Here is a 55,302-nt window from a genome sequence, read left to right as displayed (position 1 = left end):
ATATCGCCGTGACGCTCGAGCGTCCCGAGCAGGGCCAGTATGTCTACACGAAGCTCTGCGAATACCGGCTCAAGCTCTACGCGACCGCCGAGTATCTGGACGCGCACGAGCCGATCCGCACGAGCGACGATCTGCGACATCATCGCTTCGCGAGCTATATCGACGATCTCGCGTTCAGTTACGAACTGCTGTATCTCGAACGCGCGGTGCCGGGCGCGGTGTCGCGCTGGCGCAGCACGAGCGCGATCGCGCAATATTTCGCGGCGCTGCAGGGCCGCGCGCTCGCGATCCTGCCGTGCTTCATGACCTCCGCCGATCCGCGCTTCGTGCCGGTGCTGCCGGACGAGATCGTCGTGACGCGCGCTTTCTTCCTGTCCTGCCGCGAGGATCTGCGCAAGCTGAAGCGCATCACGGCCGTCTGGGACTATCTGCGCGCGGCGGCCGAAGCGAACCGCGGATTCCTGATGGGCGACGGCACGCAGATGGCGTGGGTCGATGTCAAGTCATCCTGATCGAATCACGGTTTGTGACAGCGAGATCGGATCAGACGTGTTATCCGTCGATGCCCGATCACGCGTCACAAAATTTGACTCGATGAATTCGTGTAATTTTGCTTCGATATCCTCTCGAAACATCACCTGCGCGCACAGGCTCGTGCATAATCGCCGCCCAGTCTTATCGTTTTGCCGTGGAGAGCGCGGCGCACTCCATCCCCGTGATTTTCCTTAGTCTTTTTTCCGCAGGCCTCACTGGCCGCTCCGCGCGCTGATGGCTTTCGTCATCTGGTCACGGCGGACCATGTCCCGCCAGCGCATCCGCTTCGTCGAGGCACGCACGGCGCGCGCCATCGCCATCATCGGCGCGATCACGCTGCTGATCGCCGCGCTCGCGCTCGGCATCGCCATCGGCACGATGTTCGGCCGCAGCCATCTCGGCGAAGAGCGGGCGCTGATGTCGCGCCGCTCGTACGAGATCGAAGAGCTCGGCCGCATCAATGCCGCGCTGATCGAACTCGCACCGCGCGTCGAAGGGCTGTCGGCGGAAGTGAACGAGTTGCACGAGTTCGACGCGCATCTGAAGGCCGCGCACGGCACGGGCGGCACGTCCGGCGTGCACGACGTGCCGCCGCTGCCGGACAGCGAGGAACCGGCATCGTCGCTCGACGGCGCCGGCGGCCCGGCGCTGCCGCCGCGTCTTTGCGATGCCGGCCAGGCGACGACGGGCGCGCCGCGGCAGCGCCTGAAAAGCACGCAACGCATCATCGATTGCCTGAACGACGAAGTCTCGCAGCTACAGACGCAGACGCTCGCGCACTATGCCGCGTACATGGCGTTTCCCGGCCGCGAACCGGCGCCCGGCGCGCGCAGCGGCTCGCCTTACGGCAATCGTCTGGACCCGTTCACCGGGCATCTGAGCTTTCATCCGGGCGTCGATCTCGTCGCGCCAACCGGCACGCCGATCCTCGCGAGCGCGGGCGGACGCGTCGTGCAGGCCGGAGAGCGCAATGGTTACGGCAACGCGGTCGATATCCGCCACGGCGACGGCACGATGACGCGCTATGGACACGCATCGCGCGTGCTCGTCAAAACCGGCGACTACGTGATGCCCGGACAGGAGATCGCGGAAGTCGGCTCGACCGGACGCTCCACGGGCCCGCATCTGCATTTCGAAGTGATCGTCGACGGCGCGCAGATCAATCCCTCACCTTATCTCGCGCTCTTCAGGCGCAAGCAGAATGCGCAAAGTTGATTCGAAGCGGCTGTCGCTGCAACTGACTCGCCAGTCCTATTCGCTCACGCCCAAGCGCGGCGCGGGCATCTGGCTGGGCTTGATCGCGGCCGTCTGCGCGATTGCCGCGCTCGCTGCCGCGGGCTTCGCCCTCAAGCGTTCGAACGAGGACGCGCACAAGCTCGACGCGCTCTGCGCGCCGCCCGCCTCCGAGCAGACGTTGCGCGATCAGCTCGCGCATGCGCAACTCGCACTCGAACAGGAAGCGGCGACCCGCGCGACGCTGGAACAGCGCGTAACGGACGGCACGGCCGAGATTCAGCGTCTGCAGACCGATCTCGTTGTCCTCAAGAAACAGCACAAGACCGATTGAGCGGCACGCTTCGCACGCTCGCTTCGTGTAACCCCTCACCGCATCGCAAGGACTCGACATGTTTTCATCCAAGAAGGATTCCAACGGCGTCAAGATGGCCAAGCTCGCGACGCTCGTCGCGCATAACGTTCATATCTCCGGCGACCTCGAATTCAGCGAGGGCCTGCGCATGGACGGCCAGGTGACGGGCAACGTGAGCGGCCGCCCCGGCGAAGAGACGCTGCTCGTCGTGAGCGATCAGGGCGCGATTCGCGGCAATGTGAGCGCCTACGATGTCATCATCAACGGCTGCGTGACGGGCGATGTCACCGTCGCGCATTTCGTCGAACTTCAGTCCAACGCGCGCGTGCTGGGCAATATCTACTATCAGCAGTTGCGCATGGATATCGGCGCGACCGTCGAAGGCAAGCTGACCAAGTTCGATTCGCAGTCCGCGCATGTTCCGACGCTGCCCGCGCCGCCCGAATACACCATGGACTTCAGCACGAACTGACGGCAGGCGACGAGCGCCGCACGATCAACGCTCGTTGGCAACAGTGCGCATGTCCAGCTAAGATTCGATGGATGGAGGCCACGCGCTCGCGCCCCACGCGAATCATCACGCGACTTCGAGCGCCCATCGACGCGTGGCCGGTGACATCGAAATAACTATAAAGGGCGCCCCATGCTGGTCAATTGCGCGGCTTATCAGAACGGCCGGAAACTCGCGGACGTCAATATCGACGATATCAACGCCTATCGCGATATGCCCGACTCTTTCATTTGGGTTGCATTGAAGGAGCCCGGTCCCGGCGAACTCGCGCATATGACACACCAGTTCGGTCTGCATGAACTGGCGGTCGAAGATGCGCAGCATGGTCATCAGCGGCCGAAGATCGAGGAATACGGCGACTCGCTGTTCGCGGTCTTCCATACCGTCGAGTTCGATGAAGAAGGCGAGGTGCTCGTCGGCGAGATGAACGTGTTCGTCGGCAGAAACTATGTGCTCTCGGTGCGCAATCGCACGACGCAAGGCTTTCAGGAAGTGCGCAAGCGCTGCGAGCGCGAGCCGCATCTGCTCAAGCACGGGCCGGCCTTCGTGATGTACGCGCTGCTCGATGCCGTCGTCGATCGATACTTTCCCGTGCTGGAAACGCTCGGCGCCGAAGTCGACGAAGTGGAAGAGCGCATCTTCGAACAGAAAGGCTCGGTGGAATCGCGCGAGATCATCGAGGATCTTTATTCGCTGAAGCGGCGCATGACGATCCTTCAGCATCACACGGCGCCGCTGCTCGAAGCCGTCAGCAAACTGTATGGCGGGCGCTCGCCGGGCGTGTGTTCGGGCATGCAGGAATACTTCCGCGACGTGTACGACCACCTGCTGCGCATCGTGAAGACGATCGAAGGGCGGCGTGAAATGATCGTCACGGCGATTCAGGTGAATCTCGGCCTGATCGCGCTCGCGGAAAGCGAAGTGACCAAGCGCCTCGGCTCCTTCGCGGCCCTCTTCGCGGTGCCGACAATGATCGCCGGCATCTACGGCATGAACTTCAAATCGATTCCGGAGCTCGACTGGATCTACGGCTATCCGACCTGTCTCGCGGTTATGCTGATCGTCGATCTCGTGCTTTACTGGCGCTTCAAGAAGGCCGGCTGGCTGTAGCGAGAAAGCGTCTTTCAGGAACCTTCAGGCGAAATTCATTGTCTAATCAAGCGATTTGCGCGAGAATGCGGAGTGGGCTTGCAAACAGGCCCATCGACCGCATATGACGTGAACGCACGTCGCATTTTCACCGCTTTTCGTATCAACCGCACGTCGGCCATGCTGTTCGCCGATGTCGCCGTCCCGGTCATGCCGGCCACGGCGCGCCGCCTCCGCGGTTCGCCCTGTCGTCCGGCCTATGCCGTCAAGCTCACAACGAGCCTGAAATAGAGACGCGGCGCGCTCCGATCGCACGTTTGATCGTGCCGGACGTGCCAGGCCACGCTTTGCATCGAATCTCACGTTTCGTAGCGACGCAGCCTGCGGGCAGCGGCGCTCGACGCTTCATCGGCGTAGGATTCGCAGATGCACCCATTACTAATCATCACAGGAGCCCCATATGGCGAAAGAAGAACTCATCGAACTCGACGGCATCGTTGACGAAGTGCTTCCCGACAGCCGCTATCGCGTAACGCTGGATAACGGCGTTGTCGTGGGCGCGTACGCCTCGGGCCGCATGCGCAAGAACCACATCCGTATTCTGGCCGGCGACCGCGTGACGCTGGAACTGTCGGTGTACGACCTGACGAAGGGACGCATCAACTTCCGTCACAAGGACGAGCGCGCCAGCGGCGGCGGTCCGCGTGCCCCGATGCGCCGTCGTTGATGCCTGACCGCCTCATCTGATTCATCCAGCGTGAGCCTGATCCGCAGCGCACGCTTCTGAACCAACCCGCGGATCACCTGTACTTCGACGCGGCCGCATGCCCCGCGCCTGGCCGTTCAAGGCTGCGCGACGCGTCGATGCCCCCTTCCCCGCAACACCTCAAGCCGCACCGCGCGCCGCCAGCAGCGCGTCGATGCCGATCGCGAAGCCGTCCTTGTCGTTGCTCTTCGACACCAGGCTCGCCTGACGCTGCACGGTGTCGGATGCCTGCCCCATCGCGATCGATACACCCGCGATCTCGAACATCGCCGCATCGTTGCCCATGTCGCCGAGCACGGCCACGCGTTCCAGCGGCACGCCCGCGATTTGCGCGAGTTCGCGCACCGCGGTGCCCTTGTTCGCCGCGAGGCTCGTGACGTCGAGATAGTAGGTCTGCGAGCGCGCCGCATGACCGCGGCCTTCCAGTTGCCGCTGCAAATCGCTTTCCACGCGCGCGAGCAGCGCCGTATCGGCAGTCGAGCCGACGATCTTGTCGACCGCGTCGAGATCGACATCGTCGAAGCGCGTCACGCGCACGCCCTCATAGCCGACCGTGCGCGTTTCGAGCGGCACGTAGGTGCCTTCGGGATTCGTCAGATACCACGCATCGTCGATGAACACCCACGCGTCCACGTTCGCTGCGGCGAGCGCTTCGAGCGTGGTCTGCACGACATCGCGCGGCAATTTATGCGACGACAGCACCTCCCACGTGCCCGGCCTGACGAGACTGCCGCCGTTGTACGACGCATAAGGCATATCGACCGAAAGCGCCTCCACGATATGCCGCATGCCCTTGCCCGGCCTGCTGCTGGCCACCGTGAAGCGCACGCCGGCTTCGCGCAGGCGGCGCACGGCGTCCTTCGCGGGCTGACCGAGCGCCTTGTCGGTGTAGAGCAGCGTGCCGTCGCAATCGGTGACGACGAGTTCCGCGCGGGCGAGCGCTTCGAAGGCCGCAGCGCCGTCGCCGGTCGCGCTGTGCAGGCCGTACTTGCCTTGAGCGTTCATCAGTGCGCCCCTTCCCGCTGATTGAAGTGCGGCAACTGCCGCGTCTCGCGCACCGAGCGCGGATGCCACAGCCGCGCGCCGCCTTCGATGCCCGCCGCGTTCGACACGATCGCCACGTTATCCGGCAGCTTGAACTTGATGTGCGCCGCGTTGCCGCCGCCGATCCAGAGCTTGTCGTAGTTCACGAGCGTCGCGAGAATGCCGATGATCTTCTCCACGCGCCGGCTCCAGCGTTTCTTGCCCGCCTTCTCGCGCGCCGCGTTGCCGATGTATTCGTCGTAGGTCTTGTCCTTCGCGACCGGATGATGCGCGAGTTCGAGATGCGGCATCAATTCGCCGTCGCGAAAGAGCGCGGTGCCCGCGCCGGTGCCGAGCGTCAACACCATTTCGATGCCGCGCCCTTCGATCGCCGCGAGTCCCTGCATTTCGGCATCGTTGATCATGCGCGCGGGCATACCGCCCAGGCGCTCGGAAATCAGTTGCGCGAGCGGGACGCCGCGCCACGCGGGCGTGCCGAGATTCGGCGCGGTCAACACGACGTTCTCGCGCACGACGCCCGGAAAGCCGATGGAGATATGCGTCGGCGGCTCCGCGACGATCGGTTTGATGAGTTCGATGAGCGTCTCCACGACCACATCGGGCTTCGCCGGATGCGGCGTCGCCACGCGCACGCGGTCGCTCTTCATCTCGCCGTCCTCTGAGATGATGGCCGCCTTCAACCCGGTCCCGCCGATATCGATCGCGAGAATCCGTTCGGCCTTGATCGCGAGTTTGTCCGCCGAGACATGCGTTTTCTGTTTGGCTCTTGATTCTGTGCTCACGCTCGTTGTCCTTATGATTGTTGATGAGGTCAGTCTTTCTTGCGCGTATCGGTCAGCGCACGCCATGTGCGGCCGTCCTGCGCCAGCAATTGATCCGACTGCTCCGGTCCCGCGCTGCCCGCCGCGTAGCCGTGCACGGCGAGCGGGCTGTCCGGATGCAGCACGCGATCCACCGCCGCCCACGCCGTCTCGATGCTGTCCGCGCGCTGGAAGAGCGTGGCGTCGCCGAGCATGCAGTCGTAGAGCAGCGTCTCGTAGCCGACGTTGGCCCGCTCCGCGAAAAAGTCCGCGTAGTTGAAGGCCGATCGCACCTTGCCGATCTGCATCACCGGTCCCGGCACCTTCACGTTGAAGTCGAACGTCGTGCCGTGCGCCGGATCGATGCGCAGCGTGAACACGTTCGGCGTGAGTGCATCGACGGGCGTATCGCGAAACAGCAGAAACGGCACGGCTTTCAACTGCACTGAGATCTCCGTGCGCCGCTCGGTCAGCCGCTTGCCGGTGCGCAGATAGAACGGCACGCCCGCCCAGCGCCAGTTCTCGACATACACGCGCGCCGCCGCGTAGGTTTCGGTGCGGCTGTCCTTCGCGACGCCCGGCTCTTCCTTGTAACCCGGCCCGGCCGGTCCGGCTTCATATTGACCGAGCACGACATCGTTCGCTGTGAGCGGGCGGATCGCATCGAAGACTTCGGCTTTGCGGTCGCGCACGGATTCGGCATCGAAGGAATTGGGCGGCTCCATCGCCACCATGCCGAGCAACTGGAAAAGATGGTTCGGCAGCATGTCGCGAAACGCGCCGGTCTGCTCGTAGAACTTGCCGCGCCCTTCCACGCCGATCGTCTCCGCCGCCGTGATCTGCACGTTGTCGATGTATTCGCGCCGCCAGATCGGCTCGAACATCGCGTTGGCAAAGCGCACGGCGAGAATGCTCTGCACCGTGTCCTTGCCGAGAAAATGGTCGATCCGATACACCTGCGACTCGTCCGCGAATTTGAGGATGCAGGCGTTGAGCGCCTTTGCGGACGCCAGATCGGTCCCGAACGGCTTTTCGATGACGAGCCGCCTGAATTTGCCGTCCTTCTCTTCGAGCAGGCCCGCCGCGCCGAGATGCTCGATGATCGGCTGGAAAAAGCGCGCGCCCACCGCGAGGTAGAACATGATGTTGCCGGACTTCGCCTTCGCGAGCCGCGCCTTGAGCCGCGCGAAGGTCTCGTCTTCCTCGAATTCGCCCGGGAAATACTCGAGTCGTCCGACGACCCAGTTCCATGCCTCTTCGTTCAACTGCGACGTGTGAAAGGTGGCGGCCTTGTCGGCGGCGAAACCGCGCAGCGACTGCGTGAGCTCGTCGCGCCAATCGGACGTCTCGCGTTCGCCGTGGTTCACGCCGATGATCTCCATGCCGTCGTCGAGCAGCTTGTCGGCGGACAGGTTGTAGAGCGACGGCATCAGGAGCCGCTTGGTGAGATCGCCGCCGGCTCCGAAAATCACGAGCGTGCATGGCGGCGCGGGATGCTTGCCGGCGCATGTCGCGCTCGCCGGGTTGGCGGGATTCGCTTCGTTCGATTGATTCGCTTCGTTCGATTCTTTCGGCATGGCGTATCGCCCCTTGTCAGTTGCGCGTGAACATGGAAAGACCTTCGTCGATACGGCACAGTTCATTTCGATGGCGCACTACACAGCCGCGCGCCAAAAAACGTATGCAGTTTGTAATTTTTAACCTTTCGTGTCGTAAAATATGCGCGCTCGGCGCCTGCGCTCGCCGACCTTGCGACATCGAAGCCGACTCGAGGCCTGGACTACATGAACGCACACGACACTTCCATCGACCTTGCCGCTTACTTCGAACGCATCGGCTTTTCCGGACCTGCGCGGCCCGCGCCGACGCTCGACACGCTGCGCGCGCTGCATCTGCTTCATCCCCAGGCCATTCCGTTCGAAAACCTCGACGTGCTGATCGGCCGTCCGGTGCGGCTCGATCTGGAATCGGTCCAGCGCAAACTCGTCGAAAGCCGGCGCGGCGGTTACTGCTACGAGCATAACCTGCTGTTTCGCAGCGTACTGCAGACGCTGGGTTTTCGCGTGCGCAGCTTCGCCGGCCGCGTCCTCTGGGGCCGCGATGCGCCGGAGATGCCGGCGCGCACGCACATGCTTCTGCTCGTCGATCTCGACGAAGGCACGTTTCTCACCGACGTCGGTTTCGGCGGCATGACGCTGTCCGCGCCGCTCGCGCTCCAGACGGGCCTCGAACAGATCACGCCCCACGGCGCCTTCCGCCTCGACGATGCCGGTGGCGAGCCGCCCGCGTATATCCTGCAGGCGCTCGTGAACGGCGCATGGACGCGCGTGTATCGCTTCGACCTCGACCCGCAGTATGACGCCGACTACGAGATGGCCAACTATTTCGTGTCCGCTTATCCGCAGTCGATTTTCCTCCACAACCTGCTGGCCGCGCGTCTCGCGCCGGGCAAACGTTTCGGCCTCTTCAACCGGCGCTTCTCGGCGCACGACGAACGCGAAGGCAGCGATCATCGCGAACTCGAAAGCGTCGCCGACCTGCGCCGCGTGCTCGAAAACGAGCTCGGCATTCGTCTGCCGGATGACGCCGGTCTCGACGCCGCGCTCGCCCGTCTGCCCTGATGCGCGGACACCCCGGCCGGCACAACCAAGCTTAATCACAGGCCCACGATGTTCAAGAAGAAGACGCGCGGCGGCAGCGATTTCCAGACGCATCACCGCAGCACGATGCTCGTGAACCGGCTGCCCGCGTGGCGCTCGCGCCTCGTCGCGATGTTCATCGCGGCGGCGTTCCTGTCGCTTGCCGGGCGCGCGCTGTGGGTGCAGGTCATCGATCACGAGTTCTATATCAGCGAAGGTCAGAAGCGCTATCAGCGCACGCTGGCGCTCTCGGCGACGCGCGGGCGCATCGTCGATCGCAACGGCGCGATGCTCGCCGTGAGCCTCGCCACCTATGAAGTCTGGGCGACGCCGAAGCTCTTCGACGGCGATCACGGCAACGAGATCGCGCGCCTGCTCGACATGCCGCCGAAGGAGTTGCAGCGGCGCGTCGAAGGGAACCGCGCGTTCGTGCTGCTCAAGCGTCAGGTCGAAGCCGAGTCCGCCGAGCGCATCCAGACGATCGGGCGCGCGGGCATCACGCTCGTGCCGGACACGAAGCGCTTTTATCCCGAAGGCGAATCGGCGGCGCACGTCGTCGGCTTCACCAACAACGAGGATCACGGGCAGGAAGGCGTCGAGCTTGCCGCCGATACGCGTCTGACGGGCGAAGCCGGCCAGCGCGAGGTGATTCGCGACCGGCTCGGCCGCGTCGTCTCGCAGATCGGCGAACCGGCCATGCCGCAGAACGGCGAGACGATTCAACTGACCATCGACCGGCGCATTCAGCAGCTCGCGCACTCGCAACTGAAAGCGGCGATCGCGAAGCACAAGGCGCGCGCGGGCAGCGTCGTCGTGCTGGACGCGAGGAACGGCGAGGTGCTCGCGCTCGCCAATTACCCGAGCTTCGATCCGAACGACCGCTCGCGCCTCACTGGCGAGCAGTTGCGCAACCGCGCGCTCACCGACACCTTCGAGCCCGGCTCGACGATCAAGCCGCTCGTCGCCGCGCTGTCGATCGATCTGGGCCGCGTGCGGCCGGACACGCGCATCGACACGGCGCCGGGCACTTTCAAGCTCGGGCCGAACGTGATTCACGACACGTCGAATCACGGCATCATCACCGTGGCCGAGGCGGTGCAGATGTCCAGCAACGTCGCGCTTACGAAGCTCGCGCTGCAGATTCCCGCGCAGACGATCTGGGACAAGTACCGCGAATACGGCATCGGCCGCGCGCCCGAGCTGACCTTCCCCGGCGCGGCGACCGGCCGCCTGCGCGCGCCCGAACGCTGGAAGCCGATCGAGCAGGCCACGATGGCCTATGGCTACGGGCTGTCGCTCTCGCTGCTGCAGATCGCGCAGATCTATACCGCCTACGCCGGCGACGGACGCTTCCATCCGGCCACGCTGATTCAGGGCGAAGCACGCCGCGACGCCGTGCAGGTGACGAAGCCCGCGACCGCGAAGGCCGTGCGCAGCATGCTCGAAAATGCGACCGGCGACCACGGCACCGGGCGCGCGGCGGCGGTCGAGGGCTATCGCGTCGGCGGCAAGACCGGCACGGCGCGCAAGCAGGTCGGGCGCTCGTATGCGGCGAACAAGTACCGGGCATCGTTCGTCGGCATCGCGCCGATGAGCGATCCGCGCGTGATCGTCGCGGTGATGATCGACGAGCCCACAGGCGGCACTTACTACGGCGGCACGGTGGCGGGGCCGGTGTTCTCGGGGATCGTCGGCGGCACGCTGCCGCTGCTCGACGTGCCGCCCGACGCCTGAGCGGCGCGCAGGCGGGCGCGGGCCTTGCTGCATCGATCATGCGCACCCCGAGGCGCGCCCGCGAACCTGACCGGACTGTAAAGGGCTTGTGCTCTAATGTCGTGTTCGGCACCAAGAGATCAAACGGGAAAGACCATGAAAAAACTCGCCGCGGCGCTCGCGTTGCCTGTGCTTTTCGCCGCTTGCGCCCAGTTTCATAACGAAGATGCAGGACAACCCGAAGTCGAGAAGTCATCGACCGATAACAAGGTGAACGGCATCGTCCAGTGCATCGCCGACGAAGCGAAGAAGCACGACGCCAAGTATCAGAAGACGGCCATTCCGCAGGGCGTGATGCTGGAGTTCGGCGATTCCAACGTGATCAAGGTCCGTTACGACAACGGCGAGACCACGTATCGCTTCTATCCGGGGCAGCGTCATCCGTCGAACCTGTGGATCGAAGGCGCGGGCAAGAAATGCGCGCCGGCGGATGCGACCGCCCACGACGAACCTCAGAAATAAGCAGGCACATCATGCGCTCGACCAAAGCCATCAGCGCCGTCGAACGGCTCAAGACGCGCAGCGGCAACGCGAGCTACGCGGCCATCTCGATGCCGGGCGGCCTCTTCTATCTCGTCGAGCGCTCGGCCGAAGGTTCGAAAAAACTCTCCGACCCCATGCCGATGGACGAGTTCGTCGCGTTCGTCAACGCGCGCGAACCTGGCAAGCCACGCAGGGTGAGCAAGCTCGATCTCGCGATGGAAGAACAGATCGGCCGCAGCGGCAAGCGCACGGCGAAAGCGCCCGCCGAGAGCGGCGAATAAGCGCATCTTCCCGCCGTCGCCATCGATCCGTGCCGCCCTGGCGCGGCGCAACATCGAAATCCCCACATCCCCCTCACATGAATGTGCGATGACAGACGGAGCCAGCAGGCTCGCGTTGCGTACATTTTTGTTAACGATCGAACTCGCTGAGACGGGCAACGATCGGTCTACCGAAGAAAAGAGCAAGGGCCACCCGCAACGCTACAAAAAAATGCGCGGGTGAACGGGGTGCCTGAACGGCGTGCGTGTCCGATGTCTGGACCATGCGCCGCATGGCCGAGAGGAAGACCAAAAAATGAAGAAGAAGAACGAGACCAAGGGCAGCCTTTTGCCCTCGGCGATGGCGGACGTCGAGCTTCAACACATCGAGCGCGCACTCGCGCAACTGCGCACGATGCACAAACAATCATCCGGCACGCTCAACGTCGAGTACTGGCGCGAGCGTCTCACCGCCGTGCTGAAGGGTTATGCGCTCGTGCCCGCGCAGAAGCAGCGCATCGAGGCGCTGCGCATTGCGCTCGATACGGTCGACAGCGGCCCGCGCGACGGCTCAGGCAGCCGCAGGAAGTCGACCAACAGGCTTTGGGCGAAAGCGGCCTGACAACCGCTTTCGCCGCTCGCGCCGCGGCGCGAATCCTTCGTTCGCGCCCGCGTCTCGTGACGAGCCGGGCGCGCAACGGCTGTGCGAATTCCCGACTTTTCACGGCACGCGTGCGTCGCGGACGCGTCCCACCGGTACGCCGGGCACCGTTCATGCTCGATAGCAAGACCTTCGATCATGCCGGGAGCTGCCATGTCCATTCATCGTCACGACCGTGCGCGCGGCGCACGCCGGCCCTGGCCGATGCTCGCCAACGCGATCCTCGCCAGCGTCATCGCGGCGTTCAGCACGTACGGCGTCGCGCAGATCACGAACGGCGGCAGCGCCGGCAGTCAGGACAACCGCCAGTCCGATTCGACATCGAGCGCGGCTCCGTCGGGCACCGCCATGCATGAATCGCAGAAGCCGCAGTCGAAGGATGCCGCGAAGGGCCGCGCCGCGACCGCGGACAAGCATCACAAGCCCGAAGGCGCCGGCGGCTTCGACAACGGCCTGTACGGCACGGGCGCGGGCAACAACAAGTAAGAGCGCGCGCCCGCGTTTCAGTCGTCGTGCTTCTGCGGCATGCTCATGATTTCCGGCGCGATCGCCGCATGATTGACGATCGCGACGAGCGACACGCCGCCGATCACGTTGCCGATGAACGTCGGCACGAGAAACACGAGAAAGTAGTCCGGGACGCTGGCCGCGCCGATCATCACCGCATACGCCGCTTCGACCGATCCCGCGATCACGTGCGTGAGCTTGCTCACCGCGACGGTGTACGTCACGAGCAGGACGGTCAGGAGGCGCTCCGAGCGCGCGCTCGGCAGCAGCCACACCATCAGCGCGATGAGCCAGCCGGAGAACACGCCGCGCACGACGGTCACGCCGAACTCGGCGGACAGCGGCGTCATCGCGACCTTGGCGAGCGCCTCGCTCACTTCCGGCGAGAAGACGCCGCGAATCTGCAGGATGGCCGCGAAGATCGTCGTGCCGACGAGATTGAAGAAAAGCACGATCGCCCAGAGACGCAGCGCCTTGAACAGGGTCACGAGATCGCGTCGCGTGAGCACGGGCAGCACTGCGGTCAGTGTGCTCTCCGTGAAGAGCTGCTGACGTCCGAGAATGACGAAGACGAAGCCGATCGTGTAGCCGAAACTCGATACGAGCCCGCTCCATCCCGTCTCCGGCAACGCGCTTTCGAGAATCGACTGGACGAGAAACGAGAAACCCATCGAAAGGCCGGCGGCGAGCGCCGACCACATCAGCGCGGCGAAGGTGCGCTCCATCGCGACTTCGCCTTCTTCGCGCACGATCTCATGAATGACGAGCGGATGCGGTGCGGAGTGTTCGGCGGCCTGTTCCTGCTCGGCGCTATCGAGGTGCGGCGAGTCGGCCCCGGCTTGCGGCTCGTTCATGATCGTTCTCCCTGAACGCCGCTCGATACGGAAGGTGGATGAGCGGCTGGCGCATCCACGAAGCAGGAAGAATGCCCATCGATCTAACGGGCGATGGTGCCGTCGATGGCGTCATAGCCGCGCCACTTGTAAATGAGCGCCGAAACGAGCCAGCACGCGGCGAAAATCGCGACGATGCCATAGCCGAGCATTCCGAAGTGCTCGGTGAGCGACGCGCTCGCATCCCACAGCCCGCCCTTCAGTTGCAGCCGGTCCGCGATCAGACCCAGCGCCTCGATCCCGCCGACGAGCACCGCGATCAGCACCGACACCAACGTGACCGTGAGGTTGTAGTAGAGCTTGCGGATCGGCTTCATGAACGCCCAGCCGTAGGCGCCCGTCATCAGCAGGCTGTCCGCGGTGTCGATGAGCGACATGCCGGCCGTGAAGAGCACCGGAAACACGAGAATCGACCAGACCGGCATGCCGCGTGCGGCTTCGGCGGCCGCGATGCCCATCAGGCCGATTTCGGTGGCCGTATCGAAGCCGAGCCCGAACAGGAAGCCGAGCGGATACATGTGCCAGCTCTTGCCGATCAGCCTGAAGAGCGGCCGCGCGATGCGCGCGAGCGGCCCGCCGCCGACCGCGAGCATGTCGATGTCTTCGTCGCGGCAGGATTCGCCGCGCCGCACGCGCCTGAAGGCGCGCCACACGCCGCGCAGCACGAAGAGGTTCATCGCCGCGATCGCGAACAGGAACAGCGACGACACCGACGTGCCGATGATCCCGCCGATCTCGCGAAACTCGGCGAATCGGCCCTGCACGGCCATCGCGGTCGCGGCGATCAACGCGGTGGCCGCGACGACGATCGTCGAATGTCCGAGCGAAAAGAAGAAGCCGGCGAAGAGCGGCCGCTTGCCTTCCTGCATCAGCTTGCGCGTGACGTTGTCGATGGCGGCGATATGGTCGGCATCGACCGCGTGGCGCAGCCCGAGCGAATATGCGAGCAGCGATGTGCCGAGCAGAAGCGGATAGTGGCGGAACGCGACGAGCGCCCAGAGCCACGCGAGCACATTGAACGCGATCAGGCCGGCGACGAGACGCGCGGATTTGCGCGGGAGTTTCCGATGCGTCGGACTCGACGCGGAGGCGGGCTCGAACGGTTCGGTCATATGCGCGCGCGTGCGGTATCGAAGGAATAAAGGATACCGTGAGCGAATGCATGGCCAAAAATCGAATGCTTATTGCGCCGATCGCGAAATCCTTAGCCGGATTCCTTCGTTGGGGCGAACAGGATGCGCCGCTAGCATGGCACTTCGCCTTTATCGATGTCCGCCATGCCCCGCTATCTCGACGACGCCCAACGCCAGGAACTCCAGCGCCAACGCGAAACCCTGCACTGGCGCAGCGAATGGCCGACGTGGGCGGTGATCGTCGCGATCTACGGCGGCTGGTTCGGCGTCGCGATGAACGCCCGCACGATCGGCCTCGTGCCATCCGTCGCGCTGCTCGCGGTGCTGTCGTGCTGGTACATGTCGCTACAGCACGAGCTGATGCACGGGCATCCGACGCGCTGGCCGCTCGTCAACATGCTCTTCGGCATCGCCCCGCTCGCGGTGTGGTTTCCCTACGAGGTCTATCGGGAGTCGCATCTGCGTCATCACGACGACGCGCATCTGACCGAACCGGGCCGCGATCCCGAAAGCTATTACGTGACGCCGGAACAGTGGGCGAGCGCCGGCCCCGTGCTGCGCGCCGCGCTCGCCGCGCGCAATACCTTCGCGGGCCGGATGCTCATCGGGCCGTGGTTCTCGATCGCGGCGTCGTGGCGCGAGGCGGTGCAGGCTGTCGTCGAGCGGCGCTGGCGCATCGTCGCGAGCTGGGCGGCGCATCTCGCATCGCTCGTGCTGCTCGCGAGCTGGCTCGAAACGCGATGCGGCATTCCGTGGCGCGCGTTCGTGTTCGGCGTCGGTTATGCGTCGCTCGCGCTGGCTTCGGTGCGCTCGTTTCAGGAGCATCGCGCGGCGGAGGAAGAAAGCGAACGTACGGTCGTCAACGAAGCCGCGTGGCCGTGGCGTCTGCTCTTTCTCAACAACAATTTTCACGCCGTGCATCACGATCTGCCCGGCGTGCCGTGGTTCGCGCTCGGCCGGATCTATTCGCGCCGCCGCGACGCCTATCGCGCGAGCAACGGCGGTTTCGTCGTGCGCGGATACGGTGAATGGGCGATTCGCCATGCACTCGCGCAGGCGGCGGAACCGGTGCATCCGTTCGCCGCTGCGGAATCGCCCGCAGGCCGACGCCAGGACGCGCGCAGCGCCGATACGGCCAGCCTCGCGAGCTGACGCGCGGCGCTGTACGATCCGTCATCGACATTCGATTTACGCTCGCGATGCAATGGCTCGCCGCCCTGCCGATGTACAACGTGACGCCCGCGCTCGCCGCGGACTGGCGCGCGCTGCTCGCTCACGTTCGTGAACATCTCGCGGACTGGCTGCGCGCACGCGGCGATACGCTCGATATCGTCGATCCCGGCCCGGATCTCACCGCCTTCTGGCTGCGCGACGATGTGCTGCTCTCGCAGACCTGCGGCTATCCGCTCGTGCATGCGCTCGCTAATCGCGTGCGGCTCGTCGGCGCGCCCGACTTCGACGTGCCCGGCTGCGAAAACGGCTCGTATCGCAGCGTGATCGTCGCGGGCGGGCATGTCGCGGCGCAATCGATCGGAGGCTGCCGTGGCCTGCGCGCCGCCTATAACGACGACGATTCCAACAGCGGCATGAACCTCTTCCGGCACGCCGTCGCCCCATTCGCGCACGACGGACGGTTCTTCGCCTCCGTGACGAAAACCGGCGCGCATCTGGCCTCGCTGCGTGCGCTCGCCGAAGAGCGCGCGGATGTCGCCGCGATCGACTGCGTCACGTTCGCGGTCGCGCAGTCGCATCTGCCGGAACTGACAGCCGGCGTACGCGTGCTCGGGATGACGGCCAGTGCGGGCGCGCTGCCCTTCATCGCGTCGATGCGTGTTCCGCCTGACTCCATCGACACAATTTTTCACGCACTCGCCGATGCGCTCGATCGCGATCCCGCGCGCGCCAGCCGGCTCGGGCTCAGAGGCGTCGTTCGACGCACGGAAGCGGACTACACGCCGATTCTCGACTACGAACGCGACGCTATCGCGCGTGGCTATCCGCGCCTCGCCTGACCGGAACGCGCCCGCCCGATCCGGCAGGTTTTCCGGAGTTTCGGCACAATCGGCCTTTTAGCGCGTGGCCCGCGGCGCGGTGTGGATGCATCGCGATCCACCACGCTTTCGGAAAGCCGCAATGATCCCGTTCTCGTTACTCGACCTTTCTCCGGTTCCGCTCGGCTCGACACCGGCCGACGCCTTCGCCCATTCCCTCGATCTCGCCCGGCACGCCGAGCGCCTGGGTTATCTGCGCTACTGGCTCGCCGAGCATCACAACATGACGGGGATCGCCAGCGCGGCGACCGCCGTCGTGATCGGCCATATCGCGGCGGGCACCACGACGATCCGCGTCGGCTCGGGCGGCATCATGCTGCCGAATCATGCGCCGCTCGTGATCGCGGAGCAGTTCGGCACGCTCGCGTCGCTGTTTCCGGGGCGCATCGACCTCGGGCTCGGACGCGCGCCGGGCACCGACCAGACCACCGCGCGAGCGCTGCGCCGCGATATGCACGGCAGCGCGGAATCGTTCCCGGACGACGTCGTCGAATTGCAACGCTATTTCGCTGATCCGGTCGAAGGCCAGCGCGTGCGCGCCGTGCCCGGCGCCGGGCTGCATGTGCCGATCTGGCTGCTCGGCTCGTCCCTCTTCTCGGCGCAGCTGGCGGCCGCGCTGGGGCTGCCGTTCGCGTTCGCATCGCATTTCGCGCCGGATTACCTGCTGACCGCGCTCGAGGTCTACCGCAAGCAGTTCCGCCCGTCCGCGACGCTGCAAAAGCCTTACGCGATGGTCGGCGTCAACGTCTTCGCCGCCGATACCGCCGAGGAAGCGCGTTTTCACTTCACGTCGCTGCAGCAGCAGTTCATCAATCTGCGTCGCGGCACGCCCGGCCAGTTGCCGCCGCCCGTCGAATCGGTCGCGTGCAGCGACGCCGAGCGCGCGGGCGTCGAGCAGGCGCTCGCGTGCTCGGTCGTCGGCGCTCCGGCCGATGTCGAAGCCGGCCTGCGCTCGGTAATCGACCAGACGCAGGCGGACGAACTGATCATCACCGCGCAGATTTTCGATCACCAGGCGCGCCTGCGTTCGTTCGAGCTCGCGAGCCAGGCTCGGGACGCGATCGGCAAGCGCGCGTGAACGGCGTGCCGCCGGCATAAAATAAAGGGACACAATATTCCCTTGCGCCTCCCGCTGGACGCGCGCACTTTTGACAGGCAATAATGAGATACCGGAGGGTAGCGCGGGCCGCGCCGCCTTTCGCGTCCGCCTCGTTCGTCAATCTGAATCCCAATGTAGCGCGCCCGAATTTCGTGCACGCCGGTCGACGGCGCGGTGAAACAACAACAACGACGTCGCAAGACGGGAGGAAGAATGTCGATGCCGAGAAGCGCCGCAACGGGCGCCATGACGCTGCTGACGGAATACGACGATGCCAGCGGACAGGAAGTGCGTTCGCTGCGCCTCGAACCCGCGGCGGACGGCAAAGCCGTACTGCTGATTGAAATCGACGAGCGCAAACCCGGCATTCACCGCGAAGTGCGTTATGAAATAACGCCCGCGGAACTGATTGCCGCCATTCGCGCGCATGGTGCGGAATTACCGGGGGAACAACACAGTCGTTAAAACGTTTTAATAGTTGCCGCAAGCAGCATACAATAGGGTTAAGCGAGGCTTCGCGCGCGTGTTGCATGGCGGCGCGGGCTTTGCCATCGGTTCGTGGCTCCCCGACGTGGCTTTCCGCGCGCATTCGTTTCGCGCGTCCGTCACGGCGATGCTCGGGGCGGGCGAACGTTCGCATTCGGGGCAATGCCCGCATTAAAGGCGAAGCCACCGGCGAATTAATAGGCGTGCGGTAAATACACTAATTGACGCGGCGCAGGCACTGCGTCACGCTTCATAAAACACTTATATTCGAGTCTTCGAACCGCCCCGGTCCGCGCGGGGTTTCGGTTCGTCTTCTGAAAATCAAAAGCTGAATCAGGAAAGCCGTGGACGAAAGAAAGCGAGACAGCATCATTGCGTATTTGCGCAGCCGAATGGCTGAGTTCGGCATAACGGAAAGAGCGTTGGCTGAAGCATTGGCCGAAGCGCCGGTGGTTACTCCACCGCCCTCCTTCACCAAGACCAACGGGGCTCATGGTGCGCCCAAGGCGAGACGGCCGATGCCGCAATTGCCTTTATTCCCGCACTCGGGGGATGGCGCCGCACCGATATTCCGAAACGCGAATGGCGATACGTGGGACGGCCTCGGCGATATGCCCGAGTGGCTCAAACGCGCGGTTCACGCCGGTCAGGACATCGAGTTCTATCGCGTTTGAGAAGTCGTCGGTCAATCATCGGGACAGAAGCGGTTGACGCACGCGCGCGCCCTCCGTCCCGCCGGCGAGGCCTGCACGTCACACTGAGCACGCGTTGAAACGCACGCGCGCGGCATTGCACGCCGCGTGGTGCGTGTTGCGTCGTCGATCGCGCATTCGATGCTCATCGGCAGCTTTCATAGGCAATTCGCCGACATTAATCAAGCCCAAAAAATTTTCGCCGATGGTTGCCCGTCGGGCCTGAAAACGTTTATTGGTACTTCTCTGCAAGTCGGCTCAGGAAGACGAGTCGCGCATCGGCCGACGTCAAGCACGCCCAAATCAAGTCCCGCCGTCTCCATTCGACAAGGGGGCAAGCATGAACGCATACGGACGCCGCAGCGACGCACCTGGTGCTCGCGCGCATCGACGGACACAGGGACGGGCATCAGAGCCGATTGCGCTTCGCACAGTCGTGCCCGATGTCGCGGGCAATCGCACGTAATCCGAACGATCGAGCGGCGCGCCATGCTCTCTCGCCCCGACACACTGCCGAGCGTCGTGCGACGCATGACGGCCGGGCGTTTGTTGCTCGATGGCGCGTCGGTCGAGGCGGTGGCCGAGCAGTTGCATCTTTCCGTGCAGACGGTGCGGCGCTACAAGGCCATCGTCACCGAAGGCGGCCTCGACGCGCTCGCGAAGATGGGCGTCGGCGGGCGCGCGTCGGTGCTCGATCGCGAGGCGCTCGACTGGATCGCCGCGGCGCTGCAGGGACCGGCACGCGAACATGGTTTCGCGAGCGATACCTGGACCAATTCGCGTCTGCGCGAGCTGATCGAACGGCGTTACGGCGTGCGTTACTCGCGCGTCTATATCTGGCAGATCGCAACCAATCTCGGGCTGGGACATTTGTTGTCGAAGTCGCGCCGCTGAGGCGCTGCTTGCGACGATCAACGAAGTGCTAACTGAACACAGGAGACAACTCATGATTCGTTCGTCAAGCCAATGGCCGCGTCGCTCCTTCACGCGTCTGTCGATCTGCGCGGCCCTCGCCTTCGCGGCGATCGGAAACGCATCGGCTCAGGATGCGGCGTCGGCTTCGACGGCACGCGGCGCGGCAGCGGTCGCGCAAGTGCAGGCACGCGTGGTCGGCATCGATCCCGTGACCAACAGCGTGTCGCTGCAAGGCCCGGCCGGCCGCGTCGTGGACGTGGCGGTCAATCCCGAGATCGGCGATGTCAAGAAGCTGCAACTGGGCGATATCGTGAACATCGAATATCGCAGCGCGCTGCTCGTTCGCGCGACGAAGGTGAAGTCCGACGGGATCCGTCAGCGCATCGATACCGAAGCGGCGATTCCGGCGTCGGGCGGCGTGATGGCCGAGGCGCGCATCGTCGAGGTGATCGCGACGATCGAGCGCGTCGATGCGAAGAACCGACGCGTGACCTTGCGCGGGCCGAGCCATACGGTGACGCTCGAAGTCGCGCCGGATGTGTCGCTTGAGGGGCTGAAGAAGGGCGATACGGTGCACGCGCAGTTCGAATCGGCGACGGCTGTGCAGGTTTTGAGGGGTGGGCAGGGGATTAAGTGAGTGGATGGGGTCGCGCGGCTGAACGGGGATTTTCGCCCTTGCGAGGAAGTTGCTTAAAAAGCGGGGCGCTGAGAGACGCGAGGCGACGGCGCGTTGATCACTGTCGAAGCGTCCAGGACAGGCCCCCCTCGCCTCAACGACGCGACTCATGCCACCGGGCGCTACGACGATTCGAACGCGCCCGCAACTAGTCGCGATCATCGACCCACGGTCGACTTAGAAGCAGCGTAATGAGGAACCGTTCGCCGTCGGAATGTGCGTCCGTGTGAAAGCATCGTATATCGATTGCCAGTTGCAGATCAGTTCCTCCATTCCAACGCGAGGTCGGATCGTCGCATTTTTGAATCGCATCACGCGTAGCCGCGTCGTCGCGGATCGGTTTCCAGCGCTCAGAACGAAATGCGATCCAGCCATGCCGCAACTGATCCTGCAAGTCGCGGACAACCACAAGCGTCTCGTCAAGCGGAAGCGGAACGACCTGCGGAGACAGCCGTACACCATCGACTCGACCCTGACTGTCGTATGTCACAGCCAAAAACTTCGCAGGCGGAGTGACAAATTCCTTATTGGGTGCCGTGAACCGAAATGCGGCTGGACGTGAAGCTAGTCCCATCCAATTCGTATTCGGCTCGATAGGCGGAAGCGTCGACCTAGAGCGCGCACGGACATGCTCATAAGATTCACCCAGCGTCAACGCCACCTGATCGAAACGATTCGACCACGCGTGCCATCCCCACACTGTTGCTAAGACGATGCCCACCGTCAGAACTTGCTTCGTCAATCGTTGCATGCTCATTTCGGATGCGCCAACAAATAAAGGGAGTTTTCCACGTCATACTTGTCCAATGAATGGCGCAGCAACTGATCGAAGCGTCCAGCAGCGTCCCTGACGAACGTCATGCGCTGCACCGGATCGGCAAGATTCGCGAGCGGTTGATTGCTAAAAGGAATTTGCTCGACGTTTCCCCCCGTCACCGTGCATTTGTTCGCAAGCGTCAACTGAACTTCCTTGGTCGATCCAGTGGGAATATTCAAGGCCCAAGCGAACTGATTGGCACGCATTAGCGTGACAAACATTGGATCTTCGTAGATGGCAGGCTGCAATACGTTAAGTTGCTCGTGGCGGGCCATGAATTCAACACCGCCCTTGATGTCGCCCCGGTCTATTGCTGAAAAAGCGGATATGACTTCCGGCCAAACCACACCGAACGGAATATTCTTTAAAGGCCAATTGACGCTTGATCGGATAGCTTGTCGTTCTGGATAACAGCGCTTGAGGCGCTCCAATCCAAAGGCTTCATAGAACTTGTGCAACGGCCAGATTTCTAGAAACAACGCCGTGTTGCCCATCGCCAGCATCTGATACACCTTGGTCGCCCCTTCGCCCATTACCTGATCCGGCATCGGCATGCGGGGCGAGCCGTAGGGGGACATACGCTCCAACGCCGATGCGTTCTGATTCCAGCGCTGATACGCGTCCCGCTGCCGGTTCGACTTTTGAATCAGTTCGGCGGCGTTGAGCAGCCCGCAACCGACCTGCTTGGAGGCAAAAGCCGCGAGCCCCGCCCACTGAAAGCGCCTGTCGTCCCACCATAGCTGCGCATAAGCAGCATTAATTTGCCGGTTGCGCGCGACCGGATCGGGATTGGATACGATCTTCTCCGCCTCTTTCTGCAAGTTGCGCCAACACGTGATGCAGTTCTGCTTGTCCTCTTCCGCTCTTCGTCGCGCCGCTTCTTCCTCTTCCTTCCAGTTCGGATAACACACCGGGCAACGGGGGTTGTCGCATTTCTCTCGCAAAGTCTGATATGCCATCTTGTTCGGAAGCCTTATTAAATCAGCTCGACAAGATACAAGGCGAGACACAGAAAACCGTGGATTTGTATGCCAGACGATCACAGAGATACCAGAATTCTTCGCGCCCCCGAGCTACGAAACCGACCCTCCCCAACAAAAATCTATCCACAGTTTTTGTGGAAAGCCTTGTGGATAGCCCCGGGAGCATCGCCTCAACTGCCTGATCGCAAAGGCTTTTCCGCGACACATCGACAACGCGGCAACCGCTGAAAAAAGAAACGCCCCGAAGGGCGTTTCGTCACACTCTCAACCTCTCGAAGCCCACAACCTCAAAAATTAAAGTTATCGATATTCGCCGCATCGAACGTAGTCGGCGGTCCGAGGATCACTTCCCCGCTCTTGCCCACCGTCCGCTTACCCAGCTTGCCCGCATCGAACGAGTCGCCTTCCTTCCCGGTGATCGTCCCCGATGCGAGATTGGCCGCCGCGAACGCCGCCAGATAACCCAACTGACCCGGGTCCCACAACTGGAACGCCTTGACCGTGCCGTTCTTCACGAACGCGCGCATCTGATTGGGCGTACCCAGCCCCGTGACGACGACCTTGCCCTTCGCCGGCGAACTCGATATATAACGCGCCGCCGCCGCGATTCCCACCGATGTCGGCGCGACGATGCCCTTCAAGTTCGGATACGCCTGCAACAAGCCCTGCGTCTCGACGAACGATTTCTGATCGTCGTCATTGCCGTAGGCGATCTTCACGAGCTTCATCTTCGAATACTCGGGCTTCTTGAGTTCCTCCTGCATCCATTTGATCCAGGTGTTCTGATTCGTCGCGTTGGGCGTCGCCGATAGAATCGCGAACTCGCCCTCGCCGCCGATCAGCTTCGACAGCAACTGAATCTGCCCGCGCCCGATCGCTTCCGAATCGGCCTGATTCACGAAGATCTGCCGGCCATCCGGCGCCGTGTCGGAATCGAAGGTCACGACCTTGATGCCCTGCGACATCGCTTTCTTCAGATACGGCACGACCGCGTTCGCATCGTTCGCCGCGATCACGATCGCGTTTTGCCGCTGCGTGATGAGCGTATTGATGTAGCTCACCTGCGACGACGCGCCCGCATCCGACGGCCCGACCACCTTGCCGTCGCCCTTCATCTCCTTGATCGCGGCCATGCCGCCGTCATCGGCGATCACCTCGTACGGATTGTTGATCTGCTTCGGCAGGAAAGCGATCTTCAAACCGCTCTTGATATCGGCGGCGCTCGCCGTCAGCGCGACGCTCGCGGCCAGCAACGCCGCCGCGAGCGCCGGGCCGCGCGGGAATCGAATGAGCTTTTTCATGTCGTAAAGTCTCCTGTCATTGCGCATGACTGCGCTGGTTTGCAACGGATACCCGCAACGGACAACATCACCGAATCAAAGCGTCTGCGCCATCAGACGCTTTTCGCGCGCCGCCCGCCAGCGTGCGACGAGATTCGGTATCAACACCGACGAGAGCAACAGCGCGCCCGTCACGATCGTGAGCGTTTCGCTCGATACATCCGCGAGCGTCAACGCATTGCGCAACACGCCGATGATCACGAGCGACAACAGCACGCCGATCATCGAGCCGCGTCCGCCGAAGATGCTCACGCCGCCGAACAGCACCGCCGCGATCACGGAAAGCTCGAACCCCTCGCCGTTGTCGCCGCGCGCGCTCGTGAAGCGCAACGTGTAGACGATGCCCGCGAGCGCCGCCATCGCGCCCGACATCATGAAGAGCTTCAGCTTCGTCTTCGCGACGTCTATGCCCGAGAACTGGGCCGCTGTCGGATTCGCGCCGATCGCAAAGAGGCTGCGGCCAAAGGGCGTCGCCTGCAGCATGACCGTGAAGACGATTGCGCCTGCAATCACCAGGATGAACGGCATCGGCAGGAAGGTGTCGCCGACCGTATTAATGCCGAACGCCGTGTACGACGCGGGAAAATCCGCGATGGCCTGATCGCCGAGCAGCACGTAGGCGAGACCGCGAAACAGTGCGAGTGTGCCGATCGTCACGGCGAGCGACGGCAGACCGAAGCGCACGATCACGAGGCCGTTGAGCAGGCCCGCGAGCGTGCCGAACAGAAGCACGAGGACGATGACGAGCGGCATCGGCAAGCCCATGTGCCACAGCACGCCCATCAGCGCGCTGGATGCGCCCAGCACCGACGCCACCGACAGATCGATCTCCGCCGCAACGATGATGAGCGTCATCGGCAGCGCGATCAGCGCGATCTCGGTGAAGTCGGCGAGCATGTTCGAGACATTCGCCGCCGACAAGAAGAGCGGCGACAACACGCGCCCCCCGACGAGCGACACGACGAGCACGATCGCGAGCATCGCTTCCCATTGCAGATGGAGGCGTTTGGTCGTGGAGAGAGCGGAATCGGGTTTAGCCATGATCGCGTTTCCTCATCATGCGGCGCGCGACCGAGCGCGCGAGCAACGTATCGAGCGCGATCGCCGCAACGATCAGCGCGCCTTGAATCGCCTGCTGCCAGAACGGCGACACGCGCAACACCACCAGTGCGATGTTGATCACGCCGAGCACGAGCGCGCCGAGCGTCGAGCCCGCGATCGTCCCGACGCCGCCCGTGATCGCGACGCTGCCCACCACGGCCGCCGCGACCACCTGCAGTTCGATGCCCTTCGCCGTGCTGGCATCGACGGTGCCGAAGCGCGCGAGCCACAGCACGCCCGCGAGCCCGGCGATCGCGCCCGACAGCAGGAAGCCGATCATCACGCGCCGGTCCACGCGTATGCCCGCAAGCCGCGCGGCTTCGGGATTCGAGCCGATCGCATAGTGCTCGCGTCCGCCGCGATACTGCTTCAGATACACCGACAACACGATCAGCACGGCCAGCGCGATCAGCACGAGATTCGGCACGCCGAGAAGCGCGCCTGTCGCGATGGTCGCGAAGGCATCGGGCAGGCTCGTCGCGTTGATCTGGCCGCCGTGGACCCACGCGTAATCCGCGCCGCGCACGATATAGAGCGTGGACAGCGTCGCGACGAGCGAAGGCACGCGTCCGAACGTGACGAGCGCGCCGTTGACCGCGCCGATCGCAAGGCCGATGCCGATGCCCGCGATCATCGCAACGATCACCGGCATGTGCGGGAACATCACGAAGAGACTGCCCACCGCATATGCCGAGACGCCGACCACCGACGCCACCGACAGATCGATATGCCGCATCAGCATCACGATCGTCATGCCTGCCGTAAGCAAGCCGATGATCGACACGTTGAGCAGCACGTCGCGCAGATTCTGCAGATTGAGAAAGTCGGGCTTGACCGCGGCCGTCGCGCCGATCAATACGAGCAGCACGATGAAGAGCGTCAGTTCACGGCTCTTCGCGATCGAGACCGCGAGGCTCGTGCGTTTGGTTTCGGATGGCGGCATCGCGGGTAGCGTGGGAGAGTGTCGTGTCATCATGCTGCGCGTCCCAGTGTGTTCGGCGTTGCGCCCAGAGCCGCGCTCATCACGCGTTCTTCGTTCGCATCGGCGCGCGCGATATCCGCGCTGATGCGGCCTTCGTGCATCACGAGCACGCGATCGGCCATGCCGAGCACTTCGGGCAGCTCGCTCGATATCATCAGCACGGCCATGCCCTCCTTCACGAGTTCCGCAAGCGTGCGATATACCTCCGCCTTCGCGCCCACGTCGATGCCGCGCGTCGGCTCGTCGATGATGAGCACCTTCGGATGCGTCGCGAGCCATTTGCCGAGCACGACCTTCTGCTGATTGCCGCCCGATAGCGTGCCGACCGGCGCTTCGAGATCGCTCGCCTTGAGCCGAAGCCGCTTGCCCCAGTCCGACGCGAGCATCGATTCGCTTTTCGCGGTGATGAGTCCGTGGCGCACCAGACGCCCGAGCACGGTCAGCGACGCGTTGCGCGCGATGCTCAGTTTCAGCGCGAGCCCTTGCGCGCGACGATCCTCCGGCACGAGCGCGAGTCCCGCGCGCACGGCCGCCGCCGGATGTCCCAGCGCGAGCTTTTTGCCCGCGATCTTCACTTCGCCGCCATCGACCGGATCGATGCCGAAGATCGCGCGCGCGACTTCGCTGCGTCCCGCGCCGACGAGTCCCGCCAGCGCGACGATCTCGCCCGCGCGCACATCGAAGGACACGTTCTTGAACACGCCTTCGCGCGTGAGATTGCGCACCGAAAGACGCACGTCGCCGGGCGCGACCTCGGCTTTCGGGTAGAACGTGTCGAGATCGCGGCCGACCATTTTGCTCACGATCGCTTCGATGTTCATGTCCTGCGTGAGCGCGTCGTAGACCTTCATGCCATCGCGCATGATCGTCATGCGTTGCGTCAGCGCGAACACTTCATCGAGACGATGCGTGATGAAGAGAATCGCCACGTCGCGCTCGCGCAATGCGCGCACGATCGCGAAGAGCCGCTCCACTTCGGGCAGCGAGAGCGCGGCGGTCGGCTCGTCCATGATGAGCACGTTCGCATCGAGCGACAAAGCCTTCGCGATCTCGACGACCTGCTGATCCGCGATCGACAGCCCGCGCACGAGCCGTTGCGCCCGCAGATTCACGCCGAGCGACGACAGCAGCGCATCGACTTCGCGATGCATCTCGTCGTAGCGAATACGGCCGAAACGGTCGCGCGGTTGCCGGCCCATATAAATGTTCTCGGCGATCGACAGGTCCGCGAAAAGCGTCGGTTCCTGATAGATCACGGCGATGCCCGCATCGCGCGCTTCGGCGGGATTGGCGAAACGACGCGCGATGCCTTCGACGAGCAGCTCGCCCGCATCGGGCTGATAGACGCCCGCGAGCAGTTTCACCAGCGTCGATTTGCCCGCGCCGTTTTCGCCGAGCAGCGCGTGCACTTCGCCGGGGAAGAGTTGCAGGCTGCCATCGCCGAGCGCACGCACGCGGCCGAACGATTTGCTTGCATGTCTCAGTTCGAGACGTGGCGTCGTCATGTCTTGACCTCTCAGATGCGATAGATGCGTTCTGCGTTGCGCACGAAAAGCGCTTGTTTCTCGCTCTCGCTCGCATCGCCGACAATTTGCGCATACGCGTTCCACAACGCCGTGTACGTGCCGAACAGCCGATCCACCGGAAAGTTCGATGCGAACATCGCGCGGTCGATGCCGAACGTGTCGATGGTTTCGTGCACGTAAGGACGCAGGCTCTCGATGGTCCAGTCATGATCGAACATCGCGAAGCCGCTCACCTTCACCGCGACGTTCGGGCACGCAGCCAGCATGCGCATGCCTTCGCGCCACGCGCGATAGCCGTGCGTCGAATTGCGGTCCACGAACATGCCCGCGTGATTGACGATGAATTGCGTGTCCGCATACTCGCGCGCAAGTTGCGCGGCCTCTTCCATCTGCGATGGATAAAGTTGCAGATCGAACGACATGTCGAAGCGCTTGAGCAAAGCGAAATGCTTGCGCCATTGCGGCTCGCGCATGTAGTGACGCCCGACGTAGTCGTACAGCTTGTTGTCATGCACGTTGAGAATCTGGCGGATGCCGCGCGTATTGGCGAACGCCGCATGCGCTTCGAGCACTTGCTCAGCGTTATCCGCCGACAAGTCCGCGCCCGCGACGATGCCGTTCGGCATGCCGTCCTTATCCGCTATCGATTGCAGCCAGCGCGTTTCCTCGACGGGATCGGCGGGATCGTGATTCGCATCGACGTGCACGAGCTTCAGCACGTCGATGTCTTCTGCATCGCGCAGCAGATCCGCGAGCAGATAGTCATGTTTCAAATCGCGCGCGTCGCCGATGAACGAGGTCTGCGGATTCGCGAGCCAGGGGTAATGATGCGTCTTGAGGTCCCACAGATGAATGTGCGGATCGACGACCTGCATGATGGCGTTCCTCGCGAAAGAGGCGAACGTTTCAGGGAAGATGAAAGACCGGCACGAGCGGCGTCACGACAGGCGAGTTGTCCGCGTGCGTTTCCATCAACTCGGCCATGAAGTCCCACCACTTGCGCATGACGGGGAGCGCCGGCAACGAGTCTGTCGTATGCGTATCCGTGCGCTGATGGATGGCGAAGAGATGCCCGGTCGATTCGTCGAGAAAGATCCGGTATTCGCGGATGCCCGCGTCGCGCAACGCATCGGGCAGTTCCGGCCAGATCTCGCGATGGCGCTTCTCGTATTCCTCGCGCATGCCCGGCTTCAGGGTCATGCGAAATGCCACTGTCTCCATGGCGGCCCACCTTCTTTTGATTGGTGAATCCCTGTGTTCGGGACTCGTTGTGCTGCGACTATAATTCGCCGACCGATAACACGACAATCCGATTGCAGGATTGGCCGATCGCAAAAACGTATCGCTGCGCCGTATCATCGCGCGGCTCAAAGCGGACTGTCGAATGATTCAGAACGTGCCCCAAACTGTGTCGCCGAATGCGCTGGTCAATCGGCTGAAATTCAAGCACCTCGCGCTTCTGGTCGCGCTCGACGACGCGCGCAATCTCCATCAGGCCGCCGAGACCATCAACGTGGCGCAGCCGAGCGCGAGCCGCATGCTCGCAGATATCGAGGAAGCATTCGGCTTTCTGCTCTTCGAGCGCAATGCGCGCGGCATGCAGCCGACGTCGCTCGGCACCGCCGCGCTCGCGTACGCGCGCCGCTCGCTCGCGGACCTGACGCGCTTCGCCGACGATCTCGACGCCAAGCGCCGCGGCGGCCACGGTCAACTGACGGTCGGCGCGATCATGGGCGCCGCGCCCGACGTACTCGCGATGGCCGTCACCGAACTGAAATCCGAGCGGCCGCTTCTGAACGTGCGCATCCTCGGCGAGACGAGCGATCAGGTCGTGCAATTGCTGCATCGCCGCGAAGTGGATCTCGCGCTCGGCCGTTTGACGACGCCCCTGCAACACAACGATTTCGACTTCGAGCCGCTCGCACGCGAGGCGATGCGGCTCGTCGTGCGCGCGGGGCATCCGCTTGCCGGAAAGACCGAACTCACGCTCGCCACGCTCGTCGGCTGGCCGTGGATTTTGCAGCCGATCACGAGTCCCGCACGCGGCCTCTTCGAGGACGAACTCGCCCGCGCCGGGCTGACGACGCCCGCCGATATCGTCGAATGTGCGTCGATCTTCGCGACGCTGCAGTTGCTGCAGAACAGCGAAGCCGTCGCGATGCTGCCGGAGTCCGTCGTGCGCGATTATCTGCGGGCGCAATTGCTGATCGAGTTGCCGATCGAGATCGGCAAGAGCCTGTCGGGTTTCGGGCTGCTGCGCCGCAAGTTCGAGACGCTGAGCGAGCCCGCCGAATACTTCATCGCGTTGTTGCGCAAGTACTCGGCGGGTTCGTCTCACTGAAGATTGACGAAGAGGCCGCCATCCACGAGCAAGGATGCGCCCGTCACATAGCGCGCGCGGTCCGACGCGAGAAAGACGACGCATTGCGCGACATCGTCGGGTTCGCCCAGACGCCCGAGCGGAATGCGCTGTTCCATATACGCGCGCTTGTCCGTGTCCGATAGATCGTCGGCGTTCAGGTCCGTCGCGATGGTGCCGGGCATCACCGAGTTGCAGCGGATGCCATACGGTCCCAGCGCAATCGCGCACGATTGCATCAGCGAGTGGACGCCTGCTTTCGTCGGCGTGTAATGCGTCTGCATGCCGCCGCCGACGAGCGCGCTGATCGAACTCGTCGCAACGATCGCGCCGCCCGTGCCCTGCGTCTTCATCTGGTTCGCGGCCGCCTGGGTCACGTAGAACGCGCCGTTCAGATTCACCGCGACGGTCGTCTCGTAGACGGATGCAGGCATATCGAGAAACGCATGAAACGGGCAGATGCCCGCGTTGCTCGACAGCACATCGACGTGGCCGAACGCATCGACCGTGCGCGCGATGAGTTCGATGCCCGTATCGCGCTCGGCCACGTTGCCTTCGACGGCGATCGCGCGCCGCCCGAGCGCCTCGATCTCGCTGACGATCGACTCCACCGCCGACGCCTTGCCATAGGACCTGTCGTTATCGCCCCAGTAGTTGATCGCGACATCGGCGCCTTCGCGCGCGCTCGCGAGCGCGATCGCACGGCCGATACCGCGCGAACCGCCCGTCACCACGACGACTTTGTTCTCTAGCAACATGCGATGCCTCGTTCAGTGTGTATAGGGTCTTTCGAGCTTGCATTCGGGATTGAGCCGCACGCCGAAGCCCGGCGTCTCCGGCACCTTCATGCGGCCGTTCACCGGCACGGGCTCGTCGAGCAGCAAGGGCGTGAACATCGGCACGACCTGATCGGCTTTCGGGGCCATCATCAGAAACTCGGCGAACGGCGAGTTGTGGCGCGTCACGACGAAGTGATAGCTGTACACCGACGAACCGTGCGGCACGACGAGCACGTTGTGCGCATCCGCGAGCGCCGAAATCTTGATGAGCTCGGTGATGCCGCCGCACCAGCCGACATCCGGCTGCACGAGATCCGCGCAACCCATCTCGAACAGCATCCGGAAGCCCCAGCGCGTCGCTTCGTGCTCGCCGGTCGTGACCATCATGCCGGCTGGCACGGAACGGCGCAGTTCGGCATAGCCCCAGTAGTCATCGGGCGGCAGCGCTTCCTCGATCCATTTCAGGCCATGCTCGCGCGCCGCATTCGCGAGACGCTTCGCATAGTTGAGGTCGAGGCTCATCCAGCAATCGAACATCAGCCAGAAATCGTCGCCCACTTTCGCGCGCATGTCGGCGAGCTTCGCGATGTTCTTGTGCAGCCCTTCCTCGCCTTCGGCCGGACCGTGCTGCAAGGGCATCTTGCCGCCGATGAAGCCCATTTCCTTCGCGAGATCGGGGCGCGCGCCCGTCGCGTAGAACTGCAGTTCGTCGCGCACCGGGCCGCCGAGCAGATGGAACACCGGCTCACGGCGCACCTTCGCGAGCAAGTCCCACAGCGCGAGATCGACGCCCGAGATCGCGTTGAGCACGATGCCCTTGCGCCCGTAGTAGAGCGTCGCGTTGTACATCTGATCCCACATCTTTTCGATGTCGGTCACGCGCTGCCCTTCGAGAAAGCGCGCCAGATGTTTCTCGACGATGAACGCGCCGATTTCGCCGCCCGTCGTCACCGCGAAGCCGACGGTGCCGTCGCTCGCCTCGATCTCGACGACGAGCGAGCCCAGCACGTTCAGCCCGAACGACTGACGGCTCTTGCGGTATTCGGGATAGCGGGCCATCGGCGTGGCGATGTGATCGTCGATCCAGTGATCGGCGCCCTGGTCGTGATAATCGGCGCCGCCGCCGCGAACGGTGAAGGCGCGCACCTGGGCGATCGTGGGCATGGACATGATGTGGCTCCGTACGTGTGGTTTCGTTGTTCAGGACGCGTTCGCGGCGTCGGGTATGGGTGCGTGTTCGCTGCGTCCGGGCACGCGCACCAGCGCGATGATGACGAGCGCCGCGAGCACGCTCGCGCCCGCCAGCACCATGAGCCCGGCGCTCGTCGAATGGAACGCGGCTTCGGCGGCGGTGCGGGCCATCGGCGCGAAGAAACCGCCGAGTCCGCCGAGCGAATTGATGAGCGCGATGCCGGCCGCGGCGCCCGCGCCTGTCAGATAGCGCGTCGGAAAGGTCCAGAAGAGCGGCTGTGCGGCGATGAAGCCGCTCGCCGCGCAGCACAGCGCGACGATCGAGACGACGGGCGATGCCGCCACGCCCGACACCGCGATCGCGATGCCCGCCATCACGAGCAGCGCCACCGTGCACGGACGATGCCTTCCGGTGCGATCGGCGTAGCGCGGGACGATCCACGTGACGATCACGGCGGCGATCCACGGCAGCGCCGTCACGAGCCCGACGCGAAAGCCCACCTTGGTGCCGAGCAGCGCCGACACCTGTTGCGGCAGATAAAAGACGACGCCATAGACCGCGGCCTGAATCAGAAAATAGACGCAGCACAGCACGAGCACGCGCGGATCGACGAGCGACGCGAGCACGCTTCGCGGACCGTGCGACGACGCGGCGCGCGCATCTTCGTCGAGGCGGCCTACGAGCAGCGCGCGTTGGTCCGGCGTGAGCCATCGGGCTTTCGCGGGATCGTCGTCGAGATACCAGAACGCCCATACGCCGACGATCGACGCGAGCAGCCCTTCGACCAGAAAGAGCCATTGCCAGCCCTTGAAACCGAACGCGCCGTGCAGATCGAGCAGCAAGCCGGAAAGCGGCGCGCCGAAGATGAACGCGAGCGGCGCGCCGAAGTAGAACACGCCGAGCGCACGCGCCCGCGACGATTGCGGAAACCAGCGCGTCAGGTAATAGACGATGCCCGGAAAGAAGCCCGCCTCCGCCATGCCGAGCAGAAAGCGCAAGGTATAGAACGCGGTGGCGCTATGCGCGAAGGCCATCGCCGCCGAGACGAGACCCCACGTCACCATGATGCGGCACATCCACAGCTTCGCGCCGACGCGATGCAGGAGCAGATTGCTCGGCACCTCGAAGATCGCATAGCCGATGAAGAACACGCCCGCGCCGAACGCGAACGCGGCATTCGTCAAGCCGGTGTCCTGCTGCAGCGCCTTTTGCGCGAAGCCGATATTCGCGCGGTCCAGAAACGCGAGCACGTACATGAGCAGCAGAAACGGCAGCAGCCTCTTCATCACGCGGGACGTGACGGCGCCTTCCGCTATGGCGGAGTGATTCATCGCGATTCTCCCGAAGACGCAATCAGTACGTCGCGCGTCCGCCCGACAGATCGAACACCGCGCCGGTGCTGAACGCGCAGTCCTCGGACGAGAGCCACAGAATCAGCGACGCGGCTTCCTGCGGCATCAGGAAGCGGTTCATCGGGATTTTGGAGAGCATGTAGTCGATGTGCTGCTGCGACATCGAATCGAAGATTTCGGTTTTGGCGGCGGCGGGCGTCACGGCGTTCACGAGGATGTTCTTGCCCGCGAGTTCCTTGCCGAGCGATTTCGTGAGGCCGATCAGCCCGGCCTTCGACGCGCTGTAGTGCGACGCGTTCGGGTTGCCTTCCTTGCCCGCGATCGACGCGATATTGACGATGCGTCCGTAGCCCGCCTTCAGCATGTACGGCACGACGGCGCGGCACGTCAGATACGGGCCGATCAGATTGACGTCGATCACGCGACGCCACACGTCGGGCGCGAGTTCCCAGGTCGTGCCGTTGCCGCCCGTGATGCCCGCGTTGTTCACGAGCACATCGATCCTGCCGTGGGCGGTGAAGGTCTTTTTCGCGGCGGCGTCGACGGACGATTCGTCGGTCAGCTCGACGACCGCGTCGCTGACCTTGCGCTCCTTGTACTTCGCCGAGAGTTCCGCGCTCGTGCGCGCGAGGCGCTCGCCGTCGACATCCCAGAGCGACACATCGGCGCCCGATTCCAGCGCGCGTTCCGCCACCGCGAGGCCAATGCCCCGCGCTCCGCCCGTGATGATCACGACGCGGCTGGCCAGGTCGATACGGTTCATGGGTTTGTCTCCTTTCGTTGTTGGTCGCTTTGGGTTGTCATGCCGTGAGAGGCACTATAGTCCCGCGCCAATAGCGCAACAATTCGAAAGGGCGATCGTTCGATAGCAAAAGCGGATCGCGCTGGTCGCTTAGCGCGGCGGCTCGTCGGACGGCTGTTCTCGATGAGCTTCGTCCGGCTCGACCGGAGAGAATTGATCACGTTGGGCGGTGCGCGCGTCTTCGGCACGCTTTTTCGCGATCAGAGCCAGTACAAAAAGCGCCGCGACGCCTATTGGAAAGATCAAGAGAGCAGCAACAAACACAACAACCTCCGATTTAACGAGGCGTCGAGTTTATCGTCGATAAAGAAGTCAATTGTCGCCAATATCTGAAATATTCCATTCAACATTCGTGAACTTGCCCACAGCGTTTCGCCGATCGACAATGCCGGCAGCGCTCCGGGAACGCACGTTGCTATTGCCACCGGACCGTCAATTTCTGACGCTTACTCAACCTATAAAAAGCATGTTCACTTCGAAAGCCTGCACTGCAACCTGCGTACTCGACGGTAAGCCCGTCACCCTGACTTTTTTCCCCGACAGCACCCTCCTTCGTATCACCGACGCCAACGGCCATTGCATGCGCGAGACGCGCTGGCCCGCGCCGTGGCGCACCTTGCTCGCGACGTTGCGCGAATTCAGCGGACACGAAGCTCGCGACCAACTCTCGACTCTGCTCGACTCGTTTCCCGCTACATCGAAGCTGTCACGCGAACACGCGTCGGCGCTGGCGTGACGAAGTGCGCGCGAGCGAACGGCGACGGCGGGCATTTATCCAATAGCATCAATGCGTTGCACGCGGTCCGTCGAGACATTTTGAGTGCGCGGACCCGCGCCATTTACAATGTCGGACCGACTGCGAACGGGCCGTGAGGCCCACGTCGAACCCCACCCCTCGCAGGCCCACTTTCACGCATCCGACTGGCTGTATGGTCACTGAAACGTCTTCTTCGGAATCCCTCGCCGTCGCGGAGCGCGTGCGCGAGTTGATGGCCCGTCACGGCATCGGGAAGCGGCAGCAAACCGCCGAGTTGTGCCGCATTCTCGATCTGAGCTTTTCGCAGGGCCATCGCAAGCTGCGCGGCAACAGTCCGTGGACGCTCGCGCAGATTCGCCGCGTCGCCGATGCCTTCGACGAGCCCGCGCTCAAGCTGTTCGATTCGATCAATACGCGCCCCGACGAAACCGAAGGCACCGCGCACGACGCCGTGTTCAAGCTCGGTTCGGTGGAAATTCCCTGCATGGCGTGGGTCGGCAACGCGCTTGACGCGGGCAGCCGCCCGGATTTCATCGCGCAAAAGATCAACAATCGCTGGGTCGTCACGAAGCATGAGGGTGTGCTGCTGCATGAAGCGTGCGACGTCCACAAGATCGAAATCCAGCCGCGCCGGCCCGACACGGACAAGCCGATCATCGCCGTCGTGGACGACGACCACGCTTCCGCGGACAACCTGCACGACTACCTCGAAGCCACCGGTTTCACGGCGATGGCCTTCTACGGGCTCGACGCATTCCTCGAAGCGCTGCAGACGCAGGTGTTCGATGCCGTCGTGATGGACTGGCTGTTCGGCGTGCATACGTCGGCGGATGCGATTCGCGCGGTGCGCGCGTCGGACAATCCGGACGCACCGGTCTTCGTGCTCACGGGCGAACTGACCACCGGCAAGGCGAGCGAATCGGAGATCAGTCAGGTCATCCGCGACTACGACGTCACGTGTTTCGAGAAGCCCGCGCGGCTCGGCATTCTCGTCGCCGATCTCTCCAAGCGGCTCATGCGAAGCTGACGGCCAGGCTCACGCAACGCGCCTGCGCACGGTCACCGCGCGGTGAACGGCGCCCTTCAGCACCTCGTAGCGCACCGGCTTCAGCAGATAATCGAAGAACAGCACCGCAGCACTCGGGTCCACCAGTTCGGGCGCGTACGCACTCACCGCGATGATCGGCACGCTCGCCCCCTGCGCACTGCGCGCACGATATTCGTTCGCGAACGAGTAGCCGTCCTTGCCGGGCATGTGCAGGTCCGCGAGGATCACGTCGGCGTCGTTGGCGCGCAGCCATGCGAGCGCGCTGTCGACGTCGGGCAAGGCGACCGCGTAATAGCCCAGATGCGTGAGCATCTCGATCAGCGAATCGCGGATCGACTCGTGGTCGTCGATCACGAGCACGCGCGATTTGCGCAATTCGGGCGCGTCGGCTTCCGGCTCGTTTCCGGGCAGCCGCTCCGCCGAGACCGCCGGCACGCTCACGCGAAATGCTGCGCCTTGTCCGACTTCACTCGACACCTCGATCTTCCCGCCGAGCAGATCGACGAGCCCGCGCACGACGGCGAGCCCCATTCCCGCGCCGTCGAAACGCCGCGTGCTCGATGAATCGAGCTGCGTGAACTCCTGAAAAATAAGCGGCAACTGCTCGCGGGATATGCCCGGGCCCGTATCGATCACGGAGATGTCGAGGCGCTCCTCGGTGCGCGCGAAATGCACGTCGATGGAACCGGATTCAGTGTACTTGATCGCGTTGGTCACGAGATTCGTCACGATCTGCCGCACGCGATGCGGATCGGATTCGATCGGTTCGCGCTCGCCGGCATAGTCGCCGCGCAATTCCAGCCCCTTCGCGGTCGCGGCGGGCGTGTTCGCATCGACGATCGATTCGAGCAGTTCCTCCGGATCGAAGACCGACATCCGCAGTTCGAGCTTGCCCGCGCCGAGACGCGCGTAGTCGGTCAGATCGCGCATCTGCGCTTCGAGATGACGCGCCCCCGATTCCAAGCGCTGCATGATTTTGCGGTCGGCGTCGCCGCGTGCATTGAGCCCCAGCAATTCGACCGACGAGACGATCGCGTGCAGCGGCGTGCGCAATTCATGGCTGATCATGCCGAGGAAGGTGTCCTTCGCGACGCCCGCCTCGCGCGCCGCGCGCGTCGCCTGATGCTCGGCCGTGAGCGCCGCGCGCTGCTGATCGATTAGGCGCGTGCGCCGATAGCCGTTCAGCAGCAGCAACACCGTCGCCGCCGCCGACAGCAGACCGAGCAGGATGCCGCCGTAGATCAGATAACGCCGCTTCGCGTCGAAGTCGCGCACGATCGCCTCGCGCTCGGCCACATCCATGAGCCGCCGTCCGCTCGCCAGTTCCGCGACGGCCGGCGCGTTCTGACGCAGCACGCCGATCACTCGCAAGGTGTGCTGATGCTCCGCCTGAAGCCCTTCGACGTCCGACTGGATGGAATCGAGCGCGGTCTGCAATTGCCGCTGGATTTCGCGCTGACGGTTCAGCAGAGCTTCGTGTCCGTCCGACAGTCCCGTCGATTCCGACACCTGTTTGAGCCGCGCGCGCAACAGCCGATAGCTCGCGCGCACGCCGTCCGCGTCTTCATCGATGCCATTGCGATACAGCAGCACGTGATTCTCGAAACGCTCATAGGCGATCTGGAACTGCGCGGCGTCCCAGTAGACGTCGTACGGCACGACGAGCCTGTGCGTCTCGCGCGCGATCAAGCCGGAATACAGCATGTAGCCGACCGCGCCGATCGGCGGCGCAACCGCGAGCGCGATCAGCGCCGCGTACCAGAGACGGCGGAACCACGGGCGCGCGGCGGGCGCGCGCACGGACGTTTCGGTACCGATGACGGCCATGCGCTACTGCAACGCGTCGATGGCCCGGGCCGCGCGTTCGGATGCGACCACGATCAGCTTCATCGTCGCCCGTGTCGCGCCGACGAAGATCTTGCGCGCGGCCTGCTCGTCGAGCGCTTCGAAATCGACTTCCGTCAGGATCACGCACGGCGCGGATTGCCCCTTGAAGCGATAGATCGATTCGAGCAGCACGTCGCCCTCGCGATACTCCGGATTGCCGAACAAGTCGTACGTGCCGGTGAAAGCGCGCAGCCGGTGCGGCCCGAGTTGATCGACGGCGGTGAGCGCCGAGCCTTCGCGGCCCCGAAACGACAGCACCGCGATGTCCTGCTTGCGAAAGCCGAGCGAGAGCGCATGCGTGATCGCACGCTTGGTCGCCTCGATGATTTCCTCGGGATGCCCGTCCTCATAGGTCGATACGCTCACGTCCGAGCCGTCGAAGGGGCTGCCCGCGTCCAGCCGCACATCCGGCCCGACGATCTTGCGGATGAAGCCGAGCAGATCGCGCGGGCTGCGATAGTTCGTGGTCTCGCGCAGGATGGTCCAGCCCGGCAGCGGCACCGGCTCGCGCAGATAGAGGTTCTGCATCGGATCTTCGAGCCACCACCACGCGCCGTCCGGATTGAGCAGGCGCTCGAGCGCCTCGACCCACGCCGCCTGAAAGTCCTGGCCTTCATCGACGATCAGCACGTCCGTCTTCCACTGCTCTGGCACGGGTACGGCGGCGAAGCGCTCTTCGAGCGTGGCGAAGACGTTCGGCTGACTGAAATCGGGCGGGCTGCCGGCATCGCGCGCCACCGCCGCGCTCAACTGATGGTAGTTCGCGATCTTCGCCTCTTTCGGCGCGATCGCGCGGATATGATCGGCGAGCGGACGGTTGAAGCACACGTAGAGCACGCTCTTGCCTTGCGCGAGCGCGTCGCGCATCACGCGCACGGCGAGTTGCGTCTTGCCCGCGCCGGCGGTCGCGATCACGCGCAGCCGGAACGGTGTGAATTCGAGCCGGCGCGCCCACGTCGCGAGGCCGCCCGAGAGCCGCGTGACGAGCGTGTTCGCCGCGCCGACGAGCGCGTTGGTGTCGGGCGTGAGCGAGAGTTCATCGGCGAGAAAATGATGGATGCGCGCCGCCGATTCGAAGCGCGGTTCGTCGGGCGGAAGAATGTCCAGCACGACGCGTGCAAGCTGCGACTTGCGGCTCGCATCGACGATCCGCGCGGGCGCGACGCCCGCGATCGCCGCGTTTTTCACGGTGTAGTCGGGGCAAAACAGCAGTTCCTCGATCCGGTATGTGCCCGCGCCGAACGCCGCGGTGAAGCGCCGGTGCAGATTCTCCAGCGTGCGCGCGAGCTGAATGGCGACGTTGCGTTCCTTCTGCAGATAGACCTTCACGAGGCCCTGACCGGTCTCGCGCAGAAAACCCGCCTTCTGCTCGATCATCAGCACGCGCCCCGATGGCGCGACGACGACGAAATCCGCCTCGCCGAACACCGAAAAGCCTTCGTTGACGCGCGTCCAGTGCACGCCGTGATACACCGTGTAGTCGTCGGGCAGCTTTTCGAGCAGCGCGAGCGTTTCGAGTTCGCGCGCCGCCGCGCCGGTCGCTTCGAGATTCTTCCAGTCGTCGGGAACGATTCGGGCCATGCGTCGCCTTTGGGCTGAGTGGTTGCGTGCGACTCATTGTACGCAACGCGTCCGCCGTGCCGGCAGTCGGCCGAACGGCTAACCGGCGTAGTCGTATCGGCCACCCCGTTCCAGCGCGCGCTGATAGGCCGGCCGCGCGTGGATGCGTTCGAGAAACGCGCGGACATGCGGCATCGACTTCGCGCCGGCGCGCGCGCTCGCGGTTTCCAGCGGGAAGCTCATCTGCACGTCGGCGGCGGTGAATGTGTCGCCCGCGAACCACGGCGACTTCGCGAGCTCGGCGTCGATATAGCCGAAGTGCAGCCGCAGTTGCGGATCGATGAAACTGCTTTGCATCGTCTGCGCGATGCGCCGCGCGATCGGCTTCGCGAAGAACGGCATCTTCGCGCTCTCCAGCCGCCGCGCGACGAGCTTGAGCAAAAGCGGCGGCATCGCCGAGCCTTCCGCGTAATGCATCCAGTAGTTGTAGCGCAGGCGTTCCGGCGACGTTCCGGGCGGCGGCGCGAAACGGCCTTCGCCATAACGGTCCACGAGATATTCGATGATCGCGCCCGATTCGGCGAGCGTCAGACCGTCGTCGGTGACGACCGGCGATTTGCCGAGCGGATGCACCGCGCGCAATTCGGGCGGCGCGAGCATCGTGCGCGGGTCGCGCTGATAGCGCTTCAGTTCGTATTCGACGCCGAGTTCTTCCAGCATCCACAGCACACGCTGCGAGCGGGAATTATTGAGGTGGTGGACGGTCAGCATGCTCTCGCTCTTGTTCATGTTCGACGATGCCGCCCGCGGTACGCCCCTTGCATCCAGTGAACTTATGCGCGCCCGGGCGTCGAAAGGATAAGGCCCTTTCATGAAGGCCACGCAACGATTTCTAGCACACAACGAAAAAGGAGAAGTCGATGACGCTGATCATCTATCTTGCAGGCTGGCTGATTCTGATCGGAGGCGTATCGTGGGCGCTCGTCGCGATGCACGTCGCGCAGCATACGATCATGATCGTCGCCGTCATCATGCTGGGCATCGCCGTCATCACCGGCGCGACGCGGGCTCGCAACCGCGACCGGTCGTAAACATCGGGGCCGCCGTTCAGCGGCGGCCCTGAAACCTCATCACATCACCACGCGCGCCCCGACTGCGTCCTGGATCAGCGCGACGAGTTCGTCCGGATGCACGGGCTTCGTCATGAAATGCTGAAAGCCTTCGCCGATGCTGCGCAATCGATACTCTTCGCCGCCGTGTCCCGTCAGCGCGATCGCCACGGAAGGCGGCAGGTTGCCGCGGATTTCGTGATCCCGCAAACGTTGTATGAGATAAAAACCGTCCATCTCGGGTAAATCGAGATCGCAGATCACCGCATCGGGAAGATGCTCGATCGCGGCTTGCGCGCCGTCTTCGGCGTCGGCTACCGCGATCACGTCGGCACCTTCTTCTTCCAGCAACATCTGCAGTGATGCCCTGCTCTCCGGATCATCCTCGATGAGGACGATCCGCATATGCCCCAGTCTTGCCACTTCGTTCATGATGTTCTTTTCTGCTGCCCAAAAAACGGAATTCTCGCGACGGGTCTCCACCTCGCCGCCGCGCGCGCTGTTGCGCGCATTGATTGACACGAAAACGCGGCGGGAATTCCGAACGCACCGTTATTTGTGTCGCGTGTGCGCCGGTGCGGAACGCCTCGCGGTTTTGCGCTGCGCCGATGCGAAGATTTGCCCGGTCGCCGCGAGCGTATCCGAGCAAAATCCGGACCGACCTGCATTCGATGGCGTGAAAGCGCATCACGCGGTTCATTCGGCCGATGCGCGCCGCCGCCCGAACGCACGACCGTGTAATTTCGGCGCGAAGCGTGCCCTGATTTCCCGTCAGACGTTTGCCTCGCGGCCGGAATCGGGGCGCGACGCGTTCGACGGTCCCGCCTGCAACAGCGCGCGATACTCGCTCGGCGTGATGCCGACCGTCGCCTTGAACTGGCGCGTGAAGGCGCTGTGATCGGTGTAGCCGCACAGCGCGGCGACATCGGTAACTTTTTCGTTCGAAACGAGCAACGCGGTGGCCGCGTCGAGGCGGGTTTTCAGCAGCACCTGACGGGGCGTCAGATGGAAGACCTTGTGAAAATACCGCTCCAGTTGCGCGATCGACATGTTCGCCATCTGCGCGAGTTGCCGCATGTTGAGCGGCTGCACGTAGTTTTCCTGGATATGCTGCACGACCGCCGCAAGCCGGCTGTACGCGGGATGCGTGCCTTCGGCGGCCTGCAAGTCGCGCGATATCCCCGCGAGTCCGACGATCGTCCCTTGCGTATCGTGCAGCGGCTGCTTGCAGGTCATGCACCAGCCGGGCTCGCGTCCCGGATACAGATGCAGTTCGAGCTGGTCGATCAGTTGATGTCCCTGCGCGATGATCGCCTGATCCTGCGCGGTGTAGATGCGCCCGAAGCGCCGCGGGAACACGTCCTCCGCGGTCTTGCCGAGCAGCGCCGATTTGTCGTCCTTGTGGCCGCAGCGGCGCGCGAGCGTGCGGTTGACCATCGCGTAGCGCGCCTCGCGATCTTTCACGAAGAACACGATGTCGGGCATCGCGTCGAACACCGGCGCAAGCAGCGCGAAATGCGCGAGCATGTCGGAGAGCGTCGACGCCGGTGGTTGCGCGATCGGCGCTGCGTTCATCGTGAGGCCTGTCGTGCTCGTCATGCGTGGGGAGGTCGGTTGCGTGCGGATCGGTCAGGCAACCGATTATAGGAGCGCGCACGCGCGGACGAAATTCGCGCTGGCCCCACTATGAAACGGGCGTTTCGGTGCTCTCGCGCGCGGCGATCAGCGTATCGATGCGCACCGGCGTGAACGGCGGACGCGCCGCCGTGAGCGGCCATCCGAAATAGATCGCTGCCGCCTCGCCGCAGATGCGCCCCTGACACGGTCCCATCCCGCAACGGGTCTGCAATTTCGCGTCGCGCCAGTTCGCGTGCGCGGCGACCTCGGCGATCGACACGTCCTCGCAGCGACACAACACGGTTTCCGGCGACGGCAGCGCGCGCGCATCGGCGCCGAGTTCGAACGCGTGCGCCACGCGCCGGGCGAATGCGCGCCAGCGATCGCGTTCGCGCACGAGATGCGTGTCGGCGGCCATGCCGAGCGCCGCATGCGCCGCGATCGCGCCTTCGACGCTCGCCAGTTCCATCCCGCCGATGCCCGTGCACTCGCCCGCCGCGAAGACGTGTTCCAGCGACGTGCGCTGCGAATCGTCCACGTGAATCGCGCCGTCGCGTTCGTCCGTCGAGCAGCCGAGTGCGAGCGCCAATGTCACGTTCGGCACGAGGCCGTATCCGCACGCGACGCGATCCGCTTCGAGTGTCTCTTCTCGCTCGCGCGCGCGGATCGTGACCGCCTCCACGCGCCCGTTTCCGTGCGCGCTCACGACAACGCTGCCCGTCCGATAGCACGCGACCCCGAGCCTGACAGCCTGAGCCAGCTTTCCGGGCGTCAGCGCCAGCGATGCGACGAAGCGCCCGACGCGCGCCAGCGGCGCCTGTTCGACCACCGCGACGACATGCGCACCGTGACGGCGCGCCGTATCGGCGGCGGCGAGCAGAAGCGGCCCGCTGCCCGCGACGACGATGCGCTCGCCGCGCACCGGCATCCCGCCCTTGACGAGCGCCTGCAAACCGCCCGCGCCCGTCACGCCCGGCAAGGTCCAGCCTTCGAAGGGCAGCAGCCGCTCGCGCGCGCCGGTTGCAAGGATGAGCTTCGAATACGCGAGCGTGAGCGGCGCGCCGTCGCGTTCGAGCAGAAGCCGCTTGTCGCCCGGCGCGGCGGCGACTTTCGTCCCGTTCATGACGATGAGATTCGCGTGCGCGCGCGTTTCATCGAGCCACTGACGAAGCTGAGCGGCGGGCGCGAGCGTCGGTCCTTGCCGCCAGATCTGACCGCCGGGACGCGGATTGTCGTCGATGAGCGCGACGCGTGCGCCCGCCCGCGCCGCAATCTGCGCCGCCCTCAGACCCGCCGGCCCCGCGCCGACGATCGCGATATCGACGTGCTCGACGTTCATCGCATCGTCTCGATCGAAAGGCCGTCGCGACACAGTGTCTGACAGCCGAGCACATGCGCGCGGCCATCGACCGTCACGCGGCATTCGTGACACACGCCCATTCCGCATAGCGCGGCGCGCGGCTCGCCGGTGACGGAGCGCCGCGTGCCGCCGACGCCACGCATCGCGATGGCTGCCGCCACGGTCGTGAAAGCGGGCACGGCGAGCAGCTCGCCGTCGATGATCACGCGCACGCGCTCAGCCATCGGCGTGCTCCCGTGCGAATCGTTGCGGCGAGAAAGCGTGCGTGTCGGGCATGTCGAACGGAACCGGCTCGCCGAGCATCTGCGCGGCGATGAGCTTCGCGGTGCCGAGCGACGTCGTCACGCCGAGCCCTTCGTGACCCGCCGCGAGCCACAGCCGGTCGCCCGGAAAACGCGCGGGGCCGATCAGCGGCAGGCCGTCGGGCGTGGCGGCGCGAAAGCCCGTCCATGCGCGGATCGCATTCAGCGCGCCGATGTTCGGCAGATAGCGCGTCGCGCGCGCGAGCATCGCGGCGAGCACGTCGATCTCGACAGCAGGATCGAGCGTGCCGAACTGGCGCGACGAGCCGATCAGCACCTGCCCGGTCGGACGCGGCTGCGCATTGAACGCGACCGACGTGCCGCGCGCGTGATGCGCGCTCTTGATGTAGCCGAGTTCCAGCACCTGATGGTGGATCGTGCCGGGATAGCGATCGGTGATGAGCAGATGTCCTTTCTTCGCTTCGAGCGGCACGTTGGCGATCAAGTCCGGCGCGGCGAGCCCATTGGCGATGACGACGTGAGCGGCCGTGCGCCGATCGCCGTTCGCGAGCGTGACGCTGGCGTGCGTATCGTCGGCGTCGACGGCGCGAACCGCGCAGCCGGTCGATACACGAATGCGCGTCGAGCGCGTCAGAAGCCATTGCGCCGCGGCGGGCGCGTACACGATGGCGTCGTCGTCGATCAGGAGTCCGCCTTGCATCGCGTGGCTTATCGATGGCTCCGCTTCGCGCAGCGCGGCTCGATCGAGCATGTGAGCACGCACGCCGGCCGTCGCGAATGCATCGCGCATCGCGCCTGCGGCGTCGAGTTCTTCGTCGTCTTCGGCGATCCAGAGCGTGCCGCAGCGCGAAAACGCGTCGCGCTCGCGCAGTTCGGGACCAAGCGCGAGCCACAGTTCGCGCGAAGCCCGCGCCAGCGCGAACTCGGCGGGCGAATCGTTCATCACGACGATGTGGCCCATGCCCGCCGCCGTCGCCCCGCCGCCGATGCCGCGCGCTTCCAGCACATCGACCGTCAGGCCGCGCAGCGCGAGTTCCGCCGCGCACGCCGCGCCGACGATTCCGCCGCCGACGACGATCACGTCAGCTTTCATGCGATACCGAGCATGAACGGATCGCGCTCGTCGAAAACGAGACGCCCTTCGCCCATGATGTGCGCGTAGCCGGTGATCGTCGGGACGAGCGCGTCGCCGTCGATCGCATAGCTGCCTTCGAACACGCTGCCGATGATGCTTTCCTGACGCCAGATTTCGCCCGGCGCGATCGCATCGTCCGCCGCGAGGCACGCGAGTTTGGCGCTGGTGCCGGTGCCGCACGGCGAGCGATCGTAGGCGCTGCCGGGACACAACACGAAATTGCGGCTGTCCACGCCCGCGACGGGCGAATCCGCGAACAGCTCGATATGGTCGATGTACGCGCCAGCGGCGCCGGTGATGCCCTGCGCGTGCAACGCATCGCGGATCGCCTCGGTGAACGCGGTCAGCCCGGCGATGCGCGCGGGCACGAGTTCGCGTCCGTGGTCCGCGACGAGAAAGAACCAGTTGCCGCCCCACGCGACGTCGCCTGTGAGCGGGCCGTGGCCGGGCACGTCGACCGTCACCGCGCGCCGATGCCGGTAGGCCGGCACGTTGCGCACGCTGACGCTGCCGTTCGCGTTGAGCGTGGCATCGACGGGACCGACGGGCGTATCGATCCGGTGCCGCCCCGCCGCGATTTTTCCCGCGTGCGCGAGCGACGCGACGAGCCCGATCGTCCCGTGTCCGCACATGCCGAGATAGCCGACGTTGTTGAAGAAGATGACGCCCGCCGCGGCCGCCGGATCGTCGGGCTCGCACAGGAGCGCGCCGACCATCACGTCCGAGCCGCGCGGTTCGGTGACGATGGCGCGGCGCCAGTCGTCGAAGCGCGTGCGGAACGTGTCGAGCCGTTGCGCGAGGGTGCCGTGGCCCAGATCCGGGCCGCCCGCGATCACGAGGCGCGTCGGTTCGCCACCCGTATGCGAGTCGATGATGTCGATGGTTTTCATGCCGCCTATCCTAGAAACGCGCGCGATGGGCGTCTTGAAGCGGCTGGATCGTTTTGATGACGATATCGGCATAACGCTAGATCGGCTCGGCGAGCCCGCCGCACGGCGCTTTCATGGCCAAACGGCTATGCCGAAATCGGCACGCGGCGCGCGCGAAACACGCAAGACGCCCGATTTTTCGGTGCTTACACTGCGTACCGTTCAATCAACTTCGGAGCGCTGCCGTGACGCATATCTGGGAAGGCGTGATGCCCGCCGTGACCACCAAGTTCAACGCCGATTTCAGCATAGACCGCGCGTGGACCGCGAAGAATATCGACGCGCAGATCGAAGCCGGCGTGGATGGCATCATCGTGTGTGGATCGCTCGGCGAAGCATCGACGTTATCGCTCGACGAAAAGCTCGACGTGCTCGACATCGCCGTGGATGCCTCGCGCGGCCGCGTGCCGGTGCTATTGACGATCGCGGAGAACAGCACACTCGACGGCTGCCGCCAGGCCGAGCGCGCCGCGCGCCACGGCGCGGCCGGTTACATGGTGCTGCCGGGCTTGCGCTATCTGTCGGATCGGCGCGAGACGCTCAACCATTTCCGCATGGTCGCCGACGCGAGTCCGCTGCCGCTGATGGTCTACAACAATCCGCTCGCGTATGGCGTCGATGTCACGCCGAAAATGTTCGCCGAGCTCGCCGAAGACAAGAAATTCGCGGCGATCAAGGAATCGAGCGGCGACGTGCGCCGCATCACCGATCTCATCAACGAAACGGGCGATCGCTACGCGCTCTTCTGCGGCGTCGACAATCTGGCGATGGAAGCGATCCTGATGGGCGCGCACGGCTGGGTGGCGGGTCTCGTCTGCGCGTTCCCGCGCGAAACCGTGGCAATCTACAAGCTCATTCGCGCCGGACGTGTCGAGGAAGCGCGCGCGATCTATCGCTGGTTTGCGCCGCTGCTCGCGCTCGATGTATCCCACAAGCTCGTGCAGAACATCAAGCTGGCCGAGGCGATCGTCGGATTGGGCACGGAGCCGGTGCGTCCGCCGCGTCTGCCGCTTGTGGGCGAGGAGCGTAAGGAGGTCGAGGCGTTGATTCGTCGCAGCATCGAGACACGCCCGGCGCTGCCCGCGGTCTAAGGCGAAACGCAAAAAAATGCCGTCATCGCGACGGCATTTTTTCTTTGTGGATCGCGGCTTCAGGCCGCGATTTGCGCAGGCGCGGGATCGGCGAGGTCGCCGCCCGAATCTTCGCCTTCGTCATAGAGATGCAGCAGGCGATAACCGCTCTTGTACACGGGCTGCAAGCGGAAGTTGTTCACCGGCTCGATTTCGAGCGCGAGGCGCAGACGCGAAACGTGGCTGTCGATCGTGCGCGTGGTTTCGCGGAACTCGCGGCCCCAGACCATCGCGAAAATATGATCGCGCGACAGCACCCGGCCGATGTTCGAGAAGAAAAGCTGCGCGAGTCGGAATTGCGTGCCGCTCAGTTGCACCGGCTTGCCGCGCACGGTCACGATTTGCTGACGGGCGTCGAAACGGTATGGGTCGACTTCGAGACACGCGCTCGACGTCGCCGGATACGCGCGGCGCAGCAGCGCCTCGACGCGCGCGCCGAACTCGCCCGGGCGAATGGGATACACGATGTAATCGTCCGCGCCCGCGGTCAGTGCGCAGACCACGTTGTGCTCGGCGCCGTCGGGCGTCGCGAACATGACCGGCACGCGTTCGCCGAAGCTCGAGCGCACGGATTTGAGCAGGTCGAGGCCGCACAGGCCCGTGGAATTCCAGTCGAGAATCAGCAGATCGACAGTCGACCGGGACAGCGCTTTCGATAGCACGAGGCCGTCGCCGAACGTCACGCAAGTGTGACCGAGTCGTTTGACGACATCGCTGATGAGATTTCGATAACTTGGGTCGGTTTGCAAAACGGCGACGCGCATGAGGTCTTACCTGATGAGTCCGAGGGACATTGGGGCGGGTGCCTTACTGCGGGCCACCGCCGAACGTCTCGTCGCGGGATGAGACGAGGCTGATCACGCTGCGCATTCTGGGCAGCGGGACGCCCCTTTCCCATCGGACTCATCTGAATTGTCAACGCATGTGACTGCGCACTGCTCCGACCGCAATGCGTCTCATGCGCACAACCATCTCGAAAATAGAACGACTTTTCTCTTTTGCGCGGGTTTTCATCCTGTAACATCCCGCTTCTGGCTCAAAAGTTCCCGCTTCCGCCGTTTTACCGAGACGTCGCGTAGCAATCTGCGCCGCGACTCTCCGTCGCATCGCGCAGCGCGGATGACGGGCGGCGGCTCTCGAATCCGCGCCCGCGCCTTCTTCGCGTCCACCCGGCGCGTGTCGTTACACCCGCAGGGCAAGGCCTCGTCCTACCGCGCGTCACGCGTGGCTTTTCCATTCACGGGTTCTTTTTTTCGATGCAGGCAACACCTCTGTCCGACGCCCCGCGCGCGGCCGGCCGTGCGCTCACGCGCGGCGACTACAAGACGCTCACGCTCGCCGCGCTCGGCGGCGCGCTCGAGTTCTACGACTTCATCATCTTCGTGTTCTTCGCGCCGGTCATCGGCCAACTGTTCTTTCCGCCGACGATTCCTGACTGGCTGCGTCAATTGCAGACTTTCGGCATCTTCGCGGCCGGTTATCTCGCGCGTCCGCTCGGCGGAATCGTCATGGCGCACTTCGGCGATCTGCTCGGCCGCAAGCGCATGTTCACGCTCTCCGTGCTGCTGATGTCCGTGCCGACGCTCCTGATGGGCCTGTTGCCCACTTACGCGTCGATCGGCCTGATGGCGCCCGTGCTGCTGCTCCTGTTTCGCGTGATGCAGGGCGCGGCGGTCGGCGGCGAGGTGCCGGGCGCGTGGGTGTTCGTCTCCGAGCACGTGCCGGGCCGTCATGTCGGCTATGCGTGCGGCACGCTCACGGCCGGTCTGACGGCGGGCATCCTGCTCGGCTCGCTTATCGCCACGGCGATCAACAAGTCGTTCGCGCCCGCCGAAGTCGCCGATTTCGCGTGGCGTCTGCCGTTCCTGCTCGGCGGTCTGTTCGGTCTGTGCTCGGTCTACCTGCGCCGCTGGCTGCACGAAACGCCGGTGTTCGCCGAGTTGCAGAAGCGCAAGTCGCTCGCGGCGGAGATCCCGCTCAAGGCGGTGCTGCGAGATCACGGCCGCGCGGTGATCGTTTCGATGCTGCTCACGTGGATGCTGTCGGCGGCGATCGTCGTCGTGATCCTGATGACGCCGACCTTGCTCCAGAAGCAGTTCCACATCGCGCCGGCGACAGTGCTCGTCGCGAACTGCGCGGCGACGCTGTGCCTCACGATCGGCTGCGTGCTCGCGGGCGCGATCGCGGGCCGCATCGGCGCGGGCAAGACCATCTTCATCGGCGGCGTGGCGCTTGCCGTGTCGTACTGGCTGATGTTCCAGCAGGTCGCGCTCGACGCCTCCGTGCTGCTGCCGTGGTACGCGCTCGCGGGCTTTTTCGTCGGCGTGATCGGCGCGATTCCGTTCGTGATGGTGAAGGCGTTCCCGCCCGCCATCCGCTTCTCGGGCATCTCGTTCTCGTACAACGTCGCATATGCGGTGTTCGGCGGACTCACGCCGATCGTCGTCTCGCTGATGATGAAATCGAGCCCGATGGCGCCCGCGGTCTACGTCGGCGCACTTTGTGCGGTCGGCGCGCTGACCACGTTCTTCATCAGGGAAACACGCTGATTCAGCATTGACGTCGTCGGAAAAATGGCGCGCCGCTCACCCGGCGCGCCATTTTTCATTCGACTTTCACGTTTCAGGCCACGCCGAAACATCGAACGCGCGACGCGCTTACGATGAACGGCATGAACTCGAACCTTTCCTCATCCGAAACGCATTTGTCCGCGCGACAGATGCTCGTCGTCACGGCGACCAGCGTCGGCTTCGTCGTTTCTCAACTCGATGTCTCGATCGTCAATGTCGCGCTCGCGAGCATCGGTCACGACCTGCGAGCGAGCGTCGCGAGCCTGCAATGGACCGTCGACAGTTACGCGCTCGCCTTCGCCGCGCTCATGCTCTCGGCGGGCTCGCTCGGCGATCGCTTCGGCGCGCGGCGCATGTTCCTCGGCGGCCTCGCGCTCTTCGCGCTGGCCTCGCTCGCGTGCGCCTTTTCGCGCGATGTGACCCAGCTGATCGCCGCGCGCGCCCTGCAGGGCATCGGCGCGGCGGGGATGCTGCCGAACTCGCTCGCGCTCCTGAACGCGTCATGCGGCCACGACCGGCGCCTGCGCGCGCGTGCGGTCGGCCTGTGGACCGCGGCGGGCGCGGTGTCGATCGCGGCGGGGCCGATCGTCGGCGGCGTGCTGATCGCGGCGTTCGGCTGGCGCAGCATCTTCTGGGTCAATCTGCCGATCTGCGCGGCAGGCATCGCGGCGACGCTCGTGTGGGTCGAGAATACGCGTGCGAAAGACCGCGAACAGGCGGGCGGCATCGATCTGCCCGGGCAGGCGCTCGCGATCGTCGCGCTCGCGGCACTGGTCGGCGCGGTGATCGAACTGCGTCCGCTCGGACCGGCGCATCCGCTCGTGATCGGCGGGCTCGTGCTCGCGCTGGCGGCGGGCGGCGCGTTCGTCGCGATCGAACGCAGAAGCCGCGCGCCGATGCTGCCGCTCTCGCTCTTCGCCGAGCGCACGTTCAGCGCGGCCGTCGTCTTCGGTATCGGCGTGAATCTCACCTATTATGGAATGGTCTTCGTTTTGAGCCTGTATTTGCAGCGTGTGCTCGGCCATACGCCTTTGCAGACCGGTCTCGCGTTCCTGCCGCTGACGGGCGGCTTCCTGATCTCGAACCTGGCGAGCGGTCCCGTCGTGGCGCGCTTCGGCTCGCGCGGCCCGATGATCGCCGGCGCGCTGCTCGATGCAGCGGGCTTCGCGGCGCTCGCTTTCGTCGATGCGACGACGCCCACGGCCGCGCTGCTCGTGCCGTTCCTGCTGATTCCCTCCGGCATGGGCCTCGCGGTTCCGGCGATGACGACCGCGCTGCTCGGCACCGTCGGCCAGCAGCGCGCGGGCACGGCGTCGGCGGTGCTCAATACCGCGCGACAGGCGGCGGGCGCGATCGGCGTCGCGGCGTTCGGCGCGCTCGCGGCGCACGGTGACGGCGCGCCGAACGCGGAACATATCGTGGATGCGGTGCGCTGGTCGGCGGGAATTTCCGTCGCGCTGTTGCTGGGCGCCGCGCTGATCGCGCGTCATGTACGCAACCCGGCGAGCGCGCAGACGGAAGCCACGAAAAAACGCGCGTGCGGCGCGCTTTCCGACGAAACCGAATAAAGACGGGCGGCAGCGGGAACGCTCGTTGCAGTGTTCAGGCAAAGCGCGCTGGAAGATCCACCCATTGAAGGAAGATTCAGGAGATCACCATGTCGACGATGCCTCGCTCCCCCGAAGAGCCTCTCGAACCGGACCCGGACAAGCTGCTCGACCCGGACGCCCCGCCGAACCCCGACGATCCGGACATGCCCGACGGCCCGGATTCCGCCACGCCGATGGTGCCCGCCGATCCGAAGAACGGCGAGCCGCGCATGTGACCGGCTGAACGACTGGCGAGCCGATAAAGCAATGCCCGCGCGGCCGCATGAGCCGCGCGGGCATTCTTCCTGATGGACTGGCCTGAAGAAACGCTGTTACAGGCTCGTCGTCTGCACGGTGCCGGTTTCCAGCGCGCGCTCGATCAACGCTTCCTGCTGCGCCTTGCGCACGGCATCGGCGACGAGCGTATCGGGCGCTTCGACTTCCGCCTTGATCGCACCGATGATGCCGTCGGCCTCGACGATCACGAGCGACTCCGCCGAATCCGCACGGCTGATGATGACCCGCGCCGGTCCGCCACCTTCCGCGATGCTCGCGCAGAACTGCATGTTTTGCCCGCCGATTACCTGCTCGAATGTTTGAATCATCGCTGCCTTCCGCGTTGGTTGGACAAAAGCTGACACAGGCTGCGCACCGTTAGCACGCAGCCTGCCTTCTCATTGATTCGCACATGCGCACCAGGTTCAATTCTGTAAGCATGCGGGCGGCGACGCAAGCTCAACGTCTCGCATCGTCGAGCTGGCGCAGGACGGCGGCCGTGGCGTCGTCGGCAGGAAAAAATGCCTCGATCGCGAGTTCGGACAACGTGATATCGACCGGCGTGCCGAAGACCGTCGTCGTGCTGAAGAACGACAGCACGCCGTATTGCGTGCGCATGCGCAGCGGCACGACGACCGGATCGGTGTCCGCTCGCGTCGCGTGCCCGGCATGGGCGGGCGCGGGATACGCTTCGAGTTCCGCGAAGAGCGCGGCGAGCGTCGCGTCGCCGGAAACGTCGATCTGCCGGCGCAGACGCGCGAGCAGATGCGCGCGCCACTCGTGCCAGTTGTCGATCACATCGGCGAGACCTTGCGGATGCATCGACAGACGCAGCACGTTAACCGGCGGCGCGAGCAGTCCTTCATCCGCCGATGCGACGAGCGGCGCGAACGCCGCGTTGGCCGCGACCATCGTCCAGTGACGATCGACGGCGAGCGCAGGATACGGCTCGTGCCCCTTCAACACGAGATCGACCGCTCGGCGCGCGGCGGCGAGTTGCGGATCGGCGAGCGCGCGTTCGCGATACAGCGGCGCATAACCAGCGGCGACGAGCAACGTATTGCGCTCGCGCAGCGGCACGTCGAGTTGCTCGGCGAGGCGCATGAGCATCTCGCGGCTCGGCAGCGAGCGGCCCGATTCGACGAAGCTCAGATGACGCGTGGAAACGTCCGCGACGCCGGCGAGATCGAGCTGGCTCAGGCGCCGTCGCTGGCGCCATTCGCGCAACAGCGTGCCGACGCTCGATTGCATGGCGGAGTGTGCAAGGGTCGAGTTCATGCGACCGATGTTAGACGAAGCCCGTGCGCGCGATCCATTACCTGCGACGTAATCGCGTCGAACGGCATGAGGCTGCGTTGACGAACGAGCGTAAGATTTACTTCGCAAACCTTTGCGCAGAAAAAGTTGCGCGCGTCACCCTAAATGTCCGGTGCTTAAAAGCCGATAAGCCCCACAACAAGCGAACAATGCGTCGCGAGCCGTGCGCGCCTCAATCCCGAGCACGCACGGCTCGCGGCGCCCGGACATTTGCGGAGAAAACATGTTTGTCATCATCGGATGGGTCCTGGTTATCGGCTCGGTGATCGGAAGCTTCATCGGCGTCGGCGGCCACCTCGCGGCCCTCGTGCAACCGTTCGAGCTGCTGTGTATTTTCGGCGCGGCGATCGGCGCGTTCGTCGTATCGAATCCCACGGCCACGCTCAAGAAAACCCTGCAATCCATTCCGAAGGCCTTCAAGGGCGGCGGCTACTCGAAAGAGAAGTATCTCGCGCTGATCGCGCTGCTCTACGAACTGCTTCAGAAGGCGCGCAAGGAAGGGATGATGGCGCTCGAAGCCGATGTCGACGCGCCCGAGTCCAGCCCGGTCTTTCAGAAGTACGAGCACGTGATGGCCGATCATCATCTGCTCGATTTCATCGTCGACTATCTGCGGATGATGTCGGCGGGCAACGTCAACGCGCTCGAAATGCAGGATCTGATGGACGAGGAACTCGAGACGCATCACACCGAAAGCGCTGTCGCGGCCAATGCGATCCAGAAGATGGCGGACGGCCTGCCCGCGTTCGGTATCGTCGCGGCGGTGATGGGCGTCGTGCACACGATGGGCTCGGTCGGTGCAGCGCCCGCGGTGCTCGGCGAGATGATCGCGGGTGCGCTCGTCGGCACGTTCCTCGGCATTCTGCTGGCCTATGGTTTCATCGGCCCGCTCGCGGATCTGCTCAACGCCAAGGGCGCGGCCGAAGCGAAGCCGTTCCAGTGCGTGAAGTCCGTGCTGCTCGCATCGATGAACGGCTATGCGCCGACGATCGCTGTCGAGTTCGGCCGCAAGGTGCTCTTCACCGCCGACCGTCCGAGCTTCAAGGAACTCGACGACGCGGTGCGCGCAACCAAGATGCCGAAGTCGGCTTCCTAACTTCACGGCATAGACATCATGGCTGAGAAACCATCACGCGATCCGCTGCAATCAGTGCTTGCGCCTACCGTCGTCGTGAAGCGCAAGAAGAAGGCGCACGGCCACGGTCATCATGGCGGCGCGTGGAAGATCGCCTACGCCGACTTCGTCACCGCGATGATGGCGTTCTTTCTGCTGATGTGGCTGCTCGGCTCGACTTCGAAGTACGACAAGGAAGGCATCGAGCAGTACTTCAATACGCCGCTCTCCGCGCTCTTTGGCAACGATGGCGGCGCGTCGGCGCATACGAGCGTCATCACAGGCGGCGGCAAGGACTTGTCGAGCACGCGTCCGGGTGAAGGCAAGAAGAGCCAGGCGCAGCCCGTGCCGCAATCGATCGCGCGCGCGGCCGTCGCGATGGAAGACTTGCAGAAGCTGCAGCAACTCAAGCAGAAGCTGATGGCGCTCATCGAGCAGATGCCCGCGTTGCGCGCGTTCAAGGATCAGATTCGCATCGCGATCACGAGCGAAGGATTGCGCATCGAGATCGTCGATTCGCTCAAGCGGCCGATGTTCGCTTCCGGCAGCTCGAAGCTCGAAGGTTATGTGACGACGATCCTGACCAACATCGGCGCGTCGCTGAACGATGTCGATAACCGCGTGTCGATCGCGGGACATACGGATGCGGTGGCCTATTCGGGCAGTCAGGCGGGCTATTCGAACTGGGAGCTTTCAAGTGAGCGCGCCAATTCGGCAAGACGCGCGCTCGTCGCGGGCGGCATGAAAGAAAGCAAGGTATTACAGGTGCGCGGGCTTGCCGACGTGCTGCCGCTCAACAAGGATGTCGTCGATGAGCCCACGAATCGGCGGATCAGTATTCTCGTGCTGAACAAGGCAGCCGAGCAGGCGTTCTTCCGCGATGGCGGACGGACCACGGTCGATGAGACGCGGCCTGTCGATGCGGCAATTCCGTCGGCGGTGGCGGCCAAATCGAATGCGCCGGTGGCGGTGGTGAAGTAGGGATTCGCCGGATCTGGTCAGAGCGCCATGCCTGCAAAGGCATGGCGCTTTGCTTTGCACTCGACATTCAGCGGCGTGGTCCGCGCATCTAAAGTTTTCCGCCGATGTTCCGTTAATCCCTTGTCGGTGCGCCGTAAAGAGAGCCGCAGTCCGTGCCTACTACAAAGACCAACAATACGCTATGAAACTCTTATCGAAGCTGATGCTGCTCGCCCTGCCCGTACTCGCCGCTTGCGGAGGCGGGGGCGACGATCAGACCTGCAAGACCGACCTCGGCACGCTGACGAAGTCCTGCGTCCCCAATCCTTCCCACGCGCTGCCGGAAGGCATCTGGTACGGCTCGGTGAATTCGTCGCAGTCGCTTGCGGCTCAGACCATCGTTCTCGAAACCGGCCAGTACTTCAGTATCTATACGCAGAACGGTTCGTTTGTCTGGCTCATCGAAGGCATCATGACGGCAACGGACGGTGCGTTCACTGATCCGGCGACTGTCGGCTTTCACACGCTTGGCGCGATTCGCGCTGGAACGCTGTCCGGCAACTTCACCGCGAAGAGCGCGCTCACGGCGACGACGAGCCTCTTCGTCAGCCCGGACACGACCCCCACGAGCTTCAACGGCAACTACAACGCGACATACGACACGCCGATCGCCATCAGCGACGTCGCGCGCGCATGGACCAGCAGCACGGGCGTCACGCCGGTCTCGACGATCACGGTCGCCGCCGACGGCACGGCCAAGGGCACGCAGAACGCCTGCACGTTCACCGGCAGCTTCAAACCGCGCTCGACCGGCAAGCATCTGCTCGACGGCACGCTGAATTTCACGG

General features: G+C 64.3%; 60 protein-coding genes (2 of these 60 running past the window's edge). 31 read left to right on the top strand and 29 right to left on the bottom strand.

What is annotated here, in order from left to right:
* The 6 genes from QCE73_RS29070 to infA all read left to right on the top strand — a co-directional run.
* Positions 1-512, top strand: the 3' portion of a protein-coding gene (locus tag QCE73_RS29070) for a LysR family transcriptional regulator (RefSeq protein WP_404989822.1). It extends 463 nt beyond the left edge of the window; 512 of the gene's 975 nt are visible here — the last part of the coding sequence; the start codon falls outside the window, past its left edge; the stop codon is at positions 510-512.
* Positions 513-798: 286 nt separating this feature from the next.
* Positions 799-1,749, top strand: a complete 951-nt coding sequence (locus tag QCE73_RS29065) for a M23 family metallopeptidase (protein ID WP_081818292.1) — start codon at positions 799-801, stop codon at positions 1,747-1,749.
* The gene (locus tag QCE73_RS29060) at positions 1,736-2,101 is read left to right on the top strand and encodes a hypothetical protein (protein WP_309884639.1); all 366 of its coding nucleotides are present in this window, start codon (positions 1,736-1,738) and stop codon (positions 2,099-2,101) included. Before QCE73_RS29065 ends, QCE73_RS29060 begins: the two co-directional genes overlap by 14 nt.
* 58 nt (positions 2,102-2,159) lie before the next feature.
* Entirely contained in the window at positions 2,160-2,594 is a 435-nt protein-coding gene (locus QCE73_RS29055; protein ID WP_035507467.1) for a polymer-forming cytoskeletal protein, read from the top strand.
* A 171-nt stretch (positions 2,595-2,765) separates the two neighbouring features.
* Complete coding sequence (gene corA, locus QCE73_RS29050) at positions 2,766-3,743, top strand: magnesium/cobalt transporter CorA (protein ID WP_035507469.1); 978 nt, start codon at positions 2,766-2,768, stop codon at positions 3,741-3,743.
* Between the two features lie 439 nt (positions 3,744-4,182).
* On the top strand, positions 4,183-4,449 hold the full coding sequence (infA, locus tag QCE73_RS29045) for a translation initiation factor IF-1 (RefSeq protein WP_035507474.1): 267 nt from the start codon (positions 4,183-4,185) through the stop codon (positions 4,447-4,449).
* A gap of 159 nt (positions 4,450-4,608) precedes the next feature.
* On the opposite strand, the gene QCE73_RS29040 is transcribed toward infA, so the two are convergent.
* Genes QCE73_RS29040 through zwf form a run of 3 tightly spaced genes read right to left on the bottom strand, consistent with a single transcriptional unit; the run spans position 4,609 to position 7,909 of the window.
* Complete coding sequence (locus tag QCE73_RS29040) at positions 4,609-5,493, bottom strand: HAD family hydrolase (protein ID WP_309884637.1); 885 nt, start codon at positions 5,491-5,493, stop codon at positions 4,609-4,611.
* Positions 5,493-6,314 (bottom strand): ROK family protein, encoded by an 822-nt coding sequence (locus QCE73_RS29035; protein ID WP_371882232.1) that lies wholly within the window; start codon positions 6,312-6,314, stop codon positions 5,493-5,495. Before QCE73_RS29035 ends, QCE73_RS29040 begins: the two co-directional genes overlap by 1 nt.
* Positions 6,315-6,343: 29 nt before the next feature.
* Positions 6,344-7,909: a glucose-6-phosphate dehydrogenase gene (gene zwf, locus QCE73_RS29030; protein ID WP_309884635.1), complete on the bottom strand. Its 1,566-nt coding sequence runs from the start codon at positions 7,907-7,909 to the stop codon at positions 6,344-6,346.
* A gap of 207 nt (positions 7,910-8,116) precedes the next feature.
* On the opposite strand from zwf, the gene QCE73_RS29025 reads away from it, so the two are divergent.
* The 6 genes from QCE73_RS29025 to QCE73_RS29000 all read left to right on the top strand — a co-directional run bounded on the left by QCE73_RS29025 (position 8,117) and on the right by QCE73_RS29000 (position 12,634).
* Positions 8,117-8,953, top strand: coding sequence for an arylamine N-acetyltransferase (locus tag QCE73_RS29025; protein WP_035507482.1), 837 nt, complete (start codon positions 8,117-8,119; stop codon positions 8,951-8,953).
* Between the two features lie 48 nt (positions 8,954-9,001).
* Positions 9,002-10,705, top strand: coding sequence for a penicillin-binding protein 2 (locus tag QCE73_RS29020; protein WP_035507484.1), 1,704 nt, complete (start codon positions 9,002-9,004; stop codon positions 10,703-10,705).
* Positions 10,706-10,840: 135 nt separating this feature from the next.
* On the top strand, positions 10,841-11,206 hold the full coding sequence (locus tag QCE73_RS29015) for a hypothetical protein (RefSeq protein WP_187606415.1): 366 nt from the start codon (positions 10,841-10,843) through the stop codon (positions 11,204-11,206).
* An 11-nt stretch (positions 11,207-11,217) separates the two neighbouring features.
* A complete protein-coding gene (locus QCE73_RS29010) occupies positions 11,218-11,508 on the top strand; it encodes a hypothetical protein (protein ID WP_238216837.1) in 291 nt (96 codons plus the stop codon).
* Between the two features lie 295 nt (positions 11,509-11,803).
* Positions 11,804-12,109 carry a hypothetical protein gene (locus QCE73_RS29005; protein WP_035507493.1) on the top strand — a complete coding sequence of 102 codons (306 nt, stop codon included), beginning with the start codon at positions 11,804-11,806 and terminating at the stop codon, positions 12,107-12,109.
* A 192-nt stretch (positions 12,110-12,301) separates the two neighbouring features.
* Positions 12,302-12,634, top strand: a complete 333-nt coding sequence (locus QCE73_RS29000) for a beta-xylosidase (protein ID WP_309884633.1) — start codon at positions 12,302-12,304, stop codon at positions 12,632-12,634.
* Positions 12,635-12,651: 17 nt separating this feature from the next.
* Here the strand turns inward: QCE73_RS29000 and QCE73_RS28995 are convergent, their stop codons facing one another.
* Positions 12,652-13,509, bottom strand: a complete 858-nt coding sequence (locus tag QCE73_RS28995; protein ID WP_309884632.1) for a formate/nitrite transporter family protein — start codon at positions 13,507-13,509, stop codon at positions 12,652-12,654.
* A gap of 83 nt (positions 13,510-13,592) precedes the next feature.
* Complete coding sequence (locus QCE73_RS28990) at positions 13,593-14,660, bottom strand: HoxN/HupN/NixA family nickel/cobalt transporter (RefSeq protein ID WP_035507502.1); 1,068 nt, start codon at positions 14,658-14,660, stop codon at positions 13,593-13,595.
* A 165-nt stretch (positions 14,661-14,825) separates the two neighbouring features.
* On the opposite strand from QCE73_RS28990, the gene QCE73_RS28985 reads away from it, so the two are divergent.
* From QCE73_RS28985 to QCE73_RS28955, 7 genes are all read left to right on the top strand, one after another.
* Positions 14,826-15,833, top strand: coding sequence for a fatty acid desaturase (locus QCE73_RS28985; protein ID WP_309884630.1), 1,008 nt, complete (start codon positions 14,826-14,828; stop codon positions 15,831-15,833).
* A 47-nt stretch (positions 15,834-15,880) separates the two neighbouring features.
* Positions 15,881-16,693 carry a PhnD/SsuA/transferrin family substrate-binding protein gene (locus tag QCE73_RS28980; RefSeq protein ID WP_309884629.1) on the top strand — a complete coding sequence of 271 codons (813 nt, stop codon included), beginning with the start codon at positions 15,881-15,883 and terminating at the stop codon, positions 16,691-16,693.
* A gap of 121 nt (positions 16,694-16,814) precedes the next feature.
* Entirely contained in the window at positions 16,815-17,810 is a 996-nt protein-coding gene (locus QCE73_RS28975; RefSeq protein WP_035507511.1) for a luciferase-like monooxygenase, read from the top strand.
* A gap of 240 nt (positions 17,811-18,050) precedes the next feature.
* Positions 18,051-18,296 carry a hypothetical protein gene (locus QCE73_RS28970; RefSeq protein WP_008353523.1) on the top strand — a complete coding sequence of 82 codons (246 nt, stop codon included), beginning with the start codon at positions 18,051-18,053 and terminating at the stop codon, positions 18,294-18,296.
* A 365-nt stretch (positions 18,297-18,661) separates the two neighbouring features.
* Positions 18,662-18,991, top strand: coding sequence for an H-NS family nucleoid-associated regulatory protein (locus QCE73_RS28965; protein ID WP_035507515.1), 330 nt, complete (start codon positions 18,662-18,664; stop codon positions 18,989-18,991).
* 507 nt (positions 18,992-19,498) lie between these two features.
* On the top strand, positions 19,499-19,903 hold the full coding sequence (locus QCE73_RS28960; RefSeq protein WP_035507578.1) for a helix-turn-helix domain-containing protein: 405 nt from the start codon (positions 19,499-19,501) through the stop codon (positions 19,901-19,903).
* A gap of 52 nt (positions 19,904-19,955) precedes the next feature.
* Positions 19,956-20,561 (top strand): copper-binding protein, encoded by a 606-nt coding sequence (locus QCE73_RS28955; RefSeq protein WP_309884626.1) that lies wholly within the window; start codon positions 19,956-19,958, stop codon positions 20,559-20,561.
* Between the two features lie 187 nt (positions 20,562-20,748).
* On the opposite strand, the gene QCE73_RS28950 is transcribed toward QCE73_RS28955, so the two are convergent.
* The 8 genes from QCE73_RS28950 to rhaM form a co-directional block, all read right to left on the bottom strand.
* Entirely contained in the window at positions 20,749-21,351 is a 603-nt protein-coding gene (locus tag QCE73_RS28950) for a flagellar biosynthesis sigma factor (RefSeq protein ID WP_309884624.1), read from the bottom strand.
* A gap of 2 nt (positions 21,352-21,353) precedes the next feature.
* Positions 21,354-22,376 (bottom strand): DUF2515 family protein, encoded by a 1,023-nt coding sequence (locus QCE73_RS28945; RefSeq protein WP_309884623.1) that lies wholly within the window; start codon positions 22,374-22,376, stop codon positions 21,354-21,356.
* Positions 22,377-22,687: 311 nt separating this feature from the next.
* Positions 22,688-23,701, bottom strand: coding sequence for a rhamnose ABC transporter substrate-binding protein (rhaS, locus tag QCE73_RS28940; RefSeq protein ID WP_035507519.1), 1,014 nt, complete (start codon positions 23,699-23,701; stop codon positions 22,688-22,690).
* 75 nt (positions 23,702-23,776) lie between these two features.
* Positions 23,777-24,781 (bottom strand): ABC transporter permease, encoded by a 1,005-nt coding sequence (locus tag QCE73_RS28935; protein ID WP_309884622.1) that lies wholly within the window; start codon positions 24,779-24,781, stop codon positions 23,777-23,779.
* On the bottom strand, positions 24,774-25,814 hold the full coding sequence (locus QCE73_RS28930) for an ABC transporter permease (protein WP_309885276.1): 1,041 nt from the start codon (positions 25,812-25,814) through the stop codon (positions 24,774-24,776). The genes QCE73_RS28935 and QCE73_RS28930 overlap by 8 nt, the downstream gene beginning before the upstream one ends.
* On the bottom strand, positions 25,814-27,328 hold the full coding sequence (locus QCE73_RS28925) for a sugar ABC transporter ATP-binding protein (protein WP_309884621.1): 1,515 nt from the start codon (positions 27,326-27,328) through the stop codon (positions 25,814-25,816). The genes QCE73_RS28930 and QCE73_RS28925 overlap by 1 nt, the downstream gene beginning before the upstream one ends.
* 11 nt (positions 27,329-27,339) lie before the next feature.
* Positions 27,340-28,224, bottom strand: a complete 885-nt coding sequence (locus tag QCE73_RS28920; RefSeq protein WP_309884620.1) for an amidohydrolase family protein — start codon at positions 28,222-28,224, stop codon at positions 27,340-27,342.
* Positions 28,225-28,255: 31 nt separating this feature from the next.
* The gene (gene rhaM, locus QCE73_RS28915; RefSeq protein WP_309884619.1) at positions 28,256-28,570 is read right to left on the bottom strand and encodes an L-rhamnose mutarotase; all 315 of its coding nucleotides are present in this window, start codon (positions 28,568-28,570) and stop codon (positions 28,256-28,258) included.
* Positions 28,571-28,733: 163 nt separating this feature from the next.
* Between rhaM and QCE73_RS28910 the strand changes: the two genes are divergently transcribed.
* Entirely contained in the window at positions 28,734-29,690 is a 957-nt protein-coding gene (locus QCE73_RS28910) for a LysR family transcriptional regulator (RefSeq protein ID WP_309884618.1), read from the top strand.
* Here the strand turns inward: QCE73_RS28910 and QCE73_RS28905 are convergent.
* From QCE73_RS28905 to QCE73_RS28890, 4 genes are read right to left on the bottom strand one after another with little or no spacing between them, the layout of a single operon-like run.
* Positions 29,684-30,466: an SDR family NAD(P)-dependent oxidoreductase gene (locus QCE73_RS28905; protein ID WP_309884617.1), complete on the bottom strand. Its 783-nt coding sequence runs from the start codon at positions 30,464-30,466 to the stop codon at positions 29,684-29,686. The two genes, QCE73_RS28910 and QCE73_RS28905, sit on opposite strands and share 7 nt — an antisense overlap.
* 12 nt (positions 30,467-30,478) lie before the next feature.
* The gene (gene rhmD / locus QCE73_RS28900) at positions 30,479-31,657 is read right to left on the bottom strand and encodes an L-rhamnonate dehydratase (protein WP_187606432.1); all 1,179 of its coding nucleotides are present in this window, start codon (positions 31,655-31,657) and stop codon (positions 30,479-30,481) included.
* A gap of 30 nt (positions 31,658-31,687) precedes the next feature.
* Entirely contained in the window at positions 31,688-33,010 is a 1,323-nt protein-coding gene (locus QCE73_RS28895; protein WP_309884616.1) for an MFS transporter, read from the bottom strand.
* 22 nt (positions 33,011-33,032) lie between these two features.
* The gene (locus tag QCE73_RS28890) at positions 33,033-33,794 is read right to left on the bottom strand and encodes an SDR family NAD(P)-dependent oxidoreductase (RefSeq protein ID WP_309884615.1); all 762 of its coding nucleotides are present in this window, start codon (positions 33,792-33,794) and stop codon (positions 33,033-33,035) included.
* Positions 33,795-33,956: 162 nt separating this feature from the next.
* Here QCE73_RS28890 and QCE73_RS28885 point away from each other — a divergent pair, with 162 nt between their 5' ends.
* The 3 genes from QCE73_RS28885 to QCE73_RS28875 all read left to right on the top strand — a co-directional run bounded on the left by QCE73_RS28885 (position 33,957) and on the right by QCE73_RS28875 (position 35,617).
* On the top strand, positions 33,957-34,166 hold the full coding sequence (locus tag QCE73_RS28885; protein ID WP_309884614.1) for a hypothetical protein: 210 nt from the start codon (positions 33,957-33,959) through the stop codon (positions 34,164-34,166).
* 52 nt (positions 34,167-34,218) lie between these two features.
* Positions 34,219-34,569 (top strand): hypothetical protein, encoded by a 351-nt coding sequence (locus tag QCE73_RS28880; RefSeq protein WP_404989821.1) that lies wholly within the window; start codon positions 34,219-34,221, stop codon positions 34,567-34,569.
* A gap of 193 nt (positions 34,570-34,762) precedes the next feature.
* Complete coding sequence (locus tag QCE73_RS28875) at positions 34,763-35,617, top strand: helix-turn-helix domain-containing protein (RefSeq protein WP_035507549.1); 855 nt, start codon at positions 34,763-34,765, stop codon at positions 35,615-35,617.
* Positions 35,618-35,626: 9 nt separating this feature from the next.
* Here QCE73_RS28875 and QCE73_RS28870 read toward each other — a convergent pair whose 3' ends face one another.
* The 3 genes from QCE73_RS28870 to QCE73_RS28860 all read right to left on the bottom strand — a co-directional run bounded on the left by QCE73_RS28870 (position 35,627) and on the right by QCE73_RS28860 (position 39,856).
* On the bottom strand, positions 35,627-37,465 hold the full coding sequence (locus QCE73_RS28870; RefSeq protein WP_309884613.1) for an ATP-binding protein: 1,839 nt from the start codon (positions 37,463-37,465) through the stop codon (positions 35,627-35,629).
* Between the two features lie 3 nt (positions 37,466-37,468).
* Positions 37,469-39,106 (bottom strand): ATP-binding domain-containing protein, encoded by a 1,638-nt coding sequence (locus tag QCE73_RS28865; RefSeq protein ID WP_250484545.1) that lies wholly within the window; start codon positions 39,104-39,106, stop codon positions 37,469-37,471.
* A 78-nt stretch (positions 39,107-39,184) separates the two neighbouring features.
* Positions 39,185-39,856 (bottom strand): glutathione S-transferase, encoded by a 672-nt coding sequence (locus QCE73_RS28860; protein ID WP_309884612.1) that lies wholly within the window; start codon positions 39,854-39,856, stop codon positions 39,185-39,187.
* A 149-nt stretch (positions 39,857-40,005) separates the two neighbouring features.
* Here QCE73_RS28860 and QCE73_RS28855 point away from each other — a divergent pair, with 149 nt between their 5' ends.
* Positions 40,006-40,176 carry a hypothetical protein gene (locus QCE73_RS28855; protein ID WP_309884611.1) on the top strand — a complete coding sequence of 57 codons (171 nt, stop codon included), beginning with the start codon at positions 40,006-40,008 and terminating at the stop codon, positions 40,174-40,176.
* A gap of 39 nt (positions 40,177-40,215) precedes the next feature.
* On the opposite strand, the gene QCE73_RS28850 is transcribed toward QCE73_RS28855, so the two are convergent.
* The 6 genes from QCE73_RS28850 to QCE73_RS28825 all read right to left on the bottom strand — a co-directional run bounded on the left by QCE73_RS28850 (position 40,216) and on the right by QCE73_RS28825 (position 45,468).
* Positions 40,216-40,626 carry a response regulator gene (locus tag QCE73_RS28850; RefSeq protein ID WP_238216800.1) on the bottom strand — a complete coding sequence of 137 codons (411 nt, stop codon included), beginning with the start codon at positions 40,624-40,626 and terminating at the stop codon, positions 40,216-40,218.
* Between the two features lie 339 nt (positions 40,627-40,965).
* Positions 40,966-41,769 carry an AraC family transcriptional regulator gene (locus QCE73_RS28845; protein WP_309885275.1) on the bottom strand — a complete coding sequence of 268 codons (804 nt, stop codon included), beginning with the start codon at positions 41,767-41,769 and terminating at the stop codon, positions 40,966-40,968.
* A gap of 109 nt (positions 41,770-41,878) precedes the next feature.
* Positions 41,879-43,150, bottom strand: a complete 1,272-nt coding sequence (locus QCE73_RS28840) for an FAD/NAD(P)-binding oxidoreductase (RefSeq protein ID WP_309884610.1) — start codon at positions 43,148-43,150, stop codon at positions 41,879-41,881.
* Positions 43,147-43,395 carry a (2Fe-2S)-binding protein gene (locus tag QCE73_RS28835; RefSeq protein ID WP_309884609.1) on the bottom strand — a complete coding sequence of 83 codons (249 nt, stop codon included), beginning with the start codon at positions 43,393-43,395 and terminating at the stop codon, positions 43,147-43,149. Before QCE73_RS28835 ends, QCE73_RS28840 begins: the two co-directional genes overlap by 4 nt.
* The gene (locus QCE73_RS28830; protein ID WP_309884608.1) at positions 43,388-44,527 is read right to left on the bottom strand and encodes an FAD-dependent oxidoreductase; all 1,140 of its coding nucleotides are present in this window, start codon (positions 44,525-44,527) and stop codon (positions 43,388-43,390) included. Before QCE73_RS28830 ends, QCE73_RS28835 begins: the two co-directional genes overlap by 8 nt.
* A complete protein-coding gene (locus tag QCE73_RS28825) occupies positions 44,524-45,468 on the bottom strand; it encodes a 4-hydroxyproline epimerase (RefSeq protein WP_309885274.1) in 945 nt (314 codons plus the stop codon). The genes QCE73_RS28830 and QCE73_RS28825 overlap by 4 nt, the downstream gene beginning before the upstream one ends.
* A 215-nt stretch (positions 45,469-45,683) precedes the next feature.
* Between QCE73_RS28825 and QCE73_RS28820 the strand changes: the two genes are divergently transcribed.
* Positions 45,684-46,589 (top strand): dihydrodipicolinate synthase family protein, encoded by a 906-nt coding sequence (locus tag QCE73_RS28820; protein WP_035509864.1) that lies wholly within the window; start codon positions 45,684-45,686, stop codon positions 46,587-46,589.
* Between the two features lie 59 nt (positions 46,590-46,648).
* On the opposite strand, the gene QCE73_RS28815 is transcribed toward QCE73_RS28820, so the two are convergent.
* A complete protein-coding gene (locus QCE73_RS28815; RefSeq protein WP_035509862.1) occupies positions 46,649-47,392 on the bottom strand; it encodes a response regulator transcription factor in 744 nt (247 codons plus the stop codon).
* A gap of 492 nt (positions 47,393-47,884) precedes the next feature.
* On the opposite strand from QCE73_RS28815, the gene QCE73_RS28810 reads away from it, so the two are divergent.
* The 3 genes from QCE73_RS28810 (at position 47,885) to QCE73_RS28800 (ending at position 51,023) form a co-directional block, all read left to right on the top strand.
* A complete protein-coding gene (locus tag QCE73_RS28810) occupies positions 47,885-49,177 on the top strand; it encodes an MFS transporter (RefSeq protein ID WP_309884607.1) in 1,293 nt (430 codons plus the stop codon).
* Positions 49,178-49,299: 122 nt separating this feature from the next.
* Entirely contained in the window at positions 49,300-50,766 is a 1,467-nt protein-coding gene (locus tag QCE73_RS28805; protein ID WP_309884605.1) for an MFS transporter, read from the top strand.
* Positions 50,767-50,855: 89 nt separating this feature from the next.
* On the top strand, positions 50,856-51,023 hold the full coding sequence (locus tag QCE73_RS28800; protein WP_156903131.1) for a hypothetical protein: 168 nt from the start codon (positions 50,856-50,858) through the stop codon (positions 51,021-51,023).
* Positions 51,024-51,119: 96 nt separating this feature from the next.
* On the opposite strand, the gene QCE73_RS28795 is transcribed toward QCE73_RS28800, so the two are convergent.
* Both QCE73_RS28795 and QCE73_RS28790 read right to left on the bottom strand, forming a co-directional pair.
* A complete protein-coding gene (locus QCE73_RS28795; RefSeq protein WP_035509859.1) occupies positions 51,120-51,392 on the bottom strand; it encodes a hypothetical protein in 273 nt (90 codons plus the stop codon).
* A 130-nt stretch (positions 51,393-51,522) separates the two neighbouring features.
* Positions 51,523-52,341 (bottom strand): helix-turn-helix transcriptional regulator, encoded by an 819-nt coding sequence (locus QCE73_RS28790; protein WP_309884604.1) that lies wholly within the window; start codon positions 52,339-52,341, stop codon positions 51,523-51,525.
* 262 nt (positions 52,342-52,603) lie between these two features.
* On the opposite strand from QCE73_RS28790, the gene motA reads away from it, so the two are divergent.
* From motA to QCE73_RS28775, 3 genes are all read left to right on the top strand, one after another.
* Complete coding sequence (gene motA, locus QCE73_RS28785; protein WP_035509856.1) at positions 52,604-53,476, top strand: flagellar motor stator protein MotA; 873 nt, start codon at positions 52,604-52,606, stop codon at positions 53,474-53,476.
* Between the two features lie 18 nt (positions 53,477-53,494).
* Entirely contained in the window at positions 53,495-54,475 is a 981-nt protein-coding gene (gene motB / locus QCE73_RS28780) for a flagellar motor protein MotB (protein WP_035509855.1), read from the top strand.
* 181 nt (positions 54,476-54,656) lie between these two features.
* Positions 54,657-55,302, top strand: the 5' portion of a protein-coding gene (locus tag QCE73_RS28775; protein WP_309884602.1) for a hypothetical protein. 122 nt of this gene lie beyond the right edge of the window; 646 of the gene's 768 nt are visible here — the first part of the coding sequence; its start codon is at positions 54,657-54,659; its stop codon lies off the right edge, out of view.

It is taken from the genome of Caballeronia sp. LZ029 (assembly GCF_031451275.1).
GTDB classification, from domain to species: domain Bacteria; phylum Pseudomonadota; class Gammaproteobacteria; order Burkholderiales; family Burkholderiaceae; genus Caballeronia; species Caballeronia jiangsuensis.
This window is presented reverse-complemented; position numbering and strand designations above follow the sequence as displayed.

Bases quoted from the DNA above. Each gene is read 5' to 3' on its own strand.
- motB (WP_035509855.1), top strand. From the start codon at position 53,495: ATGGCTGAGAAACCATCACGCGATCCGCTGCAATCAGTGCTTGCGCCT.
- QCE73_RS28930 (WP_309885276.1), bottom strand. From the start codon at position 25,814: ATGACACGACACTCTCCCACGCTACCCGCGATGCCGCCATCCGAAACC.
- QCE73_RS28815 (WP_035509862.1), bottom strand. From the start codon at position 47,392: ATGCGCGTCGCCGTTTTGCAAACCGACCCAAGTTATCGAAATCTCATC.
- motA (WP_035509856.1), top strand. From the start codon at position 52,604: ATGTTTGTCATCATCGGATGGGTCCTGGTTATCGGCTCGGTGATCGGA.
- zwf (WP_309884635.1), bottom strand. From the start codon at position 7,909: ATGCCGAAAGAATCGAACGAAGCGAATCAATCGAACGAAGCGAATCCC.
- QCE73_RS29040 (WP_309884637.1), bottom strand. From the start codon at position 5,493: ATGAACGCTCAAGGCAAGTACGGCCTGCACAGCGCGACCGGCGACGGC.
- QCE73_RS28830 (WP_309884608.1), bottom strand. From the start codon at position 44,527: ATGAAAGCTGACGTGATCGTCGTCGGCGGCGGAATCGTCGGCGCGGCG.
- QCE73_RS28840 (WP_309884610.1), bottom strand. From the start codon at position 43,150: ATGAACGTCGAGCACGTCGATATCGCGATCGTCGGCGCGGGGCCGGCG.
- QCE73_RS28875 (WP_035507549.1), top strand. From the start codon at position 34,763: ATGGTCACTGAAACGTCTTCTTCGGAATCCCTCGCCGTCGCGGAGCGC.
- rhmD (WP_187606432.1), bottom strand. From the start codon at position 31,657: ATGTCCATGCCCACGATCGCCCAGGTGCGCGCCTTCACCGTTCGCGGC.
- QCE73_RS29055 (WP_035507467.1), top strand. From the start codon at position 2,160: ATGTTTTCATCCAAGAAGGATTCCAACGGCGTCAAGATGGCCAAGCTC.
- QCE73_RS29065 (WP_081818292.1), top strand. From the start codon at position 799: ATGTCCCGCCAGCGCATCCGCTTCGTCGAGGCACGCACGGCGCGCGCC.
- QCE73_RS28960 (WP_035507578.1), top strand. From the start codon at position 19,499: ATGCTCTCTCGCCCCGACACACTGCCGAGCGTCGTGCGACGCATGACG.
- QCE73_RS28950 (WP_309884624.1), bottom strand. From the start codon at position 21,351: ATGCAACGATTGACGAAGCAAGTTCTGACGGTGGGCATCGTCTTAGCA.
- QCE73_RS28870 (WP_309884613.1), bottom strand. From the start codon at position 37,465: ATGGCCGTCATCGGTACCGAAACGTCCGTGCGCGCGCCCGCCGCGCGC.
- rhaM (WP_309884619.1), bottom strand. From the start codon at position 28,570: ATGGAGACAGTGGCATTTCGCATGACCCTGAAGCCGGGCATGCGCGAG.
- QCE73_RS28850 (WP_238216800.1), bottom strand. From the start codon at position 40,626: ATGAACGAAGTGGCAAGACTGGGGCATATGCGGATCGTCCTCATCGAG.
- QCE73_RS28955 (WP_309884626.1), top strand. From the start codon at position 19,956: ATGATTCGTTCGTCAAGCCAATGGCCGCGTCGCTCCTTCACGCGTCTG.
- QCE73_RS29005 (WP_035507493.1), top strand. From the start codon at position 11,804: ATGAAGAAGAAGAACGAGACCAAGGGCAGCCTTTTGCCCTCGGCGATG.
- QCE73_RS28985 (WP_309884630.1), top strand. From the start codon at position 14,826: ATGCCCCGCTATCTCGACGACGCCCAACGCCAGGAACTCCAGCGCCAA.
- QCE73_RS28895 (WP_309884616.1), bottom strand. From the start codon at position 33,010: ATGAATCACTCCGCCATAGCGGAAGGCGCCGTCACGTCCCGCGTGATG.
- QCE73_RS28790 (WP_309884604.1), bottom strand. From the start codon at position 52,341: ATGAACTCGACCCTTGCACACTCCGCCATGCAATCGAGCGTCGGCACG.
- QCE73_RS28855 (WP_309884611.1), top strand. From the start codon at position 40,006: ATGACGCTGATCATCTATCTTGCAGGCTGGCTGATTCTGATCGGAGGC.
- QCE73_RS28805 (WP_309884605.1), top strand. From the start codon at position 49,300: ATGAACTCGAACCTTTCCTCATCCGAAACGCATTTGTCCGCGCGACAG.
- QCE73_RS28935 (WP_309884622.1), bottom strand. From the start codon at position 24,781: ATGGCTAAACCCGATTCCGCTCTCTCCACGACCAAACGCCTCCATCTG.
- rhaS (WP_035507519.1), bottom strand. From the start codon at position 23,701: ATGAAAAAGCTCATTCGATTCCCGCGCGGCCCGGCGCTCGCGGCGGCG.
- QCE73_RS28795 (WP_035509859.1), bottom strand. From the start codon at position 51,392: ATGATTCAAACATTCGAGCAGGTAATCGGCGGGCAAAACATGCAGTTC.
- QCE73_RS28890 (WP_309884615.1), bottom strand. From the start codon at position 33,794: ATGAACCGTATCGACCTGGCCAGCCGCGTCGTGATCATCACGGGCGGA.
- QCE73_RS28945 (WP_309884623.1), bottom strand. From the start codon at position 22,376: ATGGCATATCAGACTTTGCGAGAGAAATGCGACAACCCCCGTTGCCCG.
- QCE73_RS28845 (WP_309885275.1), bottom strand. From the start codon at position 41,769: ATGAACGCAGCGCCGATCGCGCAACCACCGGCGTCGACGCTCTCCGAC.
- QCE73_RS29025 (WP_035507482.1), top strand. From the start codon at position 8,117: ATGAACGCACACGACACTTCCATCGACCTTGCCGCTTACTTCGAACGC.
- QCE73_RS28970 (WP_008353523.1), top strand. From the start codon at position 18,051: ATGCCGAGAAGCGCCGCAACGGGCGCCATGACGCTGCTGACGGAATAC.
- QCE73_RS29000 (WP_309884633.1), top strand. From the start codon at position 12,302: ATGTCCATTCATCGTCACGACCGTGCGCGCGGCGCACGCCGGCCCTGG.
- QCE73_RS28925 (WP_309884621.1), bottom strand. From the start codon at position 27,328: ATGACGACGCCACGTCTCGAACTGAGACATGCAAGCAAATCGTTCGGC.
- QCE73_RS28905 (WP_309884617.1), bottom strand. From the start codon at position 30,466: ATGTTGCTAGAGAACAAAGTCGTCGTGGTGACGGGCGGTTCGCGCGGT.
- QCE73_RS29015 (WP_187606415.1), top strand. From the start codon at position 10,841: ATGAAAAAACTCGCCGCGGCGCTCGCGTTGCCTGTGCTTTTCGCCGCT.
- QCE73_RS28885 (WP_309884614.1), top strand. From the start codon at position 33,957: ATGAGCTTCGTCCGGCTCGACCGGAGAGAATTGATCACGTTGGGCGGT.
- QCE73_RS29020 (WP_035507484.1), top strand. From the start codon at position 9,002: ATGTTCAAGAAGAAGACGCGCGGCGGCAGCGATTTCCAGACGCATCAC.
- QCE73_RS28975 (WP_035507511.1), top strand. From the start codon at position 16,815: ATGATCCCGTTCTCGTTACTCGACCTTTCTCCGGTTCCGCTCGGCTCG.
- QCE73_RS29010 (WP_238216837.1), top strand. From the start codon at position 11,218: ATGCGCTCGACCAAAGCCATCAGCGCCGTCGAACGGCTCAAGACGCGC.
- QCE73_RS28865 (WP_250484545.1), bottom strand. From the start codon at position 39,106: ATGGCCCGAATCGTTCCCGACGACTGGAAGAATCTCGAAGCGACCGGC.
- QCE73_RS28920 (WP_309884620.1), bottom strand. From the start codon at position 28,224: ATGCAGGTCGTCGATCCGCACATTCATCTGTGGGACCTCAAGACGCAT.
- QCE73_RS28810 (WP_309884607.1), top strand. From the start codon at position 47,885: ATGCAGGCAACACCTCTGTCCGACGCCCCGCGCGCGGCCGGCCGTGCG.
- QCE73_RS28880 (WP_404989821.1), top strand. From the start codon at position 34,219: ATGCCGGCAGCGCTCCGGGAACGCACGTTGCTATTGCCACCGGACCGT.
- infA (WP_035507474.1), top strand. From the start codon at position 4,183: ATGGCGAAAGAAGAACTCATCGAACTCGACGGCATCGTTGACGAAGTG.
- QCE73_RS28800 (WP_156903131.1), top strand. From the start codon at position 50,856: ATGTCGACGATGCCTCGCTCCCCCGAAGAGCCTCTCGAACCGGACCCG.
- QCE73_RS28835 (WP_309884609.1), bottom strand. From the start codon at position 43,395: ATGGCTGAGCGCGTGCGCGTGATCATCGACGGCGAGCTGCTCGCCGTG.
- QCE73_RS28980 (WP_309884629.1), top strand. From the start codon at position 15,881: ATGCAATGGCTCGCCGCCCTGCCGATGTACAACGTGACGCCCGCGCTC.
- QCE73_RS28995 (WP_309884632.1), bottom strand. From the start codon at position 13,509: ATGAACGAGCCGCAAGCCGGGGCCGACTCGCCGCACCTCGATAGCGCC.
- QCE73_RS29060 (WP_309884639.1), top strand. From the start codon at position 1,736: ATGCGCAAAGTTGATTCGAAGCGGCTGTCGCTGCAACTGACTCGCCAG.
- corA (WP_035507469.1), top strand. From the start codon at position 2,766: ATGCTGGTCAATTGCGCGGCTTATCAGAACGGCCGGAAACTCGCGGAC.
- QCE73_RS28860 (WP_309884612.1), bottom strand. From the start codon at position 39,856: ATGCTGACCGTCCACCACCTCAATAATTCCCGCTCGCAGCGTGTGCTG.
- QCE73_RS28990 (WP_035507502.1), bottom strand. From the start codon at position 14,660: ATGACCGAACCGTTCGAGCCCGCCTCCGCGTCGAGTCCGACGCATCGG.
- QCE73_RS28910 (WP_309884618.1), top strand. From the start codon at position 28,734: ATGATTCAGAACGTGCCCCAAACTGTGTCGCCGAATGCGCTGGTCAAT.